This is a genomic window from Roseburia sp. 1XD42-34 (assembly GCF_009917385.1).
In the GTDB taxonomy this organism is placed as follows: Bacteria; Bacillota; Bacilli; order Bacillales; family Amphibacillaceae; genus Virgibacillus.
The window spans coordinates 1-57,671 of the sequence record NZ_QWLJ01000006.1 but is presented as its reverse complement, the minus strand read 5'-3'; the positions used below and the strand labels follow the sequence as shown (position 1 = coordinate 57,671).

Genomic DNA, 57,671 nt, shown 5'->3' with positions numbered 1-57,671 from the left:
TTCTTGTTCGGAAGTTACAATAAAACAAGGTGGATGGTATTTTACAATATTACCAATTCGCAACCTTCTTTCCTCATGTGTTAATTGATGTAAATAGGCGATCTCCTTTTTCCCTAACACCTGAACATGCTCCATTGGAAAAAAATCAAAAAAACCGATAAATTCCAGCCCAGGGCGATGTGTTCGTGGCTTCGTTATTATACGTTCTAATTCATCGTTTCCTGCCAAAATTTCTAAATTAAATTGTTTTACTAATTGCTTTACGGTGATGGATTTCATCATGATACGCTCCATTTCTATATATACCAGTAACTATATAACATTATATACGAACAGAAACAATAAAGGGTTCCACACGGGTTACTATGTACAGGAAGAACGCTTATGGTTAAATTGTACTAATCCCGTTAATTGTTTTATTATTTTAAATTAAAAGCTGCTGCATCATTAGATCATGGCAAAAAGACGAAAAGCCCTCTTGCTTTAAAGAGGACTTTTCGAAACAAAACCATATTTTCCATAATCCTAACTCATATGACTTCTTAAAACTGAAAATCAACTTGCTTTTTTTCTTGGTTCTCATATCCTTTCATATAATCAATTCTCCGTTGCGCAGAGGTCTTGCTCACCTGCTCATCAGCATGATAAGAAGAACGGACTAAAGGCCCTGCTTCACAATGCTTAAATCCTTTTTCCAAAGCTATTTTCTTTAATTCTTCAAATTCATTGGGATGATAATAGCGTTCAACTTGTAAATGCTTTTTCGTCGGTTGCAAATATTGACCAATTGTCATTATGTCTACTTGGTGAGCTAGCAAGTCATCCATTGCTTGAATAATTTCTTCTTTTTCTTCTCCCAAACCAACCATTATACTTGATTTTGTCGGCGTATTCGGCTTGATTTCTTTTACCCGCTGCAAAAGCTGAAGAGAACGATCATACATTGCCCTAGCCCGAACCCGTTTTGTTAACCGCCTTACTGTTTCAATATTATGATTAAAAATATCTGGCTCGCTATCCATTAACGTATGTAAGCTTTCATAATCCCCTTTCATATCAGAAGGCAGAATCTCAATCGTACAGCCTGGATTTTTACGTCTAACCGCCCGAACAGTTTCAGCAAAAACAGCTGCCCCTCCATCATTTAAATCATCACGAGCAACAGCTGTCACGACAACATGCTTTAGTCCCATGATTGCAACTGAATCGGCTACGCGTTCTGGTTCTCCCCAATCCAATTCATTTGGTAATCCTGTCTTGACGGCACAAAAGCGGCATCCCCTTGTACATGTATCACCTAAAATCATAAAGGTTGCTGTCTTTCTCTCACTCCAACATTCATGGATATTAGGACAACGAGCTTCTTCGCACACTGTATTGAGACGATTCTCCCGCATTAACTTCTTTAAACCGCGATATGACTGATTCGTATTGATTTTCGTTTTTAACCATGCAGGTTTTCTTAAGGGTGTTGTGTTTTTAGACATGAGAAACCGCTCCTTCTAATGGTAAATTAGCATATTTTTTTTCCGCTAACCGATACACTTCATTCCACTGGCTTTTTGTTAATGAAAATTCTTTCAGTTCAATTTCGAGACCTTCTGAAAAACCTTTTTTAAAAGCTGCTTTCACAGTGTCATACGAAACTTTTTTCTGTAAAACCCGGTTTATAGTTGTAGCTTTGTTCCAAAAAGCTTGCTTCTTTCTCGTTTTTATTTTCTCATTTGGAAAAACAAACATATCGAACAGCATATCTACATTCATCGATATAGGGATTGATCCGTGCTGAAGGAGTACTCCTTTTTTCCTCGTTTGTGCATTTCCTGAGAGTTTTTTACCATCCACGACCATTTCATAAAATGCTGGGCGCTCAAAACAAATATTGCTTCGCTCCTTAGATACCGATTCAGCATAACTTGCTTCTATTCCTAAATGGTTATATCCTTCCAGAATTCCTTTGGATAAATCATAATAGGCTTGGCGAATTGACGAAGCTACTGACGGATGCGTCTCGGAAATAACAATGCTATAAGTTAATTCATCGTCATGCAGCACAGCACTTCCGCCAGTCATTCTTCGTACCAATTGGCATTGGTGCTTTTGAACGCCTTCTAAATCAATTCTACCCTCTATTTTTTGAAAGTGCCCAATGGAAAGAGTAGGTTTCCTCCATTGATAAAAACGTAATGTTGGAGGTATTTTTGCTTCATAATGCCACTGTAACAGTGCTTCATCTAAAGCCATATTAATTGCAGCGTCATGAGGTACATTTTCTAAAAATCCCCACTGTTCTTTCATTTACAACCGCCTCCAGTTAGTGAAAATTCAGTCTGTGGTAGGTATACGATATCTTCCCGATCATCAAAATTGGGAATTTTTACCTCCTGTTCATTGTACAAAAAATAATTAAAAAAAGAAATTAATTATAAAGTGAAACTTCATTGCAGTAAAAGTTTGCTTCCCTCTCCTCCTGCATGTTAGTACCACAAGGGTATGCCTAAAGGCCATTAAAGAATCGGGCATTTAGGTGCCGTTTCCCCCCACGGAGACCTTTGATATCGACGCAAGGTTTTGAAGTAGGAGGCTTACCGCATCTTACATGTGGGATAAAATTGTACAAATAAAAAGAAGCTCACAAGAACTTGATATACCTAAAAGGATATTGGAATAGTTAGAAGAGGCTAAACAACCATTTTAAAATAGTTGGACAACCGTGGGAACAAATTGGTGTGTTATGGTTATATGGCAGTCATCGTAAAGTTATCTATTCAAAAGGTAAACGTCCGTCTAACCAAATCGCTACATATGCCCATATAAAAGAATTTAGGAAAAAAGATTAACGCAATTGGTAGAAGTTTCCAAAGAACATGAAGTAACACTATCAAAAATAACGGACATAATATAATACAAAGATAAAAAACTGCATTCCATTTACGTGAAATGCAGTCAGCTATGACTACACTTTCCCACGCAGGCATTATCCTGTTCGGGTACAAAGGGTCAAAACGGCACACGTTCCTCTCAGCTAACCACCTAGCTCCCCTAGTGTTAAAAAATTCTAATTTATTGATGAACTAAGTCTAGATTAGCAATAATGGTTGAAATTGTAAAGGAAAACTTTTGAAATGTAATTCTTCAAGCATATTAGAGGATAAATGTTTTTATTTGGTATAATTTAGATTATAAGCGCACTTACAGTTAATTTACCTAGCTGAATTACCAATTATTAAATTTCAGTTAGTATAATAGCGTTTATATGGTAACCAAAGATGTAAAAACCCAATTTCTTCATCCAATATTTTAACTATAGATAACTACTGTTTCTCTTACATATATTTCACTCGATAGCTAGCGCTCAGATTATTAAGATTATATACTACTTATGGAGGGTGGCAAAATGAACTCTATCCTAGATGAGATATTATTAAAATACCAAACCTTAAGCAGAACTGAAAAAAAGGTTGCTGACTATGTAATAAACAATAGCCAACATATATTAAATATACATATAAAAGATTTAGCCCATCAAGTAAGTGTTTCTGTAGCAACGGTTACCCGCTTTTGTAAAAAAATTGGGGTGCGTAACTTTGTAGAATTTAAAATATTATTACGTGATGCAGTCGAAGAAACCACCGAGTCAAATGAAGCAATAGAAAATGTAACACAAGTGTATAACTCTGTGATTAAATCAACTCACTCTGTAGCATCTGTGAATGATTATGAACTCGTCTCCAACTGGATTCAAAACGCGAAGCGCATTCATATCTATGGGATTGGTAGCTCGGGTTTGTCCGCGGAGGAACTCAAAATAAGATTAACAAGAATGGGCTATAGTGTGGATACACATACAGATTCACATGCTATGATTATAAATGCATCTATCCTAACAGCAAACGATATTGTTATTGCAATCTCTTCTTCTGGTGAGACGAAAGAAGTAATTGATAGTGTACAAATAGCCAAGTCTAAAGGAGCGAAGATAGTCTCCATTACCAATTTTTCAGAAACGAATTTAGCGAACCAATCAGATATCATCCTGTATACGGTAAGCGTACAGCACTATCGGGCAAAAAATTTTATGAACAGTCAGTTATCCATCTTAATTTGTTTAGACATTCTAAGTATGATGCTATTAACAACTGAACGGGCAAATATTACATACAACCAAACATTATCTACGTTAGAAACACATAAAAAAATATAGCAGCGCCACTTAGTGGCTACTGCTATATTTCTGAATTATATCTGCAAATGACCTAGTGATTAATTGTGGTCTAGTAATTGCACTCCCTACTACGACGAAAAATGCACCGTGTTCAAGGGCTTTAAGGGCTGTTTCTGGTGTACTAATTTTACCTTCTGCAATGACAGGGATGGATACCGCTGATCGAATCTCATGTAATAGTTGGAAATGGTTTGCTGCGATATGTTGTCCTTTTGTTTCTGGCGTATAACCTACTAACGTTGTCGATACGCAATCAAATCCCAATGCCGCAGCATATTTTGCTTCCTCTACTGTAGAAATATCGGCCATTATTTCCGTATTGGATTGCATCTTGATAAAATTCATGATATCTTCTAAACTTTCGCCTCTTGGACGCTTTCGCATAGTTGCATCCATAGCAATAATATCTGCACCTACCTCTAACAAAGCTTTCACTTCTTTTTTTGTAGGTGTAATATAAACATCACTATCTTCGTAATCTTGTTTAATTAAACCGATGATTGGAACATTCACTTGATTTTTAATGGCTTTTATATCAGCTACAGAGTTAGCTCTAATTCCTTTCGCTCCCCCTTGAACAGCTGCTAATGCCATTTTCGCCATTATTTCTGAGGAATACAATGGCTCATCTTCTAGTGCCTGGCAAGATACAATCAGTTGGTTCTCTAGCTGCTTTACATACATATCACAAATCTCCCATTTTATTTTCAATATTGTTTTTAATCGTTGTTACCTCTGGTCCGTAAATTACTTGAACTCCATTCCCTTTGGCAACTACACCTTTTGCACCGGTTTTCATAAGTGCATCTTTTTGCACACGCGCTTGATCGAACACACTTACTCTTAAACGCGTAGCACAATTATCTACATCTTTAATGTTAGCTTTGCCACCAAGTCCATCTATAATTGCAAGTGCTTGTCCCTCTGGAGTAAACTTTTGCACCTCCATATCTTCATCCTGACGGCCAGGTGTTTTTAAATTAAACTTTGCAATCGCAAATCGGAATGTAAAGTAATATAAGAAAAACCAGAATACACCAATAACTGGAACCCATATCCAATTTGTTTTTTGTATCCCCTGCAAAACGCCAAAGAGTAAGAAATCAATAAATCCACCTGAAAAGGTTTGTCCTATGGTAATCTCGCACATATGTGCCAACATAAATGCTAAGCCATCAAAAAAAGCATGGATAACGTAAAGAATCGGGGCAACAAACAAGAAAGAGAATTCAATCGGTTCTGTTATCCCTGTTAAAAAAGACGTTAAACCGGCAGATAACATTAATCCTAATACTATTTTTTTGTTTTTTGGTTTAGCCATTTGATAAATAGCTAAACAAGCACCAAGTAGCCCAAACATCATCGTAATATGTCTACCAGCCATGAAGCGCGCAGTTCCAATATAAAATTGTTCCACTTCTGGTTGCGCTAATTGAGCAAAAAAGATTCTTTGTGTGCCTTCAACTAAATTACCATCCACAATCATGGATCCGCCAAGACTCGTTGTCCAAAATGGAATGTAGAAAATATGATGTAAACCAAATGGACCAAGTAATCTTAATATAAATCCATATAGGAAAGTGCCTAAATAACCTGTTGCTTCTACTAATCCGCCTAACGAAAAAATGCCTGTTTGAATAATTGGCCACACATAATATAAAATAACACCTAATATAATGGACATAAATGCAGTAATAATGGGAATAAATCTGGAGCCTCCAAAAAACCCTAAAAACTTCGGAAGGTCTACATTGTTATATCGTTGATGTAGATAATAAGTTAGTAAACCTAAAATAACCCCACCAAATACTCCCGTCTCTAAAGATTGAATGCCTAAGATCGTTCCTTGCCCAACTTCGGCTAAATTATTTTCAGCTAGCTTTCCAGTAATAGTTAACATCGCATGAATGGTTGCATTCATTACTAAATATCCCAACACTGCCGCCAAACCCGCTGTTCCTTTATCATTTCTGGCTAATCCGATTGCAACTCCTACAGCAAAAATCAATGCTAAATTTGCGAACACAATATTGCCTGCCGAGCTCATAATGGTAAAGATAGCCTGTAGCCATTTTTGATCTAAGAAAGGGTATACTTCGATCGTTGCCGGATTACTAAAGGCGCCCCCGATACCAAGTAACAAACCCGCTGCAGGCAGTACCGCAATGGGAAGCATAAAAGACTTACCAAACCTCTGTGCTTGTTCAAAAAATGCTTTTTTCATTTTATTTAACACCCCGTCTCTTTAATAGTTTATGACTTTCATTTTAGAACGTAATCGGAAGCGCATACACAACGGAATTTAAAATTCACCTCATTATGAATGATTTGCAATAAAGTGAAACTTTATTGCAGTAGTAGTTTGCTTCCTTTTTCTACTGAATGTTAGTACAGCAAAGGGTAGGACCTAAAGATCCTTTAACGAATCGGACATTTAGGTGCATTTTCTTAAAACTTAAGACTTAAGGCTTAGATCTTTTGTATCCACTCAAGATTTCGAAGTGAGAGTCTTTCGGATCTTTGCATGCGGGATAAATGATTTTTGCTTGATAATAATTTACAAAAATATTATAAAACAGATAATCATTTTAATCAAGAGCTATTAAAAATTTAGTTTTTTTGTTTCGACAAACCTCTCTACAAGCTGAAGTAAATAGGGTGTGAAATTTTTAATGGGTTCAAAACTTGGATAGCGATCACCAATGACGCATAATAAATTTTCCCCCAAGTCGGTTTCATTCCCCGTTGCCGTTGATTAATGGACCAAAGATAAGATGTAAAGATCTTTTGCTAAATAGGGCATTTAGCTATTGTTTTCCACTTTAATTTATGGAGGTAAAAGTGATCCGACTATGAAATGTGTGTATCCATATAGAACAATGGCGAGAGGTACCCGTTTAGCAAGGAGCAATCAGAACGAAACAATGAAAGGTAAAGGAATCATACTCTTACAACAGGAGTATGCCGACGTCGGCGACAATCCTGTTTTTAGTCGGCTTTCCCCTAAACTAAGAACCAATGATGACTTCTGATAGGGACAATGATGATAGTTGCTGGGCGCTTCGCCGGACGTGGCTATTTTAGTTATTCCCATATCCCAAAGCAACAAATTTTATGCTTTTTGATAAAAAAAGACCCAAATCTATGAAAGACTTGGGATACAAAATGGATAAAGAAAACCTCCCATATGCGAAACGTTCACTTCCTCCACATGATAGTTCGTTGAATAAATCTAGGTTGTTGATTATCGCTTATAATTCTTGGCATCTCCCCCATCTTGAAGGGATACATTCAGTTACCCTTAGATAAAGTAAACTTCCTTTAGCAGGAGTTTTCTTCCATCCCCTGCTGAATGTGAGTACCTAGAATGGTATGGCCTAAAGGTCCTTAAACGAATCGGGCATTTAGGTGCCGTTTTCTCCTACTTACCTTTTGTATCAAATCAAGAAGTGGTGTCTTACAGCACCTTAAAGGCGGGATAACCTTTTCTCAGTCCTTTCCTATGTTTACTAAAGCAAGTGCTTGATCTAATACTTTATCACCTTGAAGCATGCCATATGCCATTTGGTCAATAACTTCTACAGCTACGCCTTTTGGTTCAAGCTGTGCCTTTATTTTCTTTTCTAAATAACGCACTTGAGGACCAATTAGCACAACATCTAGGTCTTCGATTTCATTTTTCAGTTGAGTTTCTGGAATAGCACGAATATCTACTTCTAGATTACGGCTATCCGCTGTTTCTTTCATTTTTTTAACGAGCATAGATGTGGACATGCCAGCTGAACAAACAAGGATAATTTTCACTACTTCGCCCCCTCTATTGTTTCCATTTTTTCGTATAGTTCAATTATTTCAACAGCCAGCTCTTTTACTGTTAACGCTGTCATCAAATGATCTTGAGCATGAACCAGTATGACGGTAACGTCCGTATGTTTTCCTTCTGCCTCTTGCTGCAGCAGTTTCGTTTGTATATGATGTGCTTCTGTAAATGCCTCTTCCGCTTCTTCGATCATCGTACGTGCTTGCTCAAACTGGTACGCCTTCGCCTTTGATATCGCTTCCATAGAAAGCGATCGAGCATTACCTGCGTGCAGGATAATAGAAAATGAAAGCTGTTGTAATTCTTCCTTTACCATCATTTTGCTTTTCCCTCATTTCTGTTCAACATTCTCACTCCCGCCATAACAAACGGTATATACATAACAATAGCAAGCGCTAAATTAAATAATTGTAACACAACGCCTCTAAAGCTTCCTCCTGTTACGAGATAGCCACTTAGAATAGGTGGTGTTGTCCATGGCAAGATGGCAACTGTCCTAGGTACTAACCCTGTTGCAATAGCAATATAAGACGTAATGGTAAGCGTTACAGGAACTAAAATAAATGGAATTAACATCACTGGATTTAACACGATTGGTAAACCAAAAATCACTGGTTCGTTAATATTAAATAATCCTGCTGGAGCAGATAACTTAGCTACTTGTCGATAAGGATGGTTCTTCTCTCTGCGAATAACGACAAAGACAGCAATTAACAAAGCAATCGTTGTTCCAGAACCTCCCATAAAAACGAACGAATCTAAAAATGGTTTTGTTACAATGTTAGGTACTTCAAATGCCGACATCCCACTCTTAAACAGATTAAGGTTTTCTTCAATTAATGGCAAATAAACAGGTTCAATTACAGAGCCGATAATATTCGTTCCATGTAATCCGAAGAACCAAAGCAAGTGATTTAAAAAAGAAACAAGCATAGCAGCAGGCAATGTATTTCCTAAGCCTTGCAACGGCTCTTGAATAATGTTAAAGATAACTTCAAAAATACTCTTCTCAGCAAACACAGTCATCATGGCTTGGAAAAATCCAACTAAAATTAAAATGAGTACAGCAGGGATTAGCGCTTCAAAAGATCTAGTTACACCGTCAGGAACGCCCTCTGGCATCTTAATCGTCATCTTGGATGTAATTAAAATTCGAAACAACTCAGTGACTACTAAAGCTAATATGATTCCGACAAACAATCCTTGTGTTCCAAGCCATCCCATGTTTAACCCGCCATCACCGGTGATAGGCACCAGCATGATAAATCCAGCACCTGCTATTAAACCAGCGGCAAGGCCATCAACATCGTAGGACTTAGCTAAATTATACGCAATGGAAAAGGTAACTAAAAGACCTAAAATGGCAAATGTTCCATTCCAAATACTTCCCCCCACCGCCTGCCAGTTTCCTTCACCAAAAATCCCATTCATCCATTCAACAAAATTAAACGCCCCAAACGGAGGAAAATTATTAATTAGAATGGCTAGCGACCCGACAATAATCAGTGGCATGATGGCTACAAATCCATCACGTACAGCAACAAGATGACGTTGTGACCCAATCCGACCCGCAATTTCAATGAATTTTTGCATTGCTTTACTATTCATTTCTATACCCCCATAATTAAAATTGTGGTAAGTAATCTTTATGTGCTTCTAATAACGCATCTAGTAATAACTTGCTGTCAACTTCATCACCTATCAATGGATTCATAACCATTGCCAGGTAGGCATCTTTATAATTACCGGTTATACTTGCCCGGATCACTAATTCCTCAAATGCCTTCATTTGATAAATATGACCTTTCACACTGTTTGGTAAAGCCCCAACTGTAATTGGCTGTGGTCCATTTTTCGTAATAACGCTATTCACTTCAATCACCGAATCTTCCGGCAGCTCAGGGATAGCGCCTTTATTTAATGTGTTAACCGTCTGGATATCTGCTTTATTATTATAAATGGAGTCCATTAAACTGCATGCTACATCACTATAAAAAGCCCCGCCTCTTTCTTCTAACTCTTTTGGTTTATCACAAAGATTAGGATTTTTATATAACTCGAATAAAGATTTTTCCAGTCTTCTTACGACTTCCGCACGTGTCCCATTTTCTTCTAGCGCCTGCTGATCTTTCTTTAGTACCGCTGCGGTTTGAAAATAATATTGGTGATAAGGATTTGGCAGTAATGAGGTTGCTTCAATAAACGTTTTCGACCAACCAAGATTTACAATATTAGCTGGCGAATAATCTAATCCTTGACTCACTTTCGTCAGTACTTCACTTGTACGGTCGACACCGCTAACTAATACTTTTCGACCGAATACGTAATGATTTAAGCCAAGAAATTCAATCATCACGTTCTCAGGCTTCGTATTTAAAATTTCAGCAGTCGAATAACGCATATTATAAGGAATGTTACACACCCCAATTACTTTTTTATGCGGTGAGTGCTTTAACAATGCTTCTGTTACAATACCTGCAGGATTTGTAAAATTTATCATCCATGCCTGTGGACAGATTTCGTGAACATCTTGAGCTAACTCTAATAAAACCGGTATCGTACGTAATGCTTTAAATATTCCCCCAGCACCATTTGTTTCTTGACCGATATACCCATGCTGGAGAGGAATACGCTCGTCTTTTGATCTTGCTGTTAACCCACCTACTCTTATTTGCGTTGAGACAAAATCAGCCTGTTTTAATGCCTCCTTCCTATCTAATGTCCATGATAATTTTATTGGTTTGTTGGATTTTTCAATCATCCGTCTTGCTAACTGGCCAACGATTTCAAGCTTTTGCTTTCCTTCCTCAATATCAACTAAGACTATTTCTGTAACGGGAAATGAATGATGGCGCAAAATAATTCCCTCAATAATCTCTGGTGTATAGCTGGAACCGCCACCAACTACGACTAATTTGATTGTCATACGATTTATCTCCTTTGCTGTAGTGTATACTGCTCATAGATGTATATAATTCTATTAAATCACTTAAAATGTATCATACAATTAAACATATGTAAATACATTTTAATATATTTGTTATTTGTAATAACATTTATACGAATAAGTTGTATTTACATAGATAATCTTGTAAACTTTGACTAACATCACTCTTATTTGAAATTAGTGCATTTATGAACGTAGCGTACATATATAGAACACATAAATGCATACCGCAGCAGACAAAATTTTGTGTGCTCTTTGTTCATTTTAGTTAAAGTAGCAATTTGTAACTGACAACTTATAAAAGTGTAACTATAAAGGAAAGTCTATTAGTAGTGATTTTCTTTGTCCCCATGGAACGTTCGTATCGCATGAATACGACCTGAGTCCCTTTGAACAAAATCGGACATTGGTTTGCAAAGCTGCAAGATGATTATCCTCCAAGGTCTTACCTCATAAGATGGATGGATAGGTATAACTGCTAGTTACATGCTGGATAAAACAAATGCTATAAATGGTTACAACAAATCATACTATGGGATTGTCAAAAGTGACCTAAAATCCTTTTTAAAACGCCTAATGTATGTGAGCCAATAATAAAGTGGTGTTTACCAAACTAATCCAATTATTGTATTTTTACGACGACCTGATGATATATATTTTCCTTGTCATAAGTTAGGGGAGAAAACCTATAACGGAGAACTAATTATGTAGTAGAAAGGAGAGCAACATGGAGAAAAACCGATCCTTGCATGCTTTTATTAAGGAAGATTTACTAAACCAAATCAAAGCAAATAAATATAAACCGGGAGACAAAATCCCAACAGAATTAGAGCTATGTAAAGATTTCAATGTAAGCCGTACAACAGTTAGAACTGCGTTAAATCAATTAACACTTGAAGGATATTTAGAACGTCATCAAGGAAGGGGCACCTTTGTAGCAGACCAGAAGTTAAAACAAACCTTGACTCAAACAGTGAAACGGTATAGCGATCAAGTAGCTGTTCAAGGTAAAGAAGCAGAGATTTTTGTTCTCTCCATCACGGTTATTCCAGCAAACGAATTTTTAAGCCAACAACTAGAAGTCTCGTCCAAAGCTCCTATTCAACGTATTGAAAGAATTCGCAAAGCAAACAATGAACCAACCCAATATGAGATCGCTTTCATCCCTTGGGATGTTGCACCAGGTATCTCAAAGGAACAAGCGGCTACATCACTTTATGCCTCATTAAAAACTGACTTTGGAGTGCATATTGCTAAAACAATGGAGCAGATTGAAATAACACTTGCAGATGAAATCAGTTCAAAACACTTGGAGTGTGAGTTAAATGCTCCTTGTTTTCATATCGAAACTATTGCTGAAAATGAACATCAAGAAAAAGTGGAATATTCCCGTGCTTACTTTAGAGGAGATAAAACCAACTTTGTAATTGAGCGAAAGTACCCAAAGGAAAACACATCCACATAACCAAAGACCTTGTATCTTTTCTAGCGACTAGCTACGAAGTCTGAAGTTACTTCTGCCGAGGAAGGCGTTTGGAATTAAAAATGGATAACACATTTACGACATTCTATATTCATATTAAAATATTGGAGGCGCTTAACATGAAAATTTTAATTAATGCAGACGATTTTGGCTTAACAAAAGGGATCACGGATGGAATTCTTAAAGCTCATACAGACGGCGTTGTGCAATCTACTACCTTAATGATGAACGGAAATGCTGTAGAATATGCGATATCTGAAGCAAAAAAACATTCTTCTTTACAAACAGGGATCCATCTCGTTTTAACATGGGGCAAACCACTAACAAAGGAAGCAACGATATTAACTGACTCAAACGGGTTTTTTAAGTATACAAAAGAAGAAAAAGATCTTAAAGAAGATGACTTACAAGCAATTAAATACGAGTGGGAAGCGCAAATAGAAGCTTTTTTAGCTACAGGACTACCACTTCATCATATTGATAGCCACCATCACGTCCATGGTTGGGAACAATTGAAACCTGTTATTGTAGAATTAGCTAATAAGTATCACGTCCCTATTCGCTATACGGAGACTTTACAAAATGAGCGCGACTTGTTATTAACTGAGCAGATTTGGCTCGATTTTTATGATTCAGGAGTAGATGATAAGCTCTTTTCGCAACTGAGGAAGCTGTCAGCTACAAGTGTTGAGGTGATGACACATCCAGGTTTCGTCGATCACGAACTATATCAAGTTAGTTCGTATACAGCTAAGCGAGAAAAGGAATTAGAGCTCCTTTGCTCTTTCATATTGCCTGCATGGGCAGAAAAGCTTTGAGGCAATCTCCTTTTCACTAGGCTTGTGATCTAAAAATTTTACGAAAGAGAAACTAGATTATCTTTCACTTCGGATCATAAAATATTAAAATGGAGGAATAAAGGATGAGTGCTCAACCTGGATCCGTGGCAAAAGTTTGTTTACTTGCTGGTAAAATTATGCTGGAGAGTGGTGCAGAAACATACCGAGTAGAAGATACAATGAACCGAATTGCTGCTTCACTTGGACTTGAAAATGCGGAAAGTTATGCTACGCCAACAGGTATTCAATTTTCTACGGAAGGAGAAGCTTCTTATTTTAGGAGAATTTCCAATCGCTCGAATGATTTACAAAAAATCGCTGATGTAAATAGCATTTCCAGACAAATTACAGCACAATCATTAGATGCTAAAGAAGCTCTTCTGCTGTTAAAAGGTATACAGCATAACAGTGAAACATTTCCATTTTGGCTACAGCTTATTGCTTCAGCGCTAGCTAGCGGTAGTTTCGCCATTATGTTTGGCGGTTCCTGGGCAGACTTTGCCCCTTCCTGTATTGCTGGGGCAGGAGGATACGCAGCAATGATTGGATTTGATAAATTACTAGAAATACGTTTCATTGCCGAATTTGTAGCCTCGTTTTTGATTGCTGTTATTGCCGTGATTAGTATTAAAGCTGAATTTGGGCAATATATGGATAAAATCATCATTGGCGCTGTAATGCCGCTTGTTCCAGGTCTGCATATAACAAATGCCGTTCGGGATTTAATGGCAGGTCATTTAATCGCTGGCATATCAAAGGGTGTAGAAGCTACATTAACTGCAATTGCAATTGGAGCGGGCGTTGCTGTACTTTTCGCTTTTTTACCACATTGATCTCTATACGAAATAATTAGTAGCGTGTAGAAGAAAGAATGGCTCCATCCATAGGTCACGAGAATTCCATCTATGATTTCTTGTTTTCGATTATCTAAGCATAGGGAGTTGATCATCATGTTACTTGCTCAACTTATTACAAGCTATATTGCAGCTGCTTGTTTTGGCATTATTTTCAATGCTCCCCGACATGCACTTATTCAATGCGGCATGGTTGGGATGTTCGGATGGGTTGTTTATTATATCTTGGTTGAGCAAGGATTGGATGTTGTTCCGGCAACCATTTTTGGTTCCATGCTTGTTGCCATTCTCAGTCAGATTTGTGCCAAAATATTTAAAACGCCCATTATTATTTTTAATGTCTCAGGCATTATTCCGCTCGTACCTGGTGGATTAGCATACGATGCGATGAGAAAATTTGTCGAAAATGACTATTTTCTAGCTGTACAACTTTCAGCAAAGGTAATGCTGCTTGCTGGAGCAATAGCTATAGGTTTAATGTTTTCGGAAGTTGTCCATCAGTTGCTGAAAAAAACTTTCGCATGGCTACATCTAGAATAGTTGCTTTTCACTTTTTAACCTTATATGATAGTTGTGTTACTAAACAGAAAATGGAGAGGGTTCTATTGAAAACTGTAGATAAACCAAACGTCGTTATTGTCATCTTCGGAGCAACAGGGGATTTATCAAAAAGAAAGTTATTCCCTTCCATTTATCGCCTTTATCAAAATGGAAAAATTGGTGAGGATTTCGCAGTTGTTGGTCTTGCTCGTCGTCCATGGACGACTGATATATTTCGCGAAAAAGTTTGTGAATCAATAAACGAATCACAAGCACACAATGAGGACGGCTTAGAAGCATTTGCTGCTCATTTTTATTATCAGTCTTTTGATGTGACAGATAATTCTTCCTATACGCATTTAGCTGGGTTGCTAGATCAGTTAGAAGGTCAATACCAAACAAACGGAAACCGCGTTTTTTACTTGGCTATGGCTCCGGAATATTTTGGCACCATCGCTAACCAACTCGAACAAAATGGTTTAAAAGAGAGTACTGGTTGGACCCGATTAGTTATTGAAAAACCATTTGGACACGATCTCATCTCTGCCAAAGAGTTAAATAATCAAATTCGGTTAGCCTTCAATGAGAATCAAATATATCGAATTGACCATTATTTAGGTAAAGAAATGGTGCAAAATATTGAAGTGATCCGGTTTGCAAATGGTATATTTGAGCATTTGTGGAATAACCGATTTATTTCAAATATCCAGGTTACTTCCAGCGAAAAATTAGGCGTTGAGGAACGTGCTCGTTATTATGACCGATCGGGTGCAACAAGAGATATGGTGCAAAACCATATGCTGCAAATGGTCGCACTGTTAGCAATGGAGCCACCAATTAAACTTACACCTGATGAAATACGTTCAGAAAAAGTGAAAGTATTGCGAGCTCTTCGTCTTGTTGAACCAACAGAAGTGGAGAATTACTTTGTACGCGGACAATACGGTCCTGGTCGTTTAGGGAAAGGGTATCGGGAAGAGGCTCCAGAATTAAAAGATTCTATAACTGAAACATACGTTGCTGGAAAAGTAATGATTGATAACTATCGCTGGGCAGGGGTACCTTTTTACATCCGAACAGGTAAAAAGATGAAAGAAAAATCAATTAAAATTGTAGTTGAGTTTAGAGATATACCAATGAACCTATACTATAAGGATGAGTCAGAAAGACATCCTAACTTGTTGGTAATTAATATTCAGCCGAACGAAGGAATCACGCTTCATTTAAACGCTAAAAAAGCTGGTGTAGGCTCTATCGCGCAACCAATTGAATTATCATATACAAACAACGGTGTAGATGGAATAAATACACCCGAAGCGTATGAAAAGCTCATATACGATTGTATTATTGGTGATACAACTAACTTCACCCATTGGGATGAGGTAGCTTATTCTTGGAGGTTTGTTGACGCCGTTTTAGATGCGTGGTCAAAAACAGAACCACTATTTCCCAATTACGCTGCTGGCTCCATGGGACCAGAGGCAGCAGATCGCTTATTAGAAAAGGACGGTTTCCACTGGTGGCCAGTAACAGATTAAGAATAAAAAGGCTGGGAAATAAGCAATTACTATAGAATGAAGATGCGGGGTACCCGGTTAGCAACGTAGCGAATGGAACAAATCAACTAAGGATAAAGTGAACCTTCCATCAGCGGGGTTTTCCTCATCCCCGCCGGATTGTTAGTACCGTAATGGTATGATCTAAAGGCCTTTACGAAATAGGGGATTTAGGGGCTGTTCTCTCCCACTTCGACTTGTTCCGCTCCCATCTTCCATTCTTAGACCGTGAGAGTCTACAACGCCGTTTTACTACGGGATAAAGGAATCATGCCACTAAAACGGGGGATGCCGACGTCGGGCGGCAAGCCCGTATTTAGTCGGCCTTCCTCTTAGCTACAACCGATGATGCCTTATCGGAAGGCGCATTTCTAAAGTCGCATCGTTGCTGGGCTCATGCGCCGGACGTGACTTATTTAGTTCATTTCGTTATCCACAAGCACCTCATTTGATACTTTCTTATCTTTTAAAAAAAGCCGAACAATCTATTTATAATTGTTCGGCTTATGTGTATAAAAAATTCTTACCACCGGTATGTCGAAATACTTCGCTTTCCTGTGGGATCTTCAGTTTGCGCTGTTACGGCAAGCAGTCTACGTATTTTTGAACTACGTTAAAACTTGGGTATACACAATTGGTTCCCTGCTATCTGTGCAGGGAACCTTTTCGTATCTATTATGCATCTTTTTTCTTTTTCTTACGTTTAGCCATTTTAGCAGTTAGATCATCGAATAATGTGTAAATAACTGGGATTAACAAAAGTGTAAAGATACTGGATACGCCTAGACCAAAAATGATTGTAACGGCTAGAGGTTGCTGCATTTCTGCACCTTCTCCAAGCGCCATTGCTAGTGGAATCATAGCCAAAATAGTCGTTAGTGTCGTCATTAATATTGGGCGCAATCTGCTTGATCCAGCTTCCAATATAGCCGTATAACGTTCCATTCCTTTTCGTCGCAGGAGGTTAATATAATCCACTAGTACAATCGAGTTATTGACAACGATCCCTGCCAGCATAATAATTCCGATAAAGGCTGGAATACTTAATGGGATTCCAACGATAAACAATCCAAGCATTACTCCAATAACTGTGGTCGGCATAGCAAACATAATAATAAGTGGAAATAGAAAGTTTTCAAATTGGACAGCCATGACTGCATATACAAGGAAAATCGAAAACACTAATGCAATCGCTAACTCTGTAAATGATTCCGCCATATCTTGTGCTTGACCACCGATTTTATAGCTATAGCCTTCAGGGAGCTCCATATTGGCTAATGTTTTCTCTACATCTTGCGTGATGCTCCCTAAGTCACGATCCACAGTTTGACTGGACACATTCATTTGCGGCTGCTGATTTTCTCTTTGTAAGCTTACTGGTCCACTCATTTGTTTAAATTCAGCTACCTCATCTAAGGAGACCGTCGCTCCTTGAGGGGTTTGGATTTTCATGTCATGCAAATCCTCTATCTTGCTTCGCTGTTCTTCTGGATATATCAATGTAACATCCATTTCCTGTCCATTTTCTCTAAACTGCGTAGCTACTTGACCCGTAAATTGCATTTGAATCTGTCCGAGTACTTGTTCCTGATTTAACCCATACATCGCAGCTTGCTCCTGATTCACTTCAATATTCATTTGTGGGACACCTTCAGAAGCTGACGTCTCTGGATTATAAATACCGTCTATCCGCTCGATATCTCGTACAACCTGTTCAGAGATATCTCTCAATACTTCATGTTCTGGCCCATTTAATTGGACTTGTATCGGGTCCCCCATATTCATACCCGAGTCCATGGAATTTACCGTAATTTCAGCACCTGCGATCCCCTGTAATTTGTCATTTATTTCTTGAACGATTTGAATCGTTGTTTTTTCTCGTTCAGTAGAGGGAATGAGCTGCATTGAATAAACAGCTTGATTTCCACTGCCGCTGTTGCCAGCAACCATATCACCGCCACCAACACTTATATAATTCGTTTCGATCAAAGATTCAAAAGGCTCTAACTCCTTATTCACCTGTTCTACAATTTCTTCCGTATGCTTCAGAGAACTTCCAGGGTCTGTTTCTACGCGGATTTCCAACTGTCCTTGATCCGCAGATGGAATAAATTCCGCTCCAATAAACGGGGTTAAAGCTAAGCTCCCCACAATCGCTACAATCGTTACAAATACTGTTGTTTTCCGATGACCGAGCGCCCATTTCAAAGCTTTTTGATACTTTGTATTTAGCCAACCCAAAAAGCGATCAAACCAATAACGTTTTCCTCCATCTTGCATCGCTTTTTGCAATAACTTGGAAGAAAGCATCGGCACTAAAGTGACGGCTACTATTAATGAAGTAATAAGTGAAAAAGAAACTGCTAATGCTAAAGGGGTAAACATATCCGAAGCAATTCCTTCTACATAAATAATCGGTAAAAATACAACTAATGTCGTTGTTGTAGAAGCAATTACTGCAGGTGCTAACTCACTAGCCCCTTTTATAGCCGCATCCTTTAGACTATACCCACGTTGCCTGTAGGAATAAATATGTTCGAGTATGACAATCGAACTATCGACCATCATTCCTAAACCAAGTGCTAAACCGCCTAATGTTAAAATATTTAATGTTTCACCTGTGAAATACATTAAAATAAACGTTGTTATAATCGCAATTGGTATGGACAATCCAATAACAATCGTTGCTCGAATACTTTTCAGAAATAGGAGCAGGATAAATATAGAAATAGCCCCACCGATAAGAATATTCTGCACAACTGAATCAATAGACATCTGAATAAAATCAGATGTGTCAATAATGATATCCACATTAACATCTGAAGGTAAATCTTGTTTCATTTCTTGTAAACTATCTTCTATATTTGTTGCTACTTCTACAGTATTACTATCGGTCTTTTTTAAAATGGATAAGACGACAGAAGGCTTTCCATTGACGAGTGTCATTCCAGATTGTTCCTTAAAATCATCTTTCACTTCAGCTAAGTCATCCACATGTACTGTTGCCCCAGATTCGGTTTGAACAATCGTTTGTTTTATATCGTCGATTGATTCAAATTCACCAGTTACACGAAGCTGAAGATCCTTATCACCTTTCTCAACCGTTCCTACCGAAGCGGACTGATTCGTACTCGTTAACGATTGCATGATCGTTTGCGCTGTGGCGCCATATTGCTGTAATTTGGCTTCATCTAAAATTAATTGAATTTCTCTTTCTTTTCCACCTTCTACATTAACAGACCCTACTCCACCTTGTCGTTCTAAAAATGGGACAACTTGGTCGTCGGCTGTTTTTGTTAAAGATGCTGCGTTTTCCCCGGTTAAACCAACCCACATAACCGGCAGTTGGTCCGGGTTAAAACGCATAATATTCGGATCACCCGCCTGACTAGGTAAAAGGTCTTTCACCTGGTCAACACTTTCTCTTACATCCAATAAGGCTTGGTCTAAATCCGTTCCGTTATTAAACATGAGTACAACAAGGGAAGACCCTGATTGTGATTGCGATTGAACCGTTTCTATCCCTTCTACAGTACTAACAGCTGATTCAATTGGACGACTAATTAAATTTTCTACTTCTTGTGGTGCTGCATCTTGATATGATGTTGCTACAACTGCTACTGGAAGATCAATCTTTGGAAAGAGATCAACTGTTAGGCTTCGTAATGAAACGGCACCGAGAGCTAGTATAGCGAGAACGATCATAATAACGCCTACTGGACGTTTGACAGATGTTTTGATTAGCTTCAAGATTTACTCCCCTTTCGCAACTTTAACCTGACTACCATCCTTTAATGACAGTTGTCCTTTTACGATCACTTTATCGCCAGCTTTGACCTCTCCCTCAATCGCTGTTTCCTCTGATTGAGATTCCTGTACTGTAACGTCAACGCGTTTTGCCTTATTATCTTTCACTACATAGATAAATGATTCACCGCCTTGCTCTTCTACAGCAGCAGTTGGAACGATAATCGTATCTTTAATTCTTGTTTCTGGCACCAATAACTGTGCTATCATGCCTGGTAATAATTTTGCTTCTTTATTACTGACCTTCGCCTGAATTGGGTAAAGTCCAGTATCATTTGGCACGGTTCCAATAGAAGTAACCGTTGCTGTAAATTCTTTTTCATCTATATTAACAGGTAACTCATCTTCTTTATTCATTAATTTACGATCATTTGCTGTTACGTCAAATTCAATGATTAAAGGATTTAAATCAGCAACCACAGCCAATGGCTCTTCTGTAGATACCATCTCGCCCTCATTTGCTGTTAACTGAACAAGCTTTCCATCCTTAGGTGCTCGGATACTTTGCTTACCCGCTTGTGAAGAGATGGTTGCAATCACATCCCCTTCCTCGACTTGTTCACCATTACTAACTTCTAACTGATCGATTTTACTTGGAGCCTGTACTACGACTGGACTGGAAGCAGACGGCTTTGCTCTGCCATAAAGGCTCTTTTCAATCTCAATAGAACCTTCTTTCACTTCTTCCGTTTCTACAGGAGTTACCCGCTCTTTATTTTCTTCTTTATTCTCTTCTTCCTGATTGCACGCAGCTAGCAAAAAAATCATAACTATAACTGCTACAAATAGTAAAATTTTCTTCACCTATTTTACTCCTCTCTTTACTGTCAAGATGTCATAATAATTCAATATCTAGTACTTCCGCGATTCTGTTTACATCTTCTATTAACATATCATGGGCAGTAAAATGCGCAAGTAACCCTTGTATGACAAGTATATTATTATTTTCAGCTATTTCATTTTGCAATAATTGTAACACTTCATATAATCGTTCTTTCCTCATTTGCGGCACTTTTAGCGCTGGTATTTTTTCTTTTAAGCTGTTAATTACCTCTTGTTTGTTTTGTTTGTTAGTATTATTCCTACTGTATATTTCTGGGATCTGCATAGTGTCGACAAGTGGGGATGCCTCTGCTTTTACCATTCCTGCTATTAAATCATGCAAACGTCTAACCATAAATTGCCCAGCTTGCTCTAGGTCAAATTCAACATCTTCCACGATGAGCCAATGAAAATAACTATGTATTAAACCTGATGACTGGATAATAGCATCCATCACAAATTCCTGTAATTGTTTTCCGTATATACTCTCCAAGTTCTCCCTTAACCAATGAATATAGTCTAGCCTAAATGCACGTATTTGTTCCTCAAACTCCTCTTCAATTAGCATGTTACTTCTAAGATAAATCGTAATAAATTCTTTATGTCGTTCCATGTATTTTATTAATATTGTTATTTGCTTTGCAAAACGAGCACTCGCATCATCATTTGTTTTGACTTGCGCCAGCTCTTCCATCATAAACCTGTGAAACTCTTTCATCGTCGTTTTCATAAATACTTTTTTCGACGGAAAATAGCTGTAGAAAGACCCTTTAGAAACACCTGCTTTATTGGCAATTTCCTGAATAGAAGTATTGTGATAACCCTTTTGAGCAATTAATTTTATACCGATTTCCACCAATTTCCTTTTCTTTTCAAGCATAAGTTTCACCTATTTTCTAATTACGTACTCTCCCACGTAAATGTTTCATTTAGTTAGGCTGATTTGTCACAAAAAAGTTTTTTTCTAAAAGATTTGACATGATATAATTAAATGAAAACTACATCTTAATTGACTTACCGGTCAGTCAAAAAAGGAATGCTCATATAATAACAACTTATAGGCTGAAAATCAACTAGAAATAAAAGAAATTTCTTCATCGAATGATTTTCTCCTTCCTTTAGCTTACTTCTATCATACAGACCATATCGTTGTTCCGTCATGAACGAAAGGTATATTTTCATCTAGTACTTGAGGCGTATTTCCATGCTGGAACTTAGGCAAGTTTCCTAAACGGTGGAATTCCTCTACATAAAAGAGTTTACTATAATATGAAACGGATAAAGACAAAAGTAAAATGAGTCCGGTGCAATACCGAACTCATTTTACTAAGCTGCTCCTAATGAAATAACGGTGTCTAACTTTTAGGGGACGCTTCATCGCATAATTAACCAAACATTATCCACTAGAATAAAGGTACAAGCGCCCGTTTAGCAAGGTAGCGAATGGAACGAATCAACGAAAGTTTTAGGTATCATGCTCCTGCAACAGGAGTATGCCGACGCCTGAGCGGCAAGCCCATTTTTAGTCGGCCTTCCTATTAACCACGAACCGATGATGACTTATCGGAGGGCGCATTTCTAAAGTCGCATCCTTGCTGGCGCCATGACTATTCGGTTAGTTCGTTATCCTAAGCACCTCATTTTTTTACTTTCTTGTCTTACTAAAAAAATTGTCTTTCCTTATTGTAGTCAGAAAAAACTTCTGCTAACCCACAAATACTAATAAAAATATAGAAAACGATATAAAAGAATAGCTTGGTCGCTTCTTATCAGTACCTTTCTCTTTTGTACCTAAAACGTTGAGTTAAATATACAATTCCATAGAAATGGGAAACTTAGCTATATTTCTCGACTGAAATTTAAGTCATTTCGCAACAAATTTTGACCTAGAGGGGAATTACAAAATTATCGCTTAGCATTGACGTAAAGCTTCTGCGGGCATGATTTTCTTGTGAAAGAGTGCGGAAGAAAAGGGTTTCGCATCCCCACTAGGGTGCCATAACCGCCTTCATAAAGTAATCTTTAATCAATGGGGGCATTCGTCCTCTACGGCTTGTTAGTACCATAATGGTAGTCCACATACGAGACAAGGTATTTAGCTGCTGTTATCTCCCACTAAACTTGTTACAGTACAGATTACTTAACTCCTGAAGCGGGAGTCCCACAGCATCTTATAGTACGGGATAAATCCAATTGAGTTTGTGGTAAATATAATTCACAAACTCAATTGTTCCATTTCCCAATATACACTTAGCTAGAAGGTGATTTTAGTAGACAGGGTGCGTATGGGTTATATACAAAAGGCAAATAAAAGCTAAGAAGGAAATTCGAGGTGTCATTCTCCATCCTGTTGCAAATCCCCTTTTATTGGTTTATAAACATACTACGGCTCTTCTTTTTCCACATCGGTTCATTAATATCGTTTTAGGAGTGATTTAGGTATAGGCAATTTAGATTGTCCAAACAGAAAAGTACGGTTCATATGTACGATTAACTGACTTGTCCGCTTATACTGCAAATCAAAAGTGTTGAAAGATACATCTAACTGAAGTTCAGAACCGTCGTAAAAAGCAACATAAGTGCCCTTATTATTCCTTTCAAAACCATATATATGGTGATAAGCAAGCCATACATTATTTTTATTTTTTATAGATGCAGTTGGCATCATAAAAACGCCTTTTTCTGGAATCACAGGAATTGGAAGCTTACTGGATGAGCCTAATACGTCCTTTACAGCTAATCTTCTCCCCTCTAGTGTAGATCCGTATATTAAACAACTATTATCAATGATTTGCTCTGGTTTGTGCAACGACATTGTCTCCGACATATCCGCTTCCAAAATATGAGAACGATAATAGTTATGCTCACTCCAGCATATCGCTTTTGTATGTGGGGATATGATATATAATGATGTAATTCGATGTTTCAAAATAACCCTCCTTTTTAAAAATACATTTCTCTTTTCAACCTGATTTATTTTCAATACAAAAAAAGAAATTTCTTTATATTCTATATTTTACTATCTCACGTACATTTTGTCTCTGGTTTGACAGCTTGAATTAGGCACAAACCATTTACAATTGAAAGAAGCGTAAATTATAGGCTATGTTTTTAAAAATAGATAGCAATATATAAAAAGCAGAACACATCCTTTAGGACCTGTGTTCTGCTTTTATAAGTAAAAAAATGATTTGTACTTATAATATTGCTCAAATCTGTTAAGGGGGAAACACCGGATTCATCATCGTCCAACCCTCACCTTAGCGACTTTAGAATCCAGATGCTATCTTTTCTTTGCAACCACATTCAAGTTGGTGTACGGAGCATACTAGTATCGACAACTAGACAACAAGAGTACTTTGACTTAGGTGGCGCCAATATCTTTGCTATTCCCCTCTGTATTAAAAACGAACTTAAGCAATATTATTGATTTCCTTCTTCGTTTTGCTTATCTTGATCTTTGTTCATATCGCCATTATCATTTGTGTTGCCGTTGTCTTCATCCTGTAGTTCTTGGTCGTTCTCATTCATTCCACCATTATCCTCAGCAGGCTGATCGTTATTATTTTCCTGTTCCTCCATTGGAGTATCGTCTTCTACAGGGTCTTGATTATCATCTGTGCCACAAGCCGCAATGAGTGATAAAGCAATGGCGGAAGCGCCGAGTTTCACGAGAAGCTTTGATTTCATGTGCATTTCCTCCTTTTTAATTGGTTCGTTTTTTAGCTTAACCAACTTAGAAGAAGTCATACTCTTTTTTATCCATTTTCAGCTAATTATTCCCTCACATAATATTTTTTAAAATGGACCTATATAGTGAAATTTCATCCAATAGGAGTTTAAATACTCGAATTAACGAGCGAAAACTAGTGCCCAGACATTCCTGGAAAAAGAAAAACTGCATTTTATGGATTGTTAACATAGTTTATCCATCCTTGAAAAAGAAGAACGCTTTTCTGCGTGCGATGCACCGCTTTCGATCCTATTGCTATACACCTACTGATCAATATCCTACCCAATACGAACGAATCAGGAATAGAGCAGCGGTTATCCCCCGCTTCGACTATTGAAGCGATCGTTTTATGACATATTTGCTTATAAATTAACTGAGCCGTTATTTTATAGCAAACATAATTTCAGCTTCACAAGCCAACTCTCCATCTACAGTAGCCACTGCTTTTCCTTTTCCGATTGGTCCTTTTAATCGAAGAATTTCTACTTCCATTTGCAATTGGTCTCCCGGGCGAACTTGGCGTTTAAATCGACAATTGTCTATTCCTGCCAAAAAACCAATCTTTCCTCGATTTTCTTTTTTCCCCAGCATGGCAATTGCCCCAAGCTGTGCCAAGGCCTCAACAATAAGCACACCCGGCATCACAGCATACTCAGGGAAATGCCCTTGAAAAAAAGGTTCATTCGCTGTTACATTTTTCAAACCAGCAACACGCTTTCCTTCTTCCACTTCTGTTACTCGATCTACTAGTAAAAATGGATAGCGGTGTGGAATGATCTCTTTAATTTGTTCAATATTCATATGAACAACCTCTTTTCTTGTTTAAATTTAATTCTATTGCAACATTTACCGAAAAGCTCAACCAGCGAAAATTCAGTTTTGAAAAGTTGCCTATATAGGCTTGGCGATAATTTGTCCACATCCGACAAATTTAGCCCCTTCAGTAAGGAACAAAGGCGCAGAGCGCCCGTTTAGCAACGTAGCAACTGGAACAAAGCAACTAAAGTTTTAGGAATCATGGTGAGGATACGAACAAATGATGACTTATCGGAAGTCGATTTCGTGAAGTCGCATCGTTGCTGGGCTCATGCGCCGGATGTGGCTATTCGGTTATTTCGTTATCCCCAAGCACCTCATTGTATACTTTCTTATCTGTAAAAAAACACCTGAGTCGCTATAAGACTAGGTGCTTGCTTAATTTGGTTTCGTAACAATATCAATAATATGCTGCCAAGTTTCTGTCTTTAATACATCTGTTGGCGCACCATCTCCAATAACTCCATAGCCAATCATTAATCCAACAACTAAGGCAATGATACAAAACAGTAAAATAACAATAATACGTAGCCAAATTGGAAAAATGCGCACTCTCGGGCGTCTATTTTTTTTATTTGCTATTTGCTTACTTTGTTGCTTGACCCTATCCCGTCCGTTTGACTCATTATGATGTTGAGCTTCTTGATGCTTTTCTTGCCATCGTTGTTCCCATGCTTTCCTAAATGAGCTATATTTGCCTTTGAAAGTTGGATCTTGTGGTTGAATGGACATATTTGTTTCTCCTTACTGTTTACCTTAAATAGGAAATGAATCTGCAGTCAGTGGGGTTCTTTTTCCTATACTGACTGTTAGTAATACAAGAGTATAACTCTTAAACAAACGAAGATGTAGGTGTTGTATCCGCTGACCTAGACTTTTTTGTCTTGACTTTAGTTCTTAAGTAGAGCTTACAACACCTTACATCAAGGATTAAAACCTAGCGCATCTGGTTAATCAGACCAGACATTTGATCGCTCATAGAAATGGTTCTGGCATTAAACTGATAAGCACGTTGAGTCATAATTAAGTCTGACATTTCCTTAGACATATTCACATTAGACGCTTCTAAGGTACCACTTTGGAGCACCTGGTTTCCAGCTGCTGGCTGGATTACATCGGCAAATGCAGCCTCTGTATTTGCTATATTAGGTAAACGGAATGCATTTTCTCCGGCAGCTTCAAGCAAATCCGGACGCAAAGCTTCAACAATAGCAAGTGTTCCAACGGTTTCCGTTTCGTCGCCTCGCTTGACAAGTATTTGTCCATCAGGTTGTACAGAAATATCATCAAAACCGGAAGCTATACGAATAGGACCATTTACTCCTAGTACTGGATTTCCATTTCTATCAACGAGCATCACTTGTTGATTATCATTAACAGGGCTCAAATAAAATGCTCCATCTCGAGTAAAACGTGTTTCTGTTACTCCGTTTTCTGTTGCTTCAATTTGGAAAAAATGGTTCATTTCTAATAAAGCTGTATCCAAGCTACGATCTGTCTCACGTAACGAACCTAATTGCAAATTCGCATTAATCGATCCTAATTTTGCTCCCGATCCTACGCGTATACCATCTGGAGTCTGTCTCCCGGCTGTGTTTGCAGGGTGCGACAAATTATCCATCTGTTGAAAAAGCAGCGAGGAAAAATTAGCCTGTCTGCTTTTATAGCCAGTTGTTTGGTTATTAGCCATGTTATTACCTATGACATCCAATTTTTGTTGCAGTTGATTCATTGTTACTGCAGCCTGAATCATTGCTCGTGACATGCTATTCTCTCCCCTTTAGACTAAACGTCCTATTTCACTAACTGCTTTTTCCATACTTTGATCATAAGCCTTTAACACTCGTTGATTTGTCTCAAACAGTCGGTAAGACTCCATCATTTGGGTCATTGCTTGTAAAGTATCTACGTTGGATCTCTCCAAAAAACCCTGTTTTACAGAAAACGTTGCACCCGCCGGCACAGCTTCCACATCTCCATTGTACAAATCATTTCCTTCTTTTACCATTGCATTTGCATCAGTTGCATAGGCAATCCCTAATGGCACCGTCCCATTATCAGTCTGCAATAGACCATCATTCGTCACAGTAAAATCCTTATCATTCGTTGCAATAGGTTCTCCATTTGCATCTAAAACATAATATCCCTCATTTGCAACTAAAAATCCTGCACCATCTACCGTAAAGTTTCCATTTCGTGTATAACGGACATCTCCAGCTTCATTTTGCACCGTAAAAAACAATGCTCCAGTTTCATCAGGCAAATTGCGTTGCACTAGTGCAAAGTCAGTTGGAATCCCTGTTTCTTGTACGTCACCCTGGTTAAAATTCGGAATCATTTCCTGTGCATACACTCCCGTATTCAAAGAACCAATCGGTTGTCGAATAGGGATATATGTTTTACTTTGTGTAGGAAGCTTTTTTCCTGCCATTTGATTCATCAACATTTCAGGAAAAGCGCGCAAAGTTGTTTGATCTGCTTTATAACCGGGGGTGTTAGCATTGGAAATATTATTAGCAAAAGCCTCCTGCTGCCGTTGTTGCGCAATCATACCGCTAGCAGCTGTGTAAAAGCCCCTTAACACTGGCGTTACCTCCCTTTCTTATATCTAGAAAACTTAAATAACTTTTTTTCGATCTACTTTGTCGATATTTTCCAACATAATACCAGTTCCCTTAGCTACACAATTCATTGGCTCTTCCGCAATAAATACAGGAACTTTTAATTCCTCTGCTAATAACTCATCAATGCCATGAATTAATGCGCCTCCCCCAGTTAATATCACGCCTCGATCAATAATGTCTGCAGAAAGCTCTGGAGGTGTACGTTCTAAGACAGATTTTGCTGCTTGTACAATAAGATAGACAGACTCCCGCAATGCTTCCTCAATTTCTTTAGAGTTTACTTTGATAGTTCGTGGCAAACCAGAGACCATATCACGCCCTCTAATTTCCATTTCTTCATTACGCGCACCTTGAAAGACGGTAGCGACATTAATTTTTATTTCCTCTGCCGTTCGCTCACCGATCAACAGCTTATATTTCTTCTTTATGTATTGAAGAATTTCACTATCAAAATTGTCACCGGCCATTTTAATGGACTCAGACGTTACAATATCACCCATGGATAGTACAGCTACATCTGTTGTACCGCCCCCGATATCAACGACCATATTCCCACTCGGCTGGAATATTTCCATCCCTGCGCCGATAGCGGCCACTTTAGGTTCTTCTTCTAAATAAATCTTTTTTCCACCTGATTTTTCTGCAGCTTCTTTAATGGCTTTTTGCTCCACTTTGGTAATATTTGTCGGACAGCATATCAAAATCCTAGGTTTTGATAACAAGCCCTTTACATTAATCTTATTAATGAAATGTTTGAGCATCGCTTCCGTAACATCAAAATCGGCAATTACGCCATCCTTTAATGGTCGGATAGCTTCGATATTTCCAGGTGTCCGACCTACCATTTTCCTTGCTTCTTCGCCAACTTCCAACACTTTTCCTGTATTTCGATCCATAGCAACCACCGACGGCTCATTCAACACAATCCCTTTTCCCTTAAGGTGAATTAAGACGTTGGCTGTCCCAAGATCGATCCCTATATCCCTTGAAAACATGGGCTAATATCCTCCTAATTCCATACTATATCTTATTTTGTCCATACTGCTTCTAATATACTATTTTAACACAATTATCTACTTTTAACTGTAGTTTATTAAAATTTTGTAAAAAAACGTCGGATGCTTTATCAAAATCGGCATTTACTTAACAAATAATTACATGCATCATTCCTTTTAACGGTCCGTCTCCTATTAAAATCGAAAAATATAGGATTCATCATTCATACTGACATTGTAAAAAAAATAAGGCTAGCTTGAAATGTGAACTTCGCCGATTTTTCATTTATCCTTAAAAAAAGTGCAGAGCAAGAGCTATTCATATAACGGAAGCTTGAGGAGATGCACCATTTTTATAAGCAAGGAAAACACCTACCTAAAATTCGTTAAATCTTACATTAAGATTAACTCTGAACCCGTCTAAATGTTGCTTTCTCTTTAGAAAAAAAAATAATTCAGTGGAAGTATTTTTCCCTTCCACTGAACAATAGATATTTACATGTATTGTTTCGATCCTTTTCCTAAAAAGAGGAATGATATGCTTATCCTACTGGCTTCACTTCTCTTTTTTTTGCGGATTCTGCATCGACTTTATATTTCTTCCTTGTTGCTTCGCCCCCTCGCAAATGTCTAATTGCCTTATGGTGTTCAAGGATTTTTTTTACCTCGCTTGCTAATTCGGGATTTATTTCTGGTAATCTTTCCGTTAGATCTTTATGAACTGTACTTTTAGAAACACCGAATTCCTTCGCTATAACGCGAACTGTTTTTTTTGTCTCCACCAGATAATTTCCTATCCTGATTGTTCGTTCTTTGATGTAATCATGCACACCGTTCGCCTCCCTGAGTTGTATATTTCTGAGGTGATCATTTGAGACAGGTGTTTTACAATTTGGTTTGAATGAAAGTTAGGGCTACTATCCTGTTGAAATTTTATGTAGACGTATAATCCTGCCATCAATAAAAAGATTAAAAATTCTGTATTTTAAACCTGTAAAAAGTACAATAGCTACATTTGTCAGACTGATTAACATCCCCATATGCTCTTCACCTCAGACACTTCTGTTTTATTGGTTTGTATAAGTTTATTATGATGGGAGAAGGATTATGCTTAAAAAAGCACCTTGTGCATACTAGACAAGCCAATTCTAAAAAACTAAGATAAACAGAAACTTCAATCCGCAGGGTTTTTCATTCATCCGCTACGGATTGTTAGTACCGTAATAGTATGACCTAAGGCTTTTGAATCGGTCATTTAGGTGCTGCTATCTCCTATTTAGACTTGTCGCTATACAGATTATCCAACTCCTGAAGTGGGAGACTTACAGTACCTTATATACGGGATAATAATGGAGCAACGAAAGCTTACCTAGAAACATGGAAAACGCCTTTGATTGGATCATCAAAGGCGTTCCTGCTTGCGGAAGCAATAAGCAAACATACCTATTAACTGTTTAATTCTGGATCCGTTTCTTCTGTTGCATCTGGATTATCTACTTCATCTGATTCTTTATCTGATTCTTTATCTGATTCTTCGTTCGCATCTTCAGCTTCCTCAGAAGAAGGATCGTCTCCTTGCTCTCCCTCAGCTTCCTCATTTTCAGGCTGTTCCGCTTCTTTTTGTGCATCGACATCTTCAGATTTTTCCTCTGTTACTTTGCTCAAACTACTTACTGGTTGATTGAAGTACGCTTCTGGATTAACTTCGTTATCGTCCTTACGTAACTCAAAGTAAACATGGGTTCCACTGTCTTTACCGAATACACTCTTTCCTGCTGTTCCTAATGTGTCACCTTGCTTTACTTCAGATCCTGGTTTGACGTTTACTTCTTCAAGGCTTGCATAATAGGTGGTTACATCGTCTTCATGGGTCAATACAACAACATTTCCAAGTAATGGATCCTCTTTCACTTCTGTAACCTCACCACTTAAGGCTGCGACAACATCAAATGATTCGCCACTCGCAGAAGCAATATTCACTCCATCGCTTTCATAATATTTATTGTTGTACCAAACCAATGCTTGCTCTTGCTCTTTTTGTTCAGCATTGTAATCATAAAATTTAGTTACGATTTCTGCTTCTTCTGGGTTTGTAACAGGCATTTGTATCGTTTCCTGTTGTTCTAACACAGGTTCAGCTCTTTCTCCATGCTCTGCTGGAATAAATTCATCTGTTTCTTCTTGGGCATCAGGTACTTGATTGTCTATGTTTTGATACCAAACAACAACAGATAACAATACAGCGGCAATCGTTAAATAGACGGCTGGGAAGAACCATTTTTTACGAAAAATCCGACTCCACTTATTTTTTGAAGTCCCTTTGTTTTCCTCTTTCATAAGATCATCACCTCAACATCATTCTGATCAGAAAAAGGAATTTATATACATCTATCAAAAAATATTTTGGATTTTACCGTATTTTTTCGCAAAATAAGGGGAAATTAAGGAGATTCGTTTTTAATACTTGTCTAAAATGGAAGATATACAGCTTAGCCCTGCCATGACCCGTGCGCATCCACATATCGTTTTAATAGAATCGAAAGACATTACCCAACTACTTTATGTGAAGAAAAGCTTGATAATAGAAAGTGTTTATTTGTCATTTGTACTATAAAATTGAAATTAATTTTCCACCAATTGCATTTTCTACATTTTCCCTGATGGTTAATTACTGCAATCTAAAACGACTCTAACTAAATTGAACATTTAACTTGCAATTGGGTCTTACGCTTATCCTCCCAAATTTACTTCGTAGGATAAAAGGTAGATTTTACTACTAATCACATGTAAAGTAACCTACCAAAAACCATTGTTTCTCATTATTCACTTCATTGCACATAAGTGAACAGTCAAATTTTTGCGGCTTCTTACGTTCGGCATAAAAAACCCTCGCCTATTTTGCGACGAGAGTTGGGGCTGTATCATTGATCGTACTTATTTTTACATCCTGATAATAATACTGAACAATCTCTTGATAGGTTTTTCCTTCTTTCGCCATACCATTTGCCCCGTATTGACTCATTCCTATCCCGTGACCAAACCCTTTCGTTGTGAAGATAAAGTGATTGTTTTTTTGTTCGATAGTAAAATCACTGGAACGCAATTCTAGCTTTTCTCTAATTTTTCTGCCAGAGAAAGCATGTTTTGCTAATTGAAGTTCTTCCACACGATTGCTGTCTGTTCGGGTTATATTAACAGGAAGCGGAAATTGATTCGGTAAGTCCACCTCAAATGTTTCCTCCAATTGCTGTAATGAAAACGTCTTTTGATCTAAAAACTTAGGTGATTCTTCATCCCAGGGACTTTTCACACTACGTAAATATGGAAGCTTATTTTCCCAGTAGTCCTCAGAATTCTCCGTATATCCATTACTAGTAGAGAAAAAAGCGGGAGTAATTGGTGCGTCTTTATAGGTTAATACTTCTCCTTTTGTTTCCGAAACCGCCGCTTTCACCTTTTTCATTTTCCAATCAAAATCACTTCCCCACTGCTTTTGTAATTGCCCTTCGTCCTTATATACTTGATGTTGAACCGTATCCGTGACATCGGAATCTTTCTTGGTAGATTCGCCGTGCAGCTTTTGGTTAACGATATATGTTCTTGCAGCAAGTGACTGTGCTTTTAATGCTTCTGGTTCAAAATCTGCCGGCATTTCAGAAGCTACAACACCAACTACATACTCTTCTAAGGGTATACCTTGCACTTTATTTACTCCGGAGCGCATAACTGATACAGAGAAAGGGGAATTACCTAACTCGATATCTTGCTTAGGAGCTTTGTCACGATGTGCTGTTAGTGGAGCTTTCGTCGCCTTTTCGTCACCCTTACTATAGGGAACAACAATTAATGTTGGAACCACAAGGATAATCGTGATTAAGCAAGCTAACAAAATGGCAGAAGGAACTTTCCACAGCAGCTGGCTTGGCCTTTTTTGTAAATAATAAGGTTTTTTGGGCGCAAGCCATGGTTTGTTATTTGCGAGCGGCTTTCTTACTAATTGTTTTTGCTGCATCGAATTCTCCTGCTTAGCTTTTACTTTTTTCATTAATAATGCGTTTCGTTTCTTCCACTCTTTAGATCCGCTTTTCTTTGAATATTTGCTAGGTTTCATTGCTTACCCCCTTTAACATGAATTTAATCTAGCAGTCCTATTAAGATATATATACACGAGTTTTTTAAAATAGAACCAAAAGTTAGGCGAGGACTATGTATTGCTAAAATTCACAACGTAATAGTGTTAGGTTATGTTATTAAAGGAGGAAGCAAACTTTTGAAATTGACCAGAGGGGAAAAGAAGGGATAGGCTAATCGTTTTTTATAAAGTGAATCATCACAAGCCGTGGAGATTTTCTTTCATCTCCCCACGGCTTGTTAGTTCCATAGGTATGACTTAAAGGTCTCTTACAAAATAGGCATTTAGGTGTTATTATCTCACTTAGACTTGTTGCTGTACAGATTATTAAACTCCTAAAACGAGGGTAAACAGCCTTTATATGCGGGATAAAAGAAAGCGTAACACAACAAGTTATGCCAAGCGAGGGGAATCACCCCATAGGAAGAGAAAAGAAGCAATGAGGTTGGGAAGTAATGATGCTATTAACTCCAAAGGCGAATGATATACTAAATGGATGCAAGATAGACTCTTACAGAAGGAAAGGCAACGGTGAGACCCGCAAGGGCAGTGCGCTAGCTTGATGACGTTCACTAGCTACCCTAAGTGCGCAAAGTATATTTCCAGAGTAGGGGTATGCACTATCCCGTATTTCTAACATAATTTTCTGATTTTACCTAAATAAACATACTTCTCCCCCTATTCATGTTAAGTATACACGGTTTCGCCAAAGTTAATTGCCATCTTCATCAATGATAAAGATGACAAGCAACATAATGTCCCGGCTCTATTTCTTGAAATGGTGGTTTTTGTTGTTCACAAATATTCATTGCCCTTGGACACCTCGTACGAAACACACACCCGCTTGGTGGGCTAATCGGACTTGGTAATTCTCCTTGCAATATAATCCGTTCCCTCTTTTCTTCCACTACTGGGTCCGGAATCGGAATCGCAGATAATAGTGCCTTCGTATAAGGATGTAACGGTCTTTCATACAACGCCTCTGCTTGAGTAAGTTCAACTAAATTCCCTAAATACATCACTCCAATCCGATCAGAAATCTGTTTCACCATGGATAAATCATGGGCAATAAATAAAAACGTTAACCCTTTTTCCCTTTGAATTTCTTTTAACAAATTCACGATTTGAGCCTGTACGGAAACATCCAATGCCGATATAGGCTCATCTGCAATAATAAAATCAGGCTCTAAAGCGAGTGCCCTTGCAATGCCAATCCGTTGGCGTTGCCCGCCACTAAATTCATGCGGATATCGATTAGCATGCTCCCGCTGCAGCCCAACTTCTTCTAATAAATGATACACACGTTCTTTTATCTCATGTTTGTGTCGATAAATGTGGTGCACTTCCATTGGTTCAGAAATAATCTCTTGCACTGTAGAACGCGGATTTAATGAAGCATAAGGGTCTTGAAAAATCATTTGCATCTTCCGGTGTAGCTGGAATTTTTCATTTTCTTTTAAAGCATGGATATCCTTACCATCATAAAGAACTTCACCAGCCGTTTTATCATATAATCCGAGAATTGTTCGCCCGATAGTGGATTTACCACAGCCAGACTCTCCGACTAACCCGAAGGTCTCCCCTTGACTTATCTGAAATGATACATCGTTGACTGCTTGCAGCGTTTGGTTTCTGCTAATCTCAAAAAATTTCTGCAAACGATTCACTTCAAGAATTACTTTCCCCATTTTATACCACGCCCCCTTCTCGCCAATAACGCCTAGCAGTGCATAACTCTGTTTCATAGATGGTATTTGCAATGCTTATTTTTTCAATCCCTTTTCCAGTTTGTGGGGCATGTAACATGGTTCCGTCTCCACTATAAATTCCAACATGGTGTATTCGCCCCTTTCCCTCTTCATAAGCGAAGAAAAGTAAATCACCAGGTCGAAGCTTCTCTAGTGAAACTTCTATTCCAGTAGTCGCTTGATCCCCGGCATCTCTAGCAATCTGGTACCCATTTGCTTTATGAGCAGCATAGGCTAGGCCAGAGCAGTCAAAACCTAAAGTACTCATTCCGCCCCAGAAATATTCCAGACCTATATATTTTTTGGCAACAGCTACAATTGCTTCTCCATTCCCATGCGGAACACCATCTATGTTAGAAAATAACTCGACATCATTTTTAGCTACATATCCAATACCATGCGGTGTCATGACAGTAACCGTATCTTTATACTGTGCTTTCACTGGTAAAATAGTTAAATAACTTAAACTTATTGCAGCTTGATTGTCAAAGGTTAACCAAGCGAATGAGGATCGAATTACTGCTTTTACTGGCTGTTGCCAGTCTACGGTATTCATTTTCTTTATTTGACAAGCAGGTACCCAACCCGGATAGCCTCTGTTATCTTTATGGGATGGTTGGGAAGGTATAACAATGTGAGCCCAATCTCCGATTCGCTTTGTTACCATGACTCGTTCTCCATAAAGTATTTGCGTTTGAATTCGATTTTCATCACATAATGCAAGTTTTTGTGTATCATCTAGTTGGTTCACCCATTTATCCACATGAGCAGGGTTGCTAAGTGCAAGGGCATCTATCGCTCTAGCAGATGATGGATCTGTCCATACAGTAGCTACGCAAACACTGGCAACATAAATTTCTCGCTCTGTTTGATCAAACGTTTGTTCAGTCACCATTTACCCTCCCATTTTTTCAAAGGGGCTCTATCGAATGATATTATCGTAGTCCCCTTCATGCTGTTATTGTTTATCCGCATACTTTAAATCAAGGTACCCCACTGGATGACGCAGTATGTTGGTAACTCCTTCTTGTAATACTTCTACCTGATTATAATATCGAATCGGAAATAGCGGCATTTCCTCAGCAAGCATTTTTTCAGCTTCATACATATACTCCCAGCGCTTTACTTCATCTGCTTCTGATTTTGCATTAGCTATTAATTCGTCGTACGTCTCATTTGACCAGCCGGTACGATTCATATAAGAGCCTGTAATAAAACTCTCTAAGAAATTAACTGGATCGGCATAATCATATAAAAAAGAACTTCTGGACAATTGGTGTTTCAAAGCCTTTTGATCTTCTAAAAAAACGTTCCACTCCGTGTTTTCAAGCTCCACGTCTACCCCAATATTTTCACTGAGCATTCCTTGGATTGTTTCAGCTACATCTTTATTAACATTATCCGTATTATAGGACAATGTTACTCTCGGAAGCTCCTCATACCCTTCTTCCTGCATTCCCTCTTCCAATAGCTTCTTTGCTTCCTCTGGGTCAAATGAAACGATTTCTCCATTAACATCACGGAAGTCTTCTCCACTTGGATTGGTAAACCCTGGAGAGACAAACCCATGAGCAGGCTTCGCCTTATTTTTCACGACATATTCAGCGATATTTTCCTGATCAACAGCTAAAGCAAATGCCTTTCTTATGTTTGCATTTTGAAAAGGTTCCTCCGTAACATTAAATCGATAAAACTCTAACCCGCCTTGATCAACAATTTGCACATTATCCCCATCTATTACCTGATCGGATAATTCTGCAGGGATTTCTGCTGAATCTAACTCACCTCGTTCAAACATTTGATATTCCGTATTAATATCATTGACCATCACCCAATGGACGCCGTCTAAGCGTACACTATCCACATCCCAGTACTCTTCATTTTTCGTAAACATCATTTCATTATCATGTTTCCAAGATTCCAGCTTAAACGGTCCATTTGCAACAAATGAATCTGCTTCAGCATGCCATTCCGGGTTTTCTTCAGCTACTTTATGATTTACTGGAAAAAAAGCTGGATTTGTTAATACATGTAAGAAGAATCCTGTTGGGTTTTCCAATTCTACTTTAAGTGTCTTTTCATCCACTGCTGTTATTCCTAAATCGTCTGCCGATCCTTCCCCACTATTAAAAGCTTCTCCTCCTTTAATGAAATAACCGAGAAATCCAGCTGATGAGCCAGTTTCTGGATTTAACAATCGTTTCCAAGCATAAATAAAATCTTCTGCTACGACCGTATCGCCATTGGACCAATTAGCATCTTCACGTAAATGAAACGTATATGTTGTCCCATCCTCGGAAATTTCCCATTCCTCGGCAACCGCTGGCTGCGGTGTATGGTCTTCTCCTAGCCGTGTTAGCCCTTCCAGCAAATTATTTAATGCATTCCAAGAAACATTATCAAACCCTATCGCCGGATCAAAAGATGTTGGCTCTTCCCCATTATTCAGCTGAAGGATTTTTCCTTCTACCGCTTCCTTTTCGTTTGCTGCTCCATTTTCCTCCTCTGTACCAGCACTTTCTTTCGCTGTACACGCAGCTAAAGCAAAAAGTACCAAAAATCCCACTAAGTAAACCAAGCCCTTCTTCATCAACTCTCCTCCTTCTATTGGTTGGCTGTACGAGCCAAAAGTTGTTGCGCCCTTTCGTCCTGTAACCAGCAATCTACATGATGTGATCTGCTGCGTTCAGTTGTCACAGGATACACTTTCCCACACACTTCCATCGCTAATGGACATCTCGGTGTAAATGGACATCCTCGTGGAGGTGAGAATAAATCTGGTGGCGTACCATCAATTGGTGTTAGTCTTTCCTCTTTTAAATCAAGCCGGGGGACCGAGTTTAATAGGCCTTTTGTATAAGGGTGTTGCGCATCATAAAATATGTCATGTTTCGTTCCCGTTTCGATGATTTTACCAGCATACATGACAGCGATCCGATCTGCTATTTTAGCTACAACACCTAAGTCATGGGTAATTAGAATAATCGACACCCCTGTCGTTGCTTGAATATGACCAAATAATTCAAGGATTTGCGCTTGTATAGTCACATCTAATGCTGTTGTAGGTTCATCAGCGATCAGAAGCTCTGGTTCGCAAATTAATGCCATTGCGATAACAATTCGTTGCCTCATCCCTCCGCTGAAGTGGTGCGGGTATTGCTTTAAGCGTTCCTTAGGATTCGGTATACCGACTAAATGCATCATTTCTAAAGCTTTTATTTTTGCCTCTTCTCCACTAACAGCTTGATGCTCTCGCAAGCCTTCCATAAGCTGTGTGCCAATGGTAAGTGTCGGATTTAGGGCTGTCATTGGATCCTGAAAGATCATCGATATGTCCACACCACGTATGGCGCGCATCTGCTTTTCGGTATAGCTTGCTAAATCCTTGCCTTTAAAAATCACCTCGCCCTTGGTAATTTTTCCTGGTGGCTCTGGAATCAGCCGCATAATTGCTTGCGAGGTCACACTCTTTCCGCAGCCTGATTCACCTACAATTGCTAGCGTTTCTCCTTTATTCAAGTGAAAATAAACACCTCGCACAGCTTTAACAGTTCCACCATAGGTTGAAAAAGTTACATGCAAATCTCTAACTTCAAGTAATGTCTCCATCTGTCCACCTACTTTCTCAGCTTCGGATCAAGTGCATCCTGAAGCCCATCCCCTAATACATTAAATGCAAACATCGTAAAAGAAATGAAGAATGCTGGAAAAAATAATGTCCACCAATGTCCAGACAGAATGGATCCTAAGGAATCATTTGCCATCACACCCCAGCTAGCAAATGGTGCCTGAATGCCAAGTCCAAGAAAGCTTAAAAACGCTTCTGCAAAGATTGCGCTAGGAACGGTTAACGTCATTTGCACAATAATCGGACCCATCGTATTTGGCAGTAAGTTTTTTCGAATGATGCGTGATGTTTTTGTGCCAAATGATTTAGAGGCAAGTACAAATTCATAATTTTTAATTTGTAGAACTTGCCCACGCACAATTCGCGCCATTCCAACCCATCCTGTAACGGTTAGAGCAAGAATAATGGTACCTAAGCTCGGGCCAAGCACGACTAGTAATAAAATAACGACTAGCAAATATGGAAGCCCATATAATACTTCAATAATGCGCATCATAATATGATCCGTTCGTCCACCTTTATACCCTGATAAGCCACCGTATATAATGCCAATCGTAAAATCAATTAAAGCTGCCATTAATCCAACAAACAAGGAAATTCGCGCTCCATACCAGGTACGAGTAAAAACATCTCTGCCACCATTATCTGTTCCAAACCAATGTTCTTGAGAAGGTGGCTGATACTGGTTTGGTAAATCTTGTTTGTTAACTTCATAAGGAGAAAGAATCGGTGCAAATATTGCAAAAATAGTAAGTAACACTAAAAACACGAATCCCGTCATTGCCAGTTTATTTTGGACTAACCTTCTCCAAGCATCCTTCCAATACGATAAAGACGGTCTTGATACAGCTTCTAATGCAGCTTTATCCTGCTTTTTCCACACAAACCATGCATCTGGTACTTCGGAAGCTTGAACAGGTTCTTGCCTTGCTTGATCCACCCATTTTGTTTTCATTACTTCCCGCCTTTCTTATGTAGCTTTATGCGCGGGTCTAATATGCCGTATGCAATATCAACAAGGAATAACATAATAATTAAAAATGCACTGTAAAATACCGTTGTTCCCATAATGACAGGATAGTCACGTTGATTAATACTTTCTACAAAATATTTTCCCATCCCAGGTACAGCAAATATTTTCTCGATTACAAACGTACCGGTTAAAATTCCTGCTAGCAGTGTGCCCATAATCGTAACCACGGGCATTAACGCGTTTTTTAAAGCGTGTTTACAAATGATTTTCCATGGTGCTAACCCCTTAGCACGTGCCATTTTTATATAGTCTTGGGTTAAAACTTCCAGCATTGTCGACCTCGTCAATCTAGCAATAATAGCCATAGGTCCAGTAGCAAGTGCGGTAATTGGTAAAATCATATGTGTTGGACTTAACCACCTTGCCACTGGAAACCATTCTAGATTCACTGCTAATTGTTGAATAAGTAGGGTAGCTAACACAAAGTTTGGAATCGAAATACCTAACACAGCGAACCCCATTGCTAAGTAGTCAATTATTTGATTATGCTTTAATGCCGCAAAGACACCTAAAGTTACACCAGATATAACAGCGACAATTATCGTAATTATTCCAAGCTCAAAAGAGATGGGAAAGCCCCGTCCGAGCATATCATTTACCGTTTGCGATGGTTGTTTAATGGATGGACCAAAATCGAAAGTAGCAATAGATTTCAAGTATAGAACATATTGCACAATATAAGGCTCATCCAAATTATAATGCGCTTCCAAATTTGACTGAACGGCTTCATTCGTTCCGCGTTCACTATTAAATGGAGATCCTGGTATCGTAACCATTAAAACAAAAGTTAGTGAAACAATAACCCATAGTGTCAGCAGCATCATAAGTAAACGCTTTCCTACATAACGTAGCATATGCCTCCTCCTACGAAAATTTAGTTATCATTGCCAGTTCTGTCATCACAAGCATTGCCTGATATGCTTCTAGCATATCTTTCGCCTGAAACCTAACAATTGTAGTTCCTGCTTCTATCTCTGTACCAGGCATTAGATTAGCCCATTCTGCTTGCCCATAATTCGCAAATTCCACTCGCAAAATCGGGTTACTCGGTGGAATTAGTGGTGAGATATGATCACGCTGCTGTATGGCTTCCGTTATCTTTTCTGTTAAAAGTTTCGCCGCTTTTTTAGGAGTTAAACTTTTGACAGACGATCTTGATATCGTCTCTTTTACAGCTGCCGTTTTCACGTTTGGAACAAGTGCTTCCGCTTCTTTTGCTGCCTGGTCATCGCCAGTAACGGCTATTACGGGAACATCATAATACCCTGCGAGATAGGCATTCAATCCCATTTCGCCAATTTCCTGATCGTTTATATACATCGTTCTTACTGCTTGAATCATGGTATGAGACATCACGCCAAATTTGCCAGCACGTGCGTGGTACCCAATAAACATGGCTCCATCAAACGTATTATCTAGTCCATGCATCATTGAGAATGGTTTTACCTCACCAGTAATCAGCAGCGCATCTTGATGTAGGTCTTCAATAAGTATGTTATTCATCTTCGAATGGCTGTCATTAACTAGAATCCCTGTGCAGCCATTATCCAATGCAGTACGAATGACTACATTTATCTCTTCAGTCATGATTTTTCTTGATCGTTCATAATTATGCATATTTGCTGTGACAAATGTTTCATCTGGTAAGCCAGTAATTCCTTCCATATCTACGGATAGATATAATTTCATTTTTTCTTTCTCCTTAGTGGTAAAATTTTCTTAAATTTTACCATAGATATATTAAAATGAAAAGTCGGAATTTAAAGAATAAACTTCTCAGCAATTACAACATACAAAAAAACAGATGATTGAAAAAGGCCTTCATCTGTTTTTCACATGACTTCTATTCGGAATATGAATGAATGCATCCTAAATACTTATTACTAGTAGATTAAGAAAGCTCTGCAGCTATTGAATGACGGATTGGTTCCACTTGGATAAGCGGCGATACAGCATTTCCCTTTTCATCTACCCTTTCCACATCTGCACCTAGAGCTGCTAATTTTCCAGCAAAGTTCACATACCCACGGTCAAGATGCTTTAACTCCGTTACTCGGGTTATACCTTCCGCTGCCAATCCAGCTAATACAAGAGCTGCTGCTGCACGCAAATCTGTTGCTGCTACTTCTGCTCCTTGAAGGTCGCTAGGTCCTTCCATAATCACACTATGACCTTCAATCTTCATCTTAGCATTCATACGACGAAACTCTTCCACATGCATAAAGCGGTTTTCAAACACGGTTTCCGTAATGACACTTGTACCTTGAGCAACTAACATTAACGCCATTATTTGTGATTGCATATCTGTTGGAAACCCAGGGTGAGGTAATGTTTTTATGTCGGTTGCTTTTAACTGTTTAGGACCAATAACTCGTATTCCATTAGCTTCTTCCTTCACAGTAACATTCATTTCTTCCAATTTAGAAATTACGGAGCGCAAGTGTTCAGGAACTGCATTTTCAATCCATACATTCCCTTGTGTAATTGCCGCAGCTACCATAAACGTACCAGCTTCTACACGATCTGGTATAATTGAATGCTCCACGCCACGCAATTTTTCAACACCTTCAATACGGATCGTTTCCGTTCCCGCACCAACTATTTTGGCACCCATCTTATTGAGATAATTTGCCAAATCAACAATTTCTGGTTCTTTGGCACAATTTTCTATAACTGTTTTTCCTTCTGCTAGAGCTGCCGCCATCATAATATTTTCAGTCGCTCCAACACTTGGCATATCTAAATAAATTTTTGCACCTTTAAGTCGCTTGTTGACATTAAGTTCAACAAAGCCATTCCCAACATGAGTTTCAGCACCCATTGCTTCAAAACCTTTTAAATGCAAATCAATTGGTCTGGAACCAATTGCACAGCCACCCGGCATGGCAACTTTTGCATGCCCGTAACGTGCTAACAAAGGTCCGATTACAAGGACAGAAGCACGCATTTTTCTTACATATTCAAACGGTGCCTCTGTCGTTAAGTGATTTGAAGCATCTACCGTTACTGTGTTGTTTTCAAAATGGACATCTGCATTCATATTTTTTAGTACTTGATTTATTGTATATACATCAGCTAGTTCAGGAACATCTTTAATGACACTTTTTCCTTCACTTGCAATAAGACTAGCGGCAATGACAGGGAGCACAGCATTTTTAGCACCTTCCACTTTCACAGTGCCTTTCAATTGGTGTCCGCCTCTTACGATGATTTTTTCCATATTTCAAATCTCCTTCAGATCCAATTTCACTATATTAATATTCATTTATTAGGATAGGTGTTCCTATCATGTATGTAGGATTGTCCGATCCGTTTTCTTCGACTGCAATTTGTATATTCATAGGTGCATCTTCGATGGAAATATGTTGTTTCCATAATGGTGTATACCCGTAAATAATTTTTTTATGTGTTGATTGTTCTACTGTATCGAATTGTGTCTGTATTTGTTCTACTTGAAAATAATTTGTCAATTTGGTTAAAAAATAATCACCATTAATTATATCATTTCCTCTAGTCGTCAGACAAGCAAATCTCCTTACAGAATTTGTGAAATACTTGTTCATAAAACTTTGGTTTATGCGAGTATAATTTTCTTCCGTATTGGAATTCCAACCATTCCCGCTTATTACGGCAATAAATTCTGCAGAAGCATTTTCGTGACGCGGAATGACCACATTAAATAATACGTTTATTCCCTTAGATATATGGCGGTTTGTAAAAGAAATTTTAACCTTCTTCTTGTCTTTGGTCACACTTTTTTCGTATTTACGACTCAACATTTTCACTAATGCATCTTTTCTTTCAGGAGAAATTGATTCTTTCCATGTTGTTTGCCATTCTTGTATTGGCGCATTCTCAGTCACCATAAACTGAGATAGATCCATCAGTTCATCTCTGCTTTCTTCCCTTGGATCCATTCCAATATTATTTGCTACAAACATACATAAAATTGCTAGAATAATAGACTTTTTCACAATAAAATCCCCCATATCCAACTATTTCTTAATAATAGTATGAACTGGGAGATACAAAAGCATACCATACAAATGCTGACAGTCTTTTTATTCCCCAATATACAAGTATTCAGATCAGGAAATCAAAATAAATGATTTAAATCTCTGGACCACTGTAGCACTTCCAAAAAGAAGCGGCTGACACCTGTTCCAATCACAATGGTTAAAAACAAAATTAATATTTGCGCTTCTTTCGCTCTTCCTTTTTTGATGATTGGCTCAAAGTTAATGGTCATCATCAATCTCCAAGTCAAGTATATAAATAAAAGATGTGAGATCAGACTAATTATTGCCTGTTGGCCTAGTGAAAACATAAGAACCACCTTTATAAATTGCTATAAAAAAGATATTCAAAAAGTACATTAACAGCAACAGCGACACAGCGTTTCCTTCCTTGCTGAGCAACCGTTTACTTCCACACATTTCCATTGCCTTTAACAGCATCAAACATCTCTTCACTGCTATTCAAGCAGATATCCATCTGATTCAGTAATTTTTTGAATAGCACTAATAGATACTTTGCCATGGAAAAGAAAAAAAGTCAATCCATAAGAAGGGGTATGGAAAACTATTCGCTCCTCAATTACAAAAAACTGTGCATTCTTAACTACAAAGTACAGTACTTCAGACAAAAACGGAGTGGTGAATTAAAGTAAAACTTTCATCTGTATTTTTTCATATTCGACTGATTCTCACACAAGATTATGTCATCTAAAGTTTGAATACAAGCTGACATGTTGCTTACAAATGGGCCATCTTACATTAATATACACTAGCTGAAGTAGAAGGTAAGGCTTTATTTCCTCTGCCTCTGAAATAAATTTATCGCTGGCTAACTCTTTCTTCATATAGAAGACAGCTCTTCTACATTTCCCGGGAAATATCGACATTTCCTAAGACATATAATTGGCTTAGTTTAAAAAGACTTCAAAAAGCATAAAGTAAATCCTCGATTGGGGGGCATTTATCCTCCAATGATTGTTAGTATCGTGTTGGTATGACCTAAAACCCAATTACCAAATAGGACATTTAGGTGCTGGTATTTTTACAAGTGATTCAACTCCTAAAGTGGGAGTCTTACACCACCTTACATACGGGATATACGGTCATTATTAAGGGATAAATTTCCATTGTCAAAGTTACTATTGTAGTTTGCATTATATGGAGAGGATCCGCTTAATTCCCTATTAAGCTTATTAAGTCTCATCATTAAACACTAAAAGTACTACAAAATCCTTGTAAAGTTTCGCTGGAAAAATTTTTTTCTTTATATACGAACAAAGGCGCAGGGAGCCCGGTTAGCAACGAAGCAACTAAAGGTTTAGGAATCATGCTCCTGCAACAGGAGTATGCCGACCTCGGGCAGCAAGCCCGTTTTAAGTCAGCCTTCCTCTTAGCTACAACCGATGATGACTTATCGTACGACGATTCGTGAAGTCCCCTCGTTGCTGGCTCATGCCCCGGAAGTGGCTATTCCGTTATAACGGTATCCCAAAGCCAAAATTTTTATACTTTCTTATCTCTGAACAAAAGGGAATTTGTTCTATTCGAACATAAAAACGGATGATTTGAAGAAAATTAAAGTAATGATCTTGCTGAACTACCCTTTATATGTTGGTAAAATGTGAAGAAATTATCGTGTCCACTTGACAGACGTCGGTGCAAATTAATTATGAACTTTGAGTAAATTCCTTGTAACTTCGGCTACTTTCCATTTAACACCAAGCATAAGCCGTTGAATTTAACATATTAAGTTGAACCATAAATGAGCATTCCTCCTATTTTTCAAAAACGAATAAACTGAGATTCATAGTGGATTTCATCGGACACTCTGCAACCTGCCTTTAGATTTGAGCCGATGATATCTTGCCACAGGAAGAAATTTGAGAATTACTACTACTTGAACGCTAAAACTAGAGACATGTGTCACTTTTACAACCATTTATCCACAGCTAGAGAATATGATCATTTACCTAACCCAAAAAATCTCCTATAACTATTTGTTATAAGAGATTTTTTGTTTAACTGCCGACACTTAGTCGATTTATAGCTCTACGAAGAGCTAGTTCCGCTCTTAACGTATCAATGTCATCTTGTTTTGATTGGAGACGACGTTCAGCTCGTTCTTTTGCTCGTTGAGCTCGATCAATATCAATTTCTGATGGTTTTTCCGCAGATTGTGCTAAAATCGTCACCTTATCTGGGCGAACTTCCATAAAGCCACCATTAACCGCTAATTTGTCTACATGGTTTTCACGTTTCAAACGAACCACATTAATCGACAATGGAGCAACTAAAGGTATATGCCCAGGCAAAATACCTAACTCTCCACTTTCTGCTTTACAACTAACCATCTCATAATCATCTTCTAATACTGGACCGTCAGGAGTAACAACACTCACCGTTAGTGTTTTCAAAGCAACCCCTCCTTAGCTTGACATGAAGGCGGTCAATGAATCATTGCATTCATTAACCGTTCCAAATGATCAAGGTTGATTATCTGATTCCTTTCATGTCTCTTATTCCATGCCTTTTGCTTTTTCTACTACTTCCTCAATGCGTCCTACTAAACGGAAGGCGTCTTCTGGTAGATCATCATGCTTTCCATCTAGAATTTCCCTAAATCCTTTTACAGTCTCTTCTACAGGTACATAAGAACCTTTTTGACCTGTAAATTGTTCCGCAACGTGGAAGTTTTGTGATAGGAAGAACTGGATCCGACGTGCTCGTGCTACAACGAGCTTATCTTCATCACTTAATTCATCCATTCCTAAAATCGCAATAATATCTTGTAATTCACGGTAACGTTGCAATGTTTTTTGTACTTCAACAGCTACTTCATAATGCTCTTGTCCAACAACCTCAGGGTCTAGTGCACGTGAAGTTGATGCAAGTGGGTCTACCGCGGGATATATCCCTTGTTCCGATAAACCACGATCAAGGTTAGTTGTAGCATCTAAGTGGGCAAATGTTGTTGCTGGTGCAGGGTCAGTGTAGTCATCTGCCGGTACGTAAATGGCCTGTATCGATGTAACAGAACCTTTTTTCGTAGATGTAATACGTTCCTGCAATTGTCCCATTTCTGTTGCCAACGTTGGTTGATAACCAACGGCAGAAGGCATACGTCCTAACAAAGCAGATACCTCAGATCCTGCTTGGGTAAAACGGAAGATATTGTCGATAAATAACAATACATCTTGCCCCTGTTCATCACGGAAGTATTCTGCCATGGTTAATCCCGTTAATGCAACACGCATACGAGCCCCAGGCGGTTCGTTCATTTGCCCAAATACCATAGCTGTTTTGGCAATAACTCCAGAATCTTTCATTTCATAATACAGGTCGTTTCCTTCACGTGTACGTTCACCAACACCCGCAAACACCGAAATACCTCCATGCTCTTGGGCTATATTATTAATCAGTTCTTGAATAAGTACAGTTTTTCCAACACCGGCTCCACCGAATAGACCAATTTTACCACCTTTTACATAAGGCGCTAATAAGTCTACTACTTTAATCCCTGTTTCCAAAATTTCTGTTTCCGTTGTTAGATCTTCAAAATCTGGTGACTGTCGATGAATTGGATCGCGGCGCACATCTGCTCCCAAAGGTTCATCCAAATCAATATTGTCTCCAAGTACATTAAATACTCTACCCAATGTTACATCGCCAACTGGAACCGAAATCGGACTTCCTTTATCTTCAACTTCTAATCCACGTCTTAATCCATCTGTTGATGACATAGCAATAGTACGAACGCTATTATCACCTAAATGAAGCGCAACTTCTAAGGTGAGCTCTTTTAGTGTATCAGCTGAGTCATCCGCTATTTTAACAACAAGAGCGTTATTAATATCGGGAAGCTGTCCATCAGCGAATTTTACGTCAACGACAGGTCCCATTACTTGTGTAATACGTCCTTTGCTCATCGATTTCCCTCCTAACGTACTTTCCTGAAATCATCGAAGAAGTTATTCAAGCGCAGCTACTCCTCCACTAATTTCCGTTATTTCCTGTGTAATTGCAGCTTGACGCACACGGTTGTAAGTTAATGTTAACTTATCAATAAGCTCTCCAGCATTATCTGTAGCACTTTTCATTGCAGTCATACTAGCCGCGTGTTCACTTGCTTTCCCATCCAATAATGCACCGTAAATAAGGCTTTCTGCATATTGTGGTAAAAGCACGCCAAGAATTAGCTCTTCATTTGGTTCATATTCATATTCATCATGGAAGGAAGAAGTATTGGTATGCTCACCTAAATTGGTAATCGGCAACAGTTGGGTTGTCGTTACCTTTTGCGAGATTGCACTAACATAATGGTTATATATGATGTGCAGTTCATCAATTTCTTCATCCGCATATAATTGTACCGTTTCTGAGGCAATTTCTTTTATATCTGCAAAATCAGGCTGATCACCAATACCAATGATACTTTGGGCAATTGGAAGATCCATTTTTTTACAAAATTCATATCCCATACGCCCAATAGTTATGATGGTGTATTCATTTTTTGATTGATGGCGTTGCTGGATTTTTTGGTAGAGTGCTTTTAACACATTACTGTTGTAAGCGCCCACTAAACCTTTATCCGCTGTAATGACCATATAACCAGTCTTTTTAACTTCTCGCTTTTCTAACATCGGGTGGGACGTCTCTGTAGCAGAATTCGCAATATGGGCCATAACTTCTTGAATTTTTTTACTGTATGGTTCAAAAGCTTTTGTATTTTGCTCTGCTTTTGCCATTTTAGAAGCTGAAACCATTTGCATAGCAGAAGTAATTTTTCTTGTTTTCTTGGTAGAATTAATCCTACCCTTAATATCTCTTAGTGATGCCAAGCTCATTCACCGCCCTTTCTCATAAAAGGTTACGCGCTATGATACCTTATCCTTCAGATGGTAAAAATGTCTTTTTGAAAGCTTCAATCGCTTCATTCATTTCTGCCTCATCTGGTAATTTTCCTGTTTCACGAATGGACGTTAATAACTCTTTACGATTATTATCAAGCCATGTATTCATTTCTTCCTCAAAGCGAAGAATATCTTCAACAGCAACATCATCGAGGAATCCTTTTGTAAGTGCATAAAGACTCATAACCTGTTTTTCTACAGGCATTGGTTTATGCAAACCTTGCTTTAATATTTCAACTGTTCGTTGTCCACGATTTAATTTGGCTTGGGTTGCTTTATCGAGATCGGAACCAAATTGCGAGAATGCCTCCAATTCACGATAAGATGCAAGGTCTAAACGTAATGTACCTGCAACTTTTTTCATCGCCTTAATTTGTGCTGATCCACCAACACGCGAAACTGATAAACCAGCGTTAATCGCTGGGCGGACGCCAGAGAAAAATAGATCTGATTGTAAGAAAATTTGTCCGTCTGTAATGGAAATAACGTTTGTTGGTATATAGGCAGCAATATCACCAGCTTGTGTTTCAACAAATGGCAATGCAGTTAAAGAACCGCCACCTTTTGCATCACTTAGCTTTGCTGCGCGCTCCAATAAACGAGAGTGAATATAGAATACGTCACCTGGAAATGCTTCGCGACCAGGTGGACGACGTAAAAGTAATGAAAGCTCACGATAAGCTACTGCCTGCTTCGACAAATCGTCATAAACTACAAGCACGTGCTTGCCGTTATACATAAATTCTTCTCCCATAGCAACACCTGCATATGGGGCTAAGTATAATAATGGAGCAGGATCAGAAGCTCCAGCCGACACAACGATGGTATAATCTAATGCACCATGACGTCGGAAAGTTTCTACGGTACCTCTTACAGTAGAGTCTTTCTGACCAATCGCCACATAAATACAAATCATATCTTGATCTGCCTGGTTCAATATCGTGTCTACTGCCACTGTCGTTTTACCTGTTTGCCGGTCTCCGATAATTAACTCACGTTGTCCTCTACCAATCGGAACGAGCGCATCAATCGCTTTAATCCCTGTTTGTAATGGTTCATCAACTGATTTACGATCCATTACACCTGGTGCAGGCGATTCAATTGGACGTGTTTTCGTTGCTTCTATTGCACCCTTACCGTCCAATGGCTGGCCTAATGGATTTACCACACGACCAATTAATTCCTCTCCAACAGGTACTTGCATAATCCGTCCTGTACGACGAACTTCATCGCCTTCTTTTATCTCTGTGTAAGGACCTAAAATAACAATCCCTACATTACTTTCTTCCAGGTTTTGTGCTAAGCCCATGACACCATTTGAAAACTCAAGTAGTTCTCCGGCCATGGCGTTATCCAAGCCATGAGCTCGTGCAATACCGTCACCAATTTCAATTACTGTGCCGACATCGCTAACTTCAATGTCTGTATCAAATGTTTCAATTTGCTGTTTGATCAGACTGCTAATTTCTTCTGCTTTGATGCTCATACCATTTCACCCCTATCTTCATTTGTTTGCAGACACAATGTTTCGCTCTATTCGTTTTAGCATGCCACTAACGGAGCCGTCATAAATCGTATTTCCAACACGGATTTTCATACCGCCAATTAATGAAGGATCGACAACGTTGTTTAGTTCAATCGCTCTTTTAGCAAATCGCTTTGCAAAGCTAAGCTCCAATTGTCGGCACTCCTCCTCTGACAATGCTCGAACAGAATATACGGTTGCAGCTGCAATTCCCTTCGCATCATTTACTAACTGGATAAAATGATCAACAATTGCCGGAAGTAATTCAATCCGATGACGCTGGGCTAGTAACTGTAAAGTATTCATTACTTCCTTTTGCGCCTGTTGAAACACATCTTGCAAAAATTGTTGCTTCTTCGCATTACTTACACGGGGATGCACGAGGAATGTATAAAGATTTTTATTATCTTGAAACACTTTTTTTACTACTTTCATTTCTTGAGCTAGTACATCAAGTGTTCCATTTTCTTGACCAAGCTGGAAAAGAGCATCCGCATAACGCTTTGCTACCGTTTCATGACTCATAGCTCTTCTCCTACCTCTTTAATGTATTCATGAATAAGTTTCTCTTGATCTTTCTCATCAATCTCTTTTTCAATCACTTTGGTTGCAATCAATACAGATAATGAAGCAACTTTATCTTGTAATGCTTGTAATGCTTTCTCTTTTTCGTTTTGGATGTCAGCTTGTGCAGACTCTTTGAGCCGATTAGCTTCATCGCGGGCTATTCTAATTATTTCTTGCTCTTGTTTTTGCCCTGCTTCTTTGGCATCCTCAATAATTTTTTGCGCTTCCTGCTTCGTTTGCTTTAAGCGTTCATGAGCTTCTTTAGAAGCTTTTTCCGCATCCAGGCGGCTCTTTTCAGCTGCTTCTATCTCATTGGCTACATATTCTTCACGCTTTTGCATCATATTCATGACAGGGCCCCAGGCAAATTTCTTTACTAAGAATAGTAAAAGAAGGAAAAAGAATAATTGAACTGCCATATCGACTACTCTTAAGCCCCCAACACCGGCACCTACTGTTAATACATCGATGTATGAATACACTAATTTCACTCCTTTCGTGATCGGTAACATCTTCAAACTATTTCGTTAATAAATCCCATAAAGGAATGGCGAAGACTGTTAAACTAATCCTCGCCATCTTAAATTATGAAAGTTTACATAAAAATAGCCATAAATGCGATTACCGCTGCAATGATAGGAATCGCCTCAACTAGTGCTACTCCAACAAACATGGTACCTTGTAATGAACCTTTTAATTCTGGCTGGCGAGCAATCCCTTCAACTGTTTTACTAACAATCATTCCGTTACCAAAACCAGCTCCTAACGCTGCCAAACCAATTGCTATTGCTGCTGCTAAAGCTCCCATTCATATTTCCTCCTTTTATTATAAACCTTATATTCTTTATGTTTTTATTTAATGGTCGCTGCTCACTTTATGAGACAAATACACCATTGTTAACATCGTAAATACAAATGCTTGAATTCCTCCAATAAACAAACTGAATCCTTGCCACGCAAGCATTGGAACAGCTGCAAAAATGAAACCAAATGGAACACCCGTTGTCGCAAGCGTCACAAGTAATCCAAGCAGCACTTCTCCTGCATAAATATTACCAAAAAGTCGCAGACCTAACGTTAATGTGTTGGTAAATTCTTCAATAATTTTAAAAGGGAGCATAATAGGTGATGGGCTAACATACCCTTTCAAATAATGCTTCATCCCTCGAATTTTAATGCCATAAAAATGTGTTAAGAGAACAACCATACCTGATAGCGTTAATGTTAATGTTGCATCCGCCGTCGGTGATTTCCACCATAAATCATGACCAATTACTCCAACTGTGGCTACACCCAGCAAGTTACTTACTAAAATATACGTAATTAATGTTAGACCAAGCGGGAGGAATACTTTTCCGGTTTTCCAATCCATAGTGTCGCTAATAATCCCTTTTACGAATTCGACAATCCATTCCATAAAATTTTGTAAACCGGTTGGCTTCATTTGCAATTTGCGACTTGCAATAACACTAAGTATAAACACGATGGCAGAAGAAACAGCTACCATAAAAAGATTCGCCAAGTTGACGTCGAACCAGGAAATGCCAAACAGGTCCTCTGCTATTGGTGCAGTATGATTCACGTTACTCACCCCTCCTTCTTGTTCGATTGTTTAAAGTTACTTAGAGCAAAATCTATCATAATGACAAGATAGGATGTCATTAATCCAATAATCACAGCAATGATTTGAAAGTAGTCATCAAAACGAATGGCGATTAAGATCGCTAGAATGGCAGCCGCCATTCGTGATAGCGTTCCCAAGGTTCTTACCTTTTGATTGTTCGTGACTGCATCGCCAAACAACGCTACTTTCTTTTGGAGTAGATACAAGTTATAAAAGCTGATAGATGAGCCCAGTAACAAACCAAGAAAGATCTGTACATACGGCGTAAAGCCAGCTCCTATAACAAAAATTGCGAGAAGATAGAACATCCATTTCCGCTGTCGCGTAACCATTTTTTTGTAATCCGACATAATTCCCTCTTCCCTTGCCTATTACAGCATGTACATTCGTAAAACGCTATGCTTACATAGAAACAGCTTTACGCTCAAATTTAAGGAATTCGTATGTAAAAAAAGATCCATCTTCATAGTATACTATAATTTTTCTTCCTATACTATGAAGTTTATGTGAACAAATGAACAGGTGAATGATAGCCATAAATTAAACGCAATAAATGTTATGAAACTGCTACCATTCCACACTTAGCAAGTGTACATGAGCGACCCCTTAATGTCAATTGATTTCAAGCTTAAATTGCATGTTTTAGGATAATTATAAATGGTAAATTTTAGGATTTTTTGTCTTTACGGAACAAAAAATCCTACTCACTAGTATAGTGTATTTTTCGTGTCTAAGACGTGACAAATTTGTGAACAAAAGGAAATAATAGTCAGTTCCCATTTACACCTTGAGGTGGTACATAAATCATTGCTTCATAACTCGCTAAATCCCCAGTTTGAAGCGTTACGGAAATAACAGCATAATAATACCCTGATTTACCTACTGTCCGACGATTCATTTCCCCTTCGTTGACTCCTGCCTTGACATCCTTAAGTTCTAGCAATTGGCGGTCAAACAGAAGTGTATCTGGATGATACAAATCGACTTCCACTTTTTCCGCTGGTTCGGTCATATAAAAACGGTAGGTAAAGGTATCCGTTGATAAAGGCTGTAGTACAAATTCAAATCCCATTGCCTTTGGGTTATCCGCTGCTTGATTAACAAATAAATACGGCATATAGTACGCTGTATCTTTTTGTCGCATGGTGATCCAGCCTTGGTGCACGCCCTCCTCGATTTGCGGAGAAGTTATTTTTACTTCAAGCGACAGCTTCTGTTTCCTATGAGGAGCTACCGTGATTGCAGGTGGGAGGTTCCAGCTTATTCCAGGCTGTTTATACGGTTTATCAAAATAGTAGGTTTGAGGCTCATCTGTTTTATTTTCAATTACGATTTGTTCTGTTTTGGTTTCGCTATAAGAATTAACCAGCCCAAAAGTTAATTGCGGATCATCAATAATTGTTTTTGTTTCAATCGCTTCCTTTGGGCGAATAAGCCCCATACCTTGGATGGTCGGAGACAAAGGTTCTTGATCTGCTTCCATACGTAACGCCGTTGTTTTAATGGCCCCAAATATTTGCTGATTGGTCCACATAGGTCTTGCTTCTTTCATTAGAGCCACCACACCGCTTACATGGGGAGCAGCCATACTTGTTCCTTGTAAAGCTTGATACCCGCCCGGGACTGTGCTTATAATTTGTGTTCCAGGAGCAACTACATCCGGCTTAATATGCCAATTTACCGTAACTGGACCTCTTGAACTAAAATTGGCAATCGAAGGTGCTTTGCTTTCATAGTTTGTTTCTAAGCTCAGCTGTTCTTTATTTAACTTTTTTCGCAACCACTCCCCGTCCTTTTGGGATATGGAGGCAACTGGAATTTTAGGCGATTTTTCCCCAGATACATCTCCTTGTAAAGGTTGGTCTTGATTATTGGCGATAACGACTGCTTTCGCACCAGAAGCTTGCGCCTGCTGTACTTTTTCCATAAAAGGAATATCATCTCGTTGGTAAAGCGCAATTTTTCCATTCAAATCTTTCGTTTGCTTTGCAAAAGCAATGGGATAAAACGTATCAAGCTGCCATGGAGGAGAGCCGGTCATTTCCGTGATGGCAATTTTTTTATCCTCCCATCGTGCATATAAATAAGGGAGTTGTTGTTCGTGACTTGCAGCACCAACAGATAACGCTTGATTAGCAGTAGCAGGCGCCCCAACTGTCCAGCCGTCTGGCCCCGCATTCCCATTGGCTATCACAACAGCAACACCTAATTCAGCTGCTTTATTCACAGCTAAACTTGTTGGATAGTCTGGTCCATTAACTTGATTGCCTAAAGACAAGTTGATAATATCTACATCATCCTTTATCGCCTGCTCCATAGCAGCAATTACTTGGATCGATGTACCACTGCCTCCTGGACCTAACGCACGATAAGCGTATAATTCTGCGTCAGGAGCTACTCCTTTCATTTTTCCGTTGGCAGCAATAATACCAGCCACATGGGAGCCATGCAACGTCGCATTACCTTCTTCTGGTTTTGTTTCCATGGGATCATTATCTAAATCAACGACATCATATCCAGAACGATAATTTTTGCGTAAATCGGGATGATTATAATCCATTCCCGTATCAACAACACCAACCTTGACACCCTTTCCAGTATAGGTAGTGTTATTTAATTCAAACGGGAAAACAGCCTTTTGATGCTTTTGGTCCCATTTATTTCGATCCATGTTTGTCGTTTCATATTGCTGTACAGTATAAATATTTTTCACAAATTCTAATGATTCCATTCGTTGTAACTGCTCCGGGTTACCCTTGAGTGCAAGACCATTAAATAATGTTGTATAAACAGCTACTATTTCAATAGTCGGGTAATGGCTTTTTAAGAAAGCTTGAATTTCTTTTGGTTCCCCGTCTACTTCAACAATAATCGATTCCAGATTGCTATCATTATGGTTCCATTGCTCTGCTAAACTGATGTTGCTTATCGTAAGTAACATAACAAATATACTGCTGATTAAAAATATCTTTACACGCATACTATCCTCTCCTTAGGCTTTAGGATTTGAAGGAAGAGGAAAAATATACAAAAAAAAGGCTGCCAAATAAGTCTAGCAACCCCAACTCTTACATAGATTATTTATGAAAATAATCAACAATCACATCTGCAATTCTACGTGAAGCTTGTCCATCTCCATAAGGATTGGACGCTTTTGCCATTTTGTCATAGGATTGTTTGTTTGTTAGCAACTCATTTGCCAACTGATATATATTATCTTCATCTGTACCAGCTAATTTCAATGTTCCCGCCTCTATACCTTCTGGACGTTCTGTTGTGTCCCGTAAAACGAGCACAGGAACTCCAAGGGATGGTGCTTCTTCTTGAACTCCCCCAGAATCGGTCAAAATTAAATAAGCGCGAGAAGCAAAATTGTGGAAATCAACCACACCTAATGGTTCAATTAAATCAATTCGATCATCGTTCCCTAAAATTTCTTCAGCAGCTTGTTTAACGACAGGATTAAGATGAACCGGATATACAACATGAATATCCGCATGCGTTTCCACTAAACGTTTAATGGCTCTAAACATTTGTTGCATGTTATTACCGAGGTTCTCTCTTCGATGTGCGGTCATTAAAACTAGACGCTTTTCTCCTATACGTTCTAAAGTAGGACTGCTATATGAAGGATCAACCGTTGTTTTTAATGCGTCAATTGCTGTATTCCCAGTAACAGCAATACGATCCAGCGGTTTATTTTCCTGAACTAAATTTTGCTGGGATTTTTCTGTAGGTGCAAAATGTAAATCAGCCATGACACCAGTCAATTGGCGATTCATTTCTTCTGGATATGGAGAGTACTTATTCCATGTTCTTAGCCCTGCTTCCACATGGCCTACTGCAATTTGATTGTAATAGGCTGCAAGAGAAGCTGCAAACGTTGTCGTCGTATCCCCATGAACAAGCACCATATCTGGCTGCGTTTTTTTCATTACTTCATCTAAACCCTCTAATGCTCTTGTGGTGATTTGCGCTAACGTTTGTTGCTTTTTCATAATATTCAAGTCGTAATCAGGGGTTATAGAAAAAATTTCCAGAACTTGATCCAGCATTTCCCGATGCTGTGCTGTAACAGTGACAATGGATTCAAATTCCTCCGTACGCTTATTTAATTCCAGGACGAGGGGAGCCATTTTAATAGCTTCCGGCCGCGTACCAAAAATTGTCATTACTTTAATCCGTTTCAACGTCATGATATTTTCACTCCAGAATTTATGTCATTTTTCATCTATTGTATCGAAAAAAAAACCAAATTTCTATCTCTAATCCACATTCTTCCTTTATTTTGTTCCGAAAAGACGATCTCCTGCATCACCTAGGCCTGGAATAATATATCCTTTTTCATCTAGTTTCTCATCCAATGCTCCCAGATAAATATCTACATCTGGATGCTCTTGTTTAATGACTTCTACGCCTTCTGGTGCAGCAATTAAACACATTAGTCGAACATGCTTTGCACCTCTATTTTTTAATGAATGGATAGCATCATTTGCAGAGCCGCCCGTTGCAAGCATTGGATCGATAACAATTAATTCACGTTCGTGAATATCAGAAGGTAATTTTATATAATATTCCACAGGTTTCAATGTCTCGGGGTCACGATAAAGCCCTACATGACCAACCTTAGCTGCGGGGATTAAATCCAGCATTCCGTCTACCATACCTAATCCTGCACGAAGAATAGGCACCAAACCAATTTTTTTTCCAGCTAGTACACTTGCTTTTGTTTCCATTACTGGTGTTTCGATCGTTTTTTCCTGTAACGGAAGATCTCGTGTAATTTCAAATGCCATCAGCATGGAAACTTCATCCACCAGCTCACGAAACTCCTTTGTACCAGTGTTTTTATCTCTTATGTACGTTAGTTTATGCTGAATTAACGGGTGATCTAGTACGAAAACCTTTCCCATGTTGCCGTTCACTCCTTTAGTTTAGTTGCATCCTTAAAATTGTACTCAAAATCGGCTTCACATGCAAGTTATGCTAAAAGTTCTCCATTATTGGCGAAACCCGGCGAAATCCTGGCATATACGGAGTAGCTTCTACGAACAAAGGTGCAGAGCGCCCGTTTAGCAACGTAGCGACTGGAACGAAGCAACTAAAGTTTTAGGAATCATGCTCCTGCAACAGGAGTATGCCGACGCCTGAGCGGCAAGTCCGTTTTTAGTCGGCCTTCCTCTTAACCACGAACCAATGATGACTTATCGTAGGAAGTCGCCTAGTTGCTGGGTGCTGGAGCCGGACGTGGCTAAGTAACTTAGTAAGTTTATCCACAGCTGCAAAATTTTATAATTTCCCACTAGCGTTGCATAAACTTTTTATTTCAAAGTCAAGCGAAAGTATATTATTCCAAAATTATGAATAATAGGAGTTTTCACTACAAAAATCCATAAAAAAACCTTATAATAAGGGAATGGTAGTCCT

At 38.6% G+C, this 57,671-nt stretch carries 50 protein-coding genes and 1 riboswitch (1 of these 51 running past the window's edge); of the genes, 6 read left to right on the top strand and 44 right to left on the bottom strand.

Annotation, left to right across the window (positions count from 1 at the left end; all coding sequences use genetic code 11):
- The 3 genes from hprK to D1839_RS04780 all read right to left on the bottom strand — a co-directional run.
- A protein-coding gene (hprK, locus tag D1839_RS04790) for an HPr(Ser) kinase/phosphatase (protein WP_199689968.1) crosses the window boundary here: on the bottom strand, positions 1-282 show its beginning. 654 nt of this gene lie to the left of the window's left edge; 282 of the gene's 936 nt are visible here — the first part of the coding sequence; it begins with the start codon at positions 280-282; its stop codon lies beyond the left edge, outside the window.
- Positions 283-542: 260 nt separating this feature from the next.
- On the bottom strand, positions 543-1,487 hold the full coding sequence (gene lipA / locus D1839_RS04785) for a lipoyl synthase (RefSeq protein ID WP_120378902.1): 945 nt from the start codon (positions 1,485-1,487) through the stop codon (positions 543-545).
- On the bottom strand, positions 1,480-2,298 hold the full coding sequence (locus D1839_RS04780; protein ID WP_120378901.1) for a lipoate--protein ligase family protein: 819 nt from the start codon (positions 2,296-2,298) through the stop codon (positions 1,480-1,482). Before D1839_RS04780 ends, lipA begins: the two co-directional genes overlap by 8 nt.
- A 648-nt stretch (positions 2,299-2,946) precedes the next feature.
- Positions 2,947-3,054: riboswitch (TPP riboswitch) on the bottom strand.
- Positions 3,055-3,397: 343 nt separating this feature from the next.
- Here D1839_RS04780 and D1839_RS04775 point away from each other — a divergent pair.
- Positions 3,398-4,204, top strand: coding sequence for a MurR/RpiR family transcriptional regulator (locus D1839_RS04775; RefSeq protein ID WP_120378900.1), 807 nt, complete (start codon positions 3,398-3,400; stop codon positions 4,202-4,204).
- A 9-nt stretch (positions 4,205-4,213) separates the two neighbouring features.
- Here the strand turns inward: D1839_RS04775 and D1839_RS04770 are convergent, their stop codons facing one another.
- The 6 genes from D1839_RS04770 to D1839_RS04745 all read right to left on the bottom strand — a co-directional run bounded on the left by D1839_RS04770 (position 4,214) and on the right by D1839_RS04745 (position 10,971).
- Positions 4,214-4,909 (bottom strand): N-acetylmannosamine-6-phosphate 2-epimerase, encoded by a 696-nt coding sequence (locus D1839_RS04770; protein ID WP_120378899.1) that lies wholly within the window; start codon positions 4,907-4,909, stop codon positions 4,214-4,216.
- Position 4,910: 1 nt separating this feature from the next.
- Complete coding sequence (locus tag D1839_RS04765; protein WP_120378898.1) at positions 4,911-6,449, bottom strand: PTS transporter subunit EIIC; 1,539 nt, start codon at positions 6,447-6,449, stop codon at positions 4,911-4,913.
- Between the two features lie 1,265 nt (positions 6,450-7,714).
- Complete coding sequence (locus tag D1839_RS04760; protein ID WP_120378896.1) at positions 7,715-8,029, bottom strand: PTS sugar transporter subunit IIB; 315 nt, start codon at positions 8,027-8,029, stop codon at positions 7,715-7,717.
- The gene (locus D1839_RS04755; RefSeq protein ID WP_183030203.1) at positions 8,029-8,364 is read right to left on the bottom strand and encodes a PTS lactose/cellobiose transporter subunit IIA; all 336 of its coding nucleotides are present in this window, start codon (positions 8,362-8,364) and stop codon (positions 8,029-8,031) included. Before D1839_RS04755 ends, D1839_RS04760 begins: the two co-directional genes overlap by 1 nt.
- Entirely contained in the window at positions 8,361-9,653 is a 1,293-nt protein-coding gene (locus D1839_RS04750) for a PTS sugar transporter subunit IIC (protein ID WP_120378895.1), read from the bottom strand. Before D1839_RS04750 ends, D1839_RS04755 begins: the two co-directional genes overlap by 4 nt.
- 16 nt (positions 9,654-9,669) lie before the next feature.
- Complete coding sequence (locus tag D1839_RS04745) at positions 9,670-10,971, bottom strand: 6-phospho-beta-glucosidase (RefSeq protein ID WP_120378894.1); 1,302 nt, start codon at positions 10,969-10,971, stop codon at positions 9,670-9,672.
- 748 nt (positions 10,972-11,719) lie between these two features.
- Here D1839_RS04745 and D1839_RS04740 point away from each other — a divergent pair.
- The 5 genes from D1839_RS04740 (at position 11,720) to zwf (ending at position 16,246) form a co-directional block, all read left to right on the top strand.
- Positions 11,720-12,457 (top strand): GntR family transcriptional regulator, encoded by a 738-nt coding sequence (locus D1839_RS04740; RefSeq protein WP_120378893.1) that lies wholly within the window; start codon positions 11,720-11,722, stop codon positions 12,455-12,457.
- A gap of 137 nt (positions 12,458-12,594) precedes the next feature.
- Positions 12,595-13,293 (top strand): chitin disaccharide deacetylase, encoded by a 699-nt coding sequence (chbG, locus tag D1839_RS04735; protein ID WP_120378892.1) that lies wholly within the window; start codon positions 12,595-12,597, stop codon positions 13,291-13,293.
- A gap of 104 nt (positions 13,294-13,397) precedes the next feature.
- Positions 13,398-14,147 carry a threonine/serine exporter family protein gene (locus D1839_RS04730; protein WP_120378891.1) on the top strand — a complete coding sequence of 250 codons (750 nt, stop codon included), beginning with the start codon at positions 13,398-13,400 and terminating at the stop codon, positions 14,145-14,147.
- 117 nt (positions 14,148-14,264) lie between these two features.
- Complete coding sequence (locus tag D1839_RS04725; protein WP_120378890.1) at positions 14,265-14,708, top strand: threonine/serine exporter family protein; 444 nt, start codon at positions 14,265-14,267, stop codon at positions 14,706-14,708.
- Positions 14,709-14,773: 65 nt separating this feature from the next.
- Positions 14,774-16,246, top strand: coding sequence for a glucose-6-phosphate dehydrogenase (gene zwf / locus D1839_RS04720; protein ID WP_183030202.1), 1,473 nt, complete (start codon positions 14,774-14,776; stop codon positions 16,244-16,246).
- A gap of 693 nt (positions 16,247-16,939) precedes the next feature.
- Here zwf and D1839_RS04715 read toward each other — a convergent pair.
- From D1839_RS04715 to upp, 35 genes are all read right to left on the bottom strand, one after another.
- A complete protein-coding gene (locus D1839_RS04715; RefSeq protein WP_120378889.1) occupies positions 16,940-20,014 on the bottom strand; it encodes an efflux RND transporter permease subunit in 3,075 nt (1,024 codons plus the stop codon).
- A gap of 3 nt (positions 20,015-20,017) precedes the next feature.
- Positions 20,018-20,875 (bottom strand): efflux RND transporter periplasmic adaptor subunit, encoded by an 858-nt coding sequence (locus tag D1839_RS04710; RefSeq protein WP_199689967.1) that lies wholly within the window; start codon positions 20,873-20,875, stop codon positions 20,018-20,020.
- A 31-nt stretch (positions 20,876-20,906) separates the two neighbouring features.
- Positions 20,907-21,773 (bottom strand): TetR/AcrR family transcriptional regulator, encoded by an 867-nt coding sequence (locus D1839_RS04705; RefSeq protein ID WP_120378888.1) that lies wholly within the window; start codon positions 21,771-21,773, stop codon positions 20,907-20,909.
- A 1,533-nt stretch (positions 21,774-23,306) separates the two neighbouring features.
- Positions 23,307-23,822, bottom strand: a complete 516-nt coding sequence (locus D1839_RS04700) for a competence protein ComK (RefSeq protein WP_120378887.1) — start codon at positions 23,820-23,822, stop codon at positions 23,307-23,309.
- 494 nt (positions 23,823-24,316) lie between these two features.
- On the bottom strand, positions 24,317-24,583 hold the full coding sequence (locus D1839_RS04695; protein WP_120378886.1) for a hypothetical protein: 267 nt from the start codon (positions 24,581-24,583) through the stop codon (positions 24,317-24,319).
- Positions 24,584-25,007: 424 nt separating this feature from the next.
- Complete coding sequence (fabZ, locus tag D1839_RS04690; protein WP_120378885.1) at positions 25,008-25,427, bottom strand: 3-hydroxyacyl-ACP dehydratase FabZ; 420 nt, start codon at positions 25,425-25,427, stop codon at positions 25,008-25,010.
- A 393-nt stretch (positions 25,428-25,820) separates the two neighbouring features.
- Positions 25,821-26,174, bottom strand: coding sequence for a DNA-directed RNA polymerase subunit beta (locus D1839_RS04685; RefSeq protein ID WP_120378884.1), 354 nt, complete (start codon positions 26,172-26,174; stop codon positions 25,821-25,823).
- Positions 26,175-26,379: 205 nt separating this feature from the next.
- The gene (locus D1839_RS04680; protein WP_120378883.1) at positions 26,380-27,207 is read right to left on the bottom strand and encodes a flagellar hook-basal body protein; all 828 of its coding nucleotides are present in this window, start codon (positions 27,205-27,207) and stop codon (positions 26,380-26,382) included.
- Between the two features lie 15 nt (positions 27,208-27,222).
- A complete protein-coding gene (locus tag D1839_RS21075) occupies positions 27,223-28,026 on the bottom strand; it encodes a flagellar hook-basal body protein (protein WP_120378882.1) in 804 nt (267 codons plus the stop codon).
- Between the two features lie 33 nt (positions 28,027-28,059).
- Positions 28,060-29,061 carry a rod shape-determining protein gene (locus D1839_RS04670; RefSeq protein ID WP_120378881.1) on the bottom strand — a complete coding sequence of 334 codons (1,002 nt, stop codon included), beginning with the start codon at positions 29,059-29,061 and terminating at the stop codon, positions 28,060-28,062.
- A gap of 542 nt (positions 29,062-29,603) precedes the next feature.
- A complete protein-coding gene (spoIIID, locus tag D1839_RS04665; RefSeq protein WP_050350989.1) occupies positions 29,604-29,891 on the bottom strand; it encodes a sporulation transcriptional regulator SpoIIID in 288 nt (95 codons plus the stop codon).
- Between the two features lie 616 nt (positions 29,892-30,507).
- On the bottom strand, positions 30,508-31,398 hold the full coding sequence (locus D1839_RS04660; RefSeq protein WP_120378880.1) for a M23 family metallopeptidase: 891 nt from the start codon (positions 31,396-31,398) through the stop codon (positions 30,508-30,510).
- Between the two features lie 556 nt (positions 31,399-31,954).
- A complete protein-coding gene (gene spoIID, locus D1839_RS04655; protein WP_120378879.1) occupies positions 31,955-33,172 on the bottom strand; it encodes a stage II sporulation protein D in 1,218 nt (405 codons plus the stop codon).
- A gap of 749 nt (positions 33,173-33,921) precedes the next feature.
- The gene (locus D1839_RS04650) at positions 33,922-34,881 is read right to left on the bottom strand and encodes an ABC transporter ATP-binding protein (protein ID WP_120378878.1); all 960 of its coding nucleotides are present in this window, start codon (positions 34,879-34,881) and stop codon (positions 33,922-33,924) included.
- Between the two features lies 1 nt (position 34,882).
- A complete protein-coding gene (locus D1839_RS21070) occupies positions 34,883-35,833 on the bottom strand; it encodes a C40 family peptidase (protein WP_199689966.1) in 951 nt (316 codons plus the stop codon).
- A gap of 66 nt (positions 35,834-35,899) precedes the next feature.
- The gene (locus D1839_RS04640; RefSeq protein ID WP_120378876.1) at positions 35,900-37,531 is read right to left on the bottom strand and encodes a peptide ABC transporter substrate-binding protein; all 1,632 of its coding nucleotides are present in this window, start codon (positions 37,529-37,531) and stop codon (positions 35,900-35,902) included.
- Between the two features lie 14 nt (positions 37,532-37,545).
- Positions 37,546-38,550, bottom strand: a complete 1,005-nt coding sequence (locus tag D1839_RS04635) for an ABC transporter ATP-binding protein (RefSeq protein ID WP_120378875.1) — start codon at positions 38,548-38,550, stop codon at positions 37,546-37,548.
- Positions 38,551-38,558: 8 nt separating this feature from the next.
- Positions 38,559-39,524 carry an ABC transporter permease gene (locus D1839_RS04630; protein WP_120378874.1) on the bottom strand — a complete coding sequence of 322 codons (966 nt, stop codon included), beginning with the start codon at positions 39,522-39,524 and terminating at the stop codon, positions 38,559-38,561.
- On the bottom strand, positions 39,524-40,456 hold the full coding sequence (locus D1839_RS04625) for an ABC transporter permease (RefSeq protein ID WP_120378873.1): 933 nt from the start codon (positions 40,454-40,456) through the stop codon (positions 39,524-39,526). The genes D1839_RS04630 and D1839_RS04625 overlap by 1 nt, the downstream gene beginning before the upstream one ends.
- A gap of 10 nt (positions 40,457-40,466) precedes the next feature.
- Positions 40,467-41,291, bottom strand: a complete 825-nt coding sequence (locus D1839_RS04620; RefSeq protein ID WP_120378872.1) for a M55 family metallopeptidase — start codon at positions 41,289-41,291, stop codon at positions 40,467-40,469.
- 202 nt (positions 41,292-41,493) lie between these two features.
- The gene (murA, locus tag D1839_RS04615) at positions 41,494-42,822 is read right to left on the bottom strand and encodes a UDP-N-acetylglucosamine 1-carboxyvinyltransferase (RefSeq protein ID WP_120378871.1); all 1,329 of its coding nucleotides are present in this window, start codon (positions 42,820-42,822) and stop codon (positions 41,494-41,496) included.
- 34 nt (positions 42,823-42,856) lie between these two features.
- A complete protein-coding gene (locus tag D1839_RS04610; RefSeq protein ID WP_158589606.1) occupies positions 42,857-43,576 on the bottom strand; it encodes a YwmB family TATA-box binding protein in 720 nt (239 codons plus the stop codon).
- Positions 43,577-43,698: 122 nt separating this feature from the next.
- Positions 43,699-43,929: a DUF1146 family protein gene (locus tag D1839_RS04605; protein ID WP_050350978.1), complete on the bottom strand. Its 231-nt coding sequence runs from the start codon at positions 43,927-43,929 to the stop codon at positions 43,699-43,701.
- A 1,707-nt stretch (positions 43,930-45,636) separates the two neighbouring features.
- On the bottom strand, positions 45,637-46,032 hold the full coding sequence (locus tag D1839_RS04600; RefSeq protein ID WP_120378869.1) for a F0F1 ATP synthase subunit epsilon: 396 nt from the start codon (positions 46,030-46,032) through the stop codon (positions 45,637-45,639).
- A 102-nt stretch (positions 46,033-46,134) separates the two neighbouring features.
- Positions 46,135-47,544, bottom strand: coding sequence for a F0F1 ATP synthase subunit beta (atpD, locus tag D1839_RS04595; RefSeq protein WP_120378868.1), 1,410 nt, complete (start codon positions 47,542-47,544; stop codon positions 46,135-46,137).
- A 42-nt stretch (positions 47,545-47,586) separates the two neighbouring features.
- Positions 47,587-48,456 carry an ATP synthase F1 subunit gamma gene (gene atpG, locus D1839_RS04590; RefSeq protein ID WP_120379021.1) on the bottom strand — a complete coding sequence of 290 codons (870 nt, stop codon included), beginning with the start codon at positions 48,454-48,456 and terminating at the stop codon, positions 47,587-47,589.
- Between the two features lie 46 nt (positions 48,457-48,502).
- Complete coding sequence (atpA, locus tag D1839_RS04585) at positions 48,503-50,014, bottom strand: F0F1 ATP synthase subunit alpha (RefSeq protein ID WP_120378867.1); 1,512 nt, start codon at positions 50,012-50,014, stop codon at positions 48,503-48,505.
- Between the two features lie 18 nt (positions 50,015-50,032).
- Positions 50,033-50,578 carry a F0F1 ATP synthase subunit delta gene (locus tag D1839_RS04580; protein WP_120378866.1) on the bottom strand — a complete coding sequence of 182 codons (546 nt, stop codon included), beginning with the start codon at positions 50,576-50,578 and terminating at the stop codon, positions 50,033-50,035.
- The gene (gene atpF, locus D1839_RS04575) at positions 50,575-51,102 is read right to left on the bottom strand and encodes a F0F1 ATP synthase subunit B (RefSeq protein WP_120378865.1); all 528 of its coding nucleotides are present in this window, start codon (positions 51,100-51,102) and stop codon (positions 50,575-50,577) included. Before atpF ends, D1839_RS04580 begins: the two co-directional genes overlap by 4 nt.
- Positions 51,103-51,215: 113 nt before the next feature.
- Positions 51,216-51,428 carry a F0F1 ATP synthase subunit C gene (atpE, locus tag D1839_RS04570; RefSeq protein WP_050350970.1) on the bottom strand — a complete coding sequence of 71 codons (213 nt, stop codon included), beginning with the start codon at positions 51,426-51,428 and terminating at the stop codon, positions 51,216-51,218.
- 48 nt (positions 51,429-51,476) lie between these two features.
- On the bottom strand, positions 51,477-52,202 hold the full coding sequence (atpB, locus tag D1839_RS04565; RefSeq protein WP_120378864.1) for a F0F1 ATP synthase subunit A: 726 nt from the start codon (positions 52,200-52,202) through the stop codon (positions 51,477-51,479).
- A gap of 5 nt (positions 52,203-52,207) precedes the next feature.
- Complete coding sequence (locus D1839_RS04560) at positions 52,208-52,594, bottom strand: ATP synthase subunit I (RefSeq protein WP_120378863.1); 387 nt, start codon at positions 52,592-52,594, stop codon at positions 52,208-52,210.
- 419 nt (positions 52,595-53,013) lie between these two features.
- Entirely contained in the window at positions 53,014-55,224 is a 2,211-nt protein-coding gene (locus D1839_RS04555; RefSeq protein WP_199689965.1) for a S8 family serine peptidase, read from the bottom strand.
- Between the two features lie 97 nt (positions 55,225-55,321).
- Positions 55,322-56,434 carry a non-hydrolyzing UDP-N-acetylglucosamine 2-epimerase gene (gene wecB, locus D1839_RS04550; protein ID WP_442970605.1) on the bottom strand — a complete coding sequence of 371 codons (1,113 nt, stop codon included), beginning with the start codon at positions 56,432-56,434 and terminating at the stop codon, positions 55,322-55,324.
- Between the two features lie 93 nt (positions 56,435-56,527).
- Complete coding sequence (upp, locus tag D1839_RS04545) at positions 56,528-57,157, bottom strand: uracil phosphoribosyltransferase (RefSeq protein ID WP_120378861.1); 630 nt, start codon at positions 57,155-57,157, stop codon at positions 56,528-56,530.
- Positions 57,158-57,671: the final 514 nt, after the last annotated feature.

Excerpts from the sequence above, each read along its gene's own strand:
- D1839_RS04580 (WP_120378866.1), bottom strand. The coding sequence starts at position 50,578 with ATGAGTCATGAAACGGTAGCAAAGCGTTATGCGGATGCTCTTTTCCAG.
- D1839_RS04555 (WP_199689965.1), bottom strand. The coding sequence starts at position 55,224 with ATGCGTGTAAAGATATTTTTAATCAGCAGTATATTTGTTATGTTACTT.
- atpE (WP_050350970.1), bottom strand. The coding sequence starts at position 51,428 with ATGGGAGCTTTAGCAGCAGCAATAGCAATTGGTTTGGCAGCGTTAGGA.
- D1839_RS04705 (WP_120378888.1), bottom strand. The coding sequence starts at position 21,773 with ATGCTTGAAAAGAAAAGGAAATTGGTGGAAATCGGTATAAAATTAATT.
- D1839_RS04740 (WP_120378893.1), top strand. The coding sequence starts at position 11,720 with ATGGAGAAAAACCGATCCTTGCATGCTTTTATTAAGGAAGATTTACTA.
- D1839_RS04780 (WP_120378901.1), bottom strand. The coding sequence starts at position 2,298 with ATGAAAGAACAGTGGGGATTTTTAGAAAATGTACCTCATGACGCTGCA.
- D1839_RS04620 (WP_120378872.1), bottom strand. The coding sequence starts at position 41,291 with ATGAAATTATATCTATCCGTAGATATGGAAGGAATTACTGGCTTACCA.
- murA (WP_120378871.1), bottom strand. The coding sequence starts at position 42,822 with ATGGAAAAAATCATCGTAAGAGGCGGACACCAATTGAAAGGCACTGTG.
- atpA (WP_120378867.1), bottom strand. The coding sequence starts at position 50,014 with ATGAGCATCAAAGCAGAAGAAATTAGCAGTCTGATCAAACAGCAAATT.
- D1839_RS04770 (WP_120378899.1), bottom strand. The coding sequence starts at position 4,909 with ATGTATGTAAAGCAGCTAGAGAACCAACTGATTGTATCTTGCCAGGCA.
- D1839_RS04625 (WP_120378873.1), bottom strand. The coding sequence starts at position 40,456 with ATGCTACGTTATGTAGGAAAGCGTTTACTTATGATGCTGCTGACACTA.
- D1839_RS04745 (WP_120378894.1), bottom strand. The coding sequence starts at position 10,971 with ATGACAATCAAATTAGTCGTAGTTGGTGGCGGTTCCAGCTATACACCA.
- spoIID (WP_120378879.1), bottom strand. The coding sequence starts at position 33,172 with ATGAAACCTAGCAAATATTCAAAGAAAAGCGGATCTAAAGAGTGGAAG.
- D1839_RS04640 (WP_120378876.1), bottom strand. The coding sequence starts at position 37,531 with ATGAAGAAGGGCTTGGTTTACTTAGTGGGATTTTTGGTACTTTTTGCT.
- D1839_RS04730 (WP_120378891.1), top strand. The coding sequence starts at position 13,398 with ATGAGTGCTCAACCTGGATCCGTGGCAAAAGTTTGTTTACTTGCTGGT.
- lipA (WP_120378902.1), bottom strand. The coding sequence starts at position 1,487 with ATGTCTAAAAACACAACACCCTTAAGAAAACCTGCATGGTTAAAAACG.
- D1839_RS04670 (WP_120378881.1), bottom strand. The coding sequence starts at position 29,061 with ATGTTTTCAAGGGATATAGGGATCGATCTTGGGACAGCCAACGTCTTA.
- fabZ (WP_120378885.1), bottom strand. The coding sequence starts at position 25,427 with ATGAATATTGAACAAATTAAAGAGATCATTCCACACCGCTATCCATTT.
- D1839_RS04765 (WP_120378898.1), bottom strand. The coding sequence starts at position 6,449 with ATGAAAAAAGCATTTTTTGAACAAGCACAGAGGTTTGGTAAGTCTTTT.
- D1839_RS04750 (WP_120378895.1), bottom strand. The coding sequence starts at position 9,653 with ATGAATAGTAAAGCAATGCAAAAATTCATTGAAATTGCGGGTCGGATT.
- D1839_RS04685 (WP_120378884.1), bottom strand. The coding sequence starts at position 26,174 with ATGTCCATTCAACCACAAGATCCAACTTTCAAAGGCAAATATAGCTCA.
- atpD (WP_120378868.1), bottom strand. The coding sequence starts at position 47,544 with ATGAGCAAAGGACGTATTACACAAGTAATGGGACCTGTCGTTGACGTA.
- upp (WP_120378861.1), bottom strand. The coding sequence starts at position 57,157 with ATGGGAAAGGTTTTCGTACTAGATCACCCGTTAATTCAGCATAAACTA.
- D1839_RS04605 (WP_050350978.1), bottom strand. The coding sequence starts at position 43,929 with ATGTTTTCACTAGGCCAACAGGCAATAATTAGTCTGATCTCACATCTT.
- D1839_RS04650 (WP_120378878.1), bottom strand. The coding sequence starts at position 34,881 with ATGGGGAAAGTAATTCTTGAAGTGAATCGTTTGCAGAAATTTTTTGAG.
- D1839_RS04755 (WP_183030203.1), bottom strand. The coding sequence starts at position 8,364 with ATGATGGTAAAGGAAGAATTACAACAGCTTTCATTTTCTATTATCCTG.
- D1839_RS04725 (WP_120378890.1), top strand. The coding sequence starts at position 14,265 with ATGTTACTTGCTCAACTTATTACAAGCTATATTGCAGCTGCTTGTTTT.
- chbG (WP_120378892.1), top strand. The coding sequence starts at position 12,595 with ATGAAAATTTTAATTAATGCAGACGATTTTGGCTTAACAAAAGGGATC.
- D1839_RS04680 (WP_120378883.1), bottom strand. The coding sequence starts at position 27,207 with ATGTCACGAGCAATGATTCAGGCTGCAGTAACAATGAATCAACTGCAA.
- D1839_RS04560 (WP_120378863.1), bottom strand. The coding sequence starts at position 52,594 with ATGTCGGATTACAAAAAAATGGTTACGCGACAGCGGAAATGGATGTTC.
- D1839_RS04630 (WP_120378874.1), bottom strand. The coding sequence starts at position 39,524 with ATGAAAACAAAATGGGTGGATCAAGCAAGGCAAGAACCTGTTCAAGCT.
- D1839_RS04775 (WP_120378900.1), top strand. The coding sequence starts at position 3,398 with ATGAACTCTATCCTAGATGAGATATTATTAAAATACCAAACCTTAAGC.
- D1839_RS04635 (WP_120378875.1), bottom strand. The coding sequence starts at position 38,550 with ATGGAGACATTACTTGAAGTTAGAGATTTGCATGTAACTTTTTCAACC.
- D1839_RS04695 (WP_120378886.1), bottom strand. The coding sequence starts at position 24,583 with ATGAAATCAAAGCTTCTCGTGAAACTCGGCGCTTCCGCCATTGCTTTA.
- D1839_RS04660 (WP_120378880.1), bottom strand. The coding sequence starts at position 31,398 with ATGAAAGAGGAAAACAAAGGGACTTCAAAAAATAAGTGGAGTCGGATT.